The organism is Streptomyces sp. NPDC006516 (genome assembly GCF_040611875.1).
GTDB lineage: Bacteria > Actinomycetota > Actinomycetes > Streptomycetales > Streptomycetaceae > Streptomyces.
Genome location: NZ_JBEXPD010000010.1, coordinates 173,014 through 230,684 on the forward strand (window position 1 = coordinate 173,014; position 57,671 = coordinate 230,684).

General features: G+C 71.6%; 41 protein-coding genes and 1 pseudogene (2 of these 42 only partly in view). 24 read left to right on the forward strand and 18 right to left on the reverse strand.

The features are described 5' to 3' along the window. Together ABZY45_RS25115 and uppS are read left to right on the forward strand one after the other, a co-directional pair. Positions 1-36 carry the final stretch of an ABC transporter permease gene (locus ABZY45_RS25115; protein ID WP_356743191.1) on the forward strand. Its footprint begins 789 nt before the window's first position, so only the last 36 of its 825 coding nucleotides appear in the window; its start codon lies off the left edge, out of view; it ends in the stop codon at positions 34-36. A 102-nt stretch (positions 37-138) separates the two neighbouring features. Continuing rightward, complete coding sequence (gene uppS / locus ABZY45_RS25120; RefSeq protein ID WP_356743192.1) at positions 139-1,959, forward strand: polyprenyl diphosphate synthase; 1,821 nt, start codon at positions 139-141, stop codon at positions 1,957-1,959. A 169-nt stretch (positions 1,960-2,128) separates the two neighbouring features. On the opposite strand, the gene ABZY45_RS25125 is transcribed toward uppS, so the two are convergent. The 3 genes from ABZY45_RS25125 to ABZY45_RS25135 form a co-directional block, all read right to left on the reverse strand. Beyond that, positions 2,129-2,851 carry an alpha/beta hydrolase gene (locus tag ABZY45_RS25125; RefSeq protein ID WP_356743193.1) on the reverse strand — a complete coding sequence of 241 codons (723 nt, stop codon included), beginning with the start codon at positions 2,849-2,851 and terminating at the stop codon, positions 2,129-2,131. A gap of 46 nt (positions 2,852-2,897) precedes the next feature. After that, positions 2,898-3,869, reverse strand: coding sequence for an alpha/beta hydrolase (locus ABZY45_RS25130; RefSeq protein ID WP_356743195.1), 972 nt, complete (start codon positions 3,867-3,869; stop codon positions 2,898-2,900). Between the two features lie 417 nt (positions 3,870-4,286). After that, positions 4,287-6,578: a tetratricopeptide repeat protein gene (locus ABZY45_RS25135; protein WP_356743196.1), complete on the reverse strand. Its 2,292-nt coding sequence runs from the start codon at positions 6,576-6,578 to the stop codon at positions 4,287-4,289. Positions 6,579-6,992: 414 nt separating this feature from the next. Here ABZY45_RS25135 and ABZY45_RS25140 point away from each other — a divergent pair, with 414 nt between their 5' ends. Next, positions 6,993-8,033, forward strand: coding sequence for a helix-turn-helix domain-containing protein (locus ABZY45_RS25140; protein WP_356743197.1), 1,041 nt, complete (start codon positions 6,993-6,995; stop codon positions 8,031-8,033). 269 nt (positions 8,034-8,302) lie between these two features. Here ABZY45_RS25140 and ABZY45_RS25145 read toward each other — a convergent pair whose 3' ends face one another. After that, positions 8,303-9,298: an ROK family protein gene (locus ABZY45_RS25145; protein WP_356743199.1), complete on the reverse strand. Its 996-nt coding sequence runs from the start codon at positions 9,296-9,298 to the stop codon at positions 8,303-8,305. A gap of 314 nt (positions 9,299-9,612) precedes the next feature. Between ABZY45_RS25145 and ABZY45_RS25150 the strand changes: the two genes are divergently transcribed. The 6 genes from ABZY45_RS25150 (at position 9,613) to ABZY45_RS25175 (ending at position 17,340) form a co-directional block, all read left to right on the forward strand. Then, entirely contained in the window at positions 9,613-10,926 is a 1,314-nt protein-coding gene (locus ABZY45_RS25150; protein WP_356743201.1) for an ABC transporter substrate-binding protein, read from the forward strand. Between the two features lie 138 nt (positions 10,927-11,064). After that, complete coding sequence (locus tag ABZY45_RS25155; protein ID WP_356743203.1) at positions 11,065-12,030, forward strand: sugar ABC transporter permease; 966 nt, start codon at positions 11,065-11,067, stop codon at positions 12,028-12,030. 62 nt (positions 12,031-12,092) lie between these two features. After that, positions 12,093-12,905: a carbohydrate ABC transporter permease gene (locus ABZY45_RS25160; protein ID WP_356743390.1), complete on the forward strand. Its 813-nt coding sequence runs from the start codon at positions 12,093-12,095 to the stop codon at positions 12,903-12,905. Between the two features lie 44 nt (positions 12,906-12,949). Then, positions 12,950-15,424, forward strand: coding sequence for a glycoside hydrolase family 2 protein (locus tag ABZY45_RS25165; protein WP_356743205.1), 2,475 nt, complete (start codon positions 12,950-12,952; stop codon positions 15,422-15,424). Next, positions 15,417-16,475 carry a LacI family DNA-binding transcriptional regulator gene (locus tag ABZY45_RS25170; RefSeq protein ID WP_356743207.1) on the forward strand — a complete coding sequence of 353 codons (1,059 nt, stop codon included), beginning with the start codon at positions 15,417-15,419 and terminating at the stop codon, positions 16,473-16,475. Before ABZY45_RS25165 ends, ABZY45_RS25170 begins: the two co-directional genes overlap by 8 nt. Positions 16,476-16,662: 187 nt before the next feature. Continuing rightward, on the forward strand, positions 16,663-17,340 hold the full coding sequence (locus ABZY45_RS25175; RefSeq protein ID WP_356743209.1) for an alpha/beta hydrolase family protein: 678 nt from the start codon (positions 16,663-16,665) through the stop codon (positions 17,338-17,340). Positions 17,341-17,442: 102 nt separating this feature from the next. On the opposite strand, the gene ABZY45_RS25180 is transcribed toward ABZY45_RS25175, so the two are convergent. Next, positions 17,443-18,417, reverse strand: coding sequence for a glycosyl hydrolase (locus tag ABZY45_RS25180; RefSeq protein ID WP_356743211.1), 975 nt, complete (start codon positions 18,415-18,417; stop codon positions 17,443-17,445). 377 nt (positions 18,418-18,794) lie between these two features. Beyond that, positions 18,795-19,154: a hypothetical protein gene (locus tag ABZY45_RS25185; protein WP_356743213.1), complete on the reverse strand. Its 360-nt coding sequence runs from the start codon at positions 19,152-19,154 to the stop codon at positions 18,795-18,797. 876 nt (positions 19,155-20,030) lie between these two features. On the opposite strand from ABZY45_RS25185, the gene ABZY45_RS25190 reads away from it, so the two are divergent. Next, positions 20,031-20,369 (forward strand): MerR family transcriptional regulator, encoded by a 339-nt coding sequence (locus ABZY45_RS25190; protein ID WP_356743215.1) that lies wholly within the window; start codon positions 20,031-20,033, stop codon positions 20,367-20,369. Positions 20,370-20,485: 116 nt separating this feature from the next. Here the strand turns inward: ABZY45_RS25190 and ABZY45_RS25195 are convergent. Together ABZY45_RS25195 and ABZY45_RS25200 are read right to left on the reverse strand one after the other, a co-directional pair. Then, a pseudogene (locus tag ABZY45_RS25195) lies at positions 20,486-20,596 on the reverse strand (dihydrofolate reductase); the annotation flags it as partial. A gap of 33 nt (positions 20,597-20,629) precedes the next feature. Beyond that, positions 20,630-21,949, reverse strand: coding sequence for an amidohydrolase family protein (locus ABZY45_RS25200; protein ID WP_356743217.1), 1,320 nt, complete (start codon positions 21,947-21,949; stop codon positions 20,630-20,632). A gap of 669 nt (positions 21,950-22,618) precedes the next feature. On the opposite strand from ABZY45_RS25200, the gene ABZY45_RS25205 reads away from it, so the two are divergent. From ABZY45_RS25205 to ABZY45_RS25215, 3 genes are all read left to right on the forward strand, one after another. Next, positions 22,619-23,038 (forward strand): hypothetical protein, encoded by a 420-nt coding sequence (locus ABZY45_RS25205; RefSeq protein WP_356743219.1) that lies wholly within the window; start codon positions 22,619-22,621, stop codon positions 23,036-23,038. A 144-nt stretch (positions 23,039-23,182) separates the two neighbouring features. Continuing rightward, positions 23,183-23,869 carry a DUF6766 family protein gene (locus tag ABZY45_RS25210; protein ID WP_356743221.1) on the forward strand — a complete coding sequence of 229 codons (687 nt, stop codon included), beginning with the start codon at positions 23,183-23,185 and terminating at the stop codon, positions 23,867-23,869. A gap of 57 nt (positions 23,870-23,926) precedes the next feature. Beyond that, on the forward strand, positions 23,927-24,142 hold the full coding sequence (locus ABZY45_RS25215) for a hypothetical protein (protein ID WP_356743223.1): 216 nt from the start codon (positions 23,927-23,929) through the stop codon (positions 24,140-24,142). Positions 24,143-24,304: 162 nt separating this feature from the next. Here the strand turns inward: ABZY45_RS25215 and ABZY45_RS25220 are convergent, their stop codons facing one another. From ABZY45_RS25220 to fxsT, 3 genes are read right to left on the reverse strand one after another with little or no spacing between them, the layout of a single operon-like run. Next, a complete protein-coding gene (locus ABZY45_RS25220) occupies positions 24,305-25,339 on the reverse strand; it encodes a hypothetical protein (RefSeq protein WP_356743225.1) in 1,035 nt (344 codons plus the stop codon). Then, positions 25,336-26,607, reverse strand: coding sequence for a CHAT domain-containing protein (locus ABZY45_RS25225; RefSeq protein WP_356743227.1), 1,272 nt, complete (start codon positions 26,605-26,607; stop codon positions 25,336-25,338). Before ABZY45_RS25225 ends, ABZY45_RS25220 begins: the two co-directional genes overlap by 4 nt. A gap of 5 nt (positions 26,608-26,612) precedes the next feature. Further along, entirely contained in the window at positions 26,613-32,144 is a 5,532-nt protein-coding gene (gene fxsT, locus ABZY45_RS25230; protein ID WP_356743229.1) for an FxSxx-COOH system tetratricopeptide repeat protein, read from the reverse strand. Between the two features lie 493 nt (positions 32,145-32,637). Here fxsT and ABZY45_RS25235 point away from each other — a divergent pair, with 493 nt between their 5' ends. After that, entirely contained in the window at positions 32,638-33,204 is a 567-nt protein-coding gene (locus ABZY45_RS25235; RefSeq protein WP_356743231.1) for a GNAT family protein, read from the forward strand. Between the two features lie 35 nt (positions 33,205-33,239). Here the strand turns inward: ABZY45_RS25235 and ABZY45_RS25240 are convergent, their stop codons facing one another. The 3 genes from ABZY45_RS25240 to ABZY45_RS25250 all read right to left on the reverse strand — a co-directional run bounded on the left by ABZY45_RS25240 (position 33,240) and on the right by ABZY45_RS25250 (position 37,498). Then, a complete protein-coding gene (locus tag ABZY45_RS25240) occupies positions 33,240-34,568 on the reverse strand; it encodes a VWA-like domain-containing protein (RefSeq protein WP_356743232.1) in 1,329 nt (442 codons plus the stop codon). Next, on the reverse strand, positions 34,565-35,935 hold the full coding sequence (locus ABZY45_RS25245; protein ID WP_356743234.1) for a MoxR family ATPase: 1,371 nt from the start codon (positions 35,933-35,935) through the stop codon (positions 34,565-34,567). Before ABZY45_RS25245 ends, ABZY45_RS25240 begins: the two co-directional genes overlap by 4 nt. A gap of 132 nt (positions 35,936-36,067) precedes the next feature. Further along, positions 36,068-37,498: a hypothetical protein gene (locus ABZY45_RS25250; RefSeq protein ID WP_356743235.1), complete on the reverse strand. Its 1,431-nt coding sequence runs from the start codon at positions 37,496-37,498 to the stop codon at positions 36,068-36,070. Between the two features lie 282 nt (positions 37,499-37,780). Between ABZY45_RS25250 and ABZY45_RS25255 the strand changes: the two genes are divergently transcribed. The 3 genes from ABZY45_RS25255 (at position 37,781) to helR (ending at position 42,350) form a co-directional block, all read left to right on the forward strand. Then, the gene (locus ABZY45_RS25255; RefSeq protein ID WP_356743236.1) at positions 37,781-38,518 is read left to right on the forward strand and encodes an NAD(P)H-binding protein; all 738 of its coding nucleotides are present in this window, start codon (positions 37,781-37,783) and stop codon (positions 38,516-38,518) included. 212 nt (positions 38,519-38,730) lie between these two features. Next, a complete protein-coding gene (locus ABZY45_RS25260; RefSeq protein WP_356743238.1) occupies positions 38,731-39,978 on the forward strand; it encodes a glycosyltransferase in 1,248 nt (415 codons plus the stop codon). A 200-nt stretch (positions 39,979-40,178) separates the two neighbouring features. Then, a complete protein-coding gene (gene helR, locus ABZY45_RS25265; RefSeq protein ID WP_356743239.1) occupies positions 40,179-42,350 on the forward strand; it encodes an RNA polymerase recycling motor ATPase HelR in 2,172 nt (723 codons plus the stop codon). A gap of 36 nt (positions 42,351-42,386) precedes the next feature. Here helR and ABZY45_RS25270 read toward each other — a convergent pair whose 3' ends face one another. Further along, the gene (locus ABZY45_RS25270; protein ID WP_356743241.1) at positions 42,387-43,457 is read right to left on the reverse strand and encodes a glycoside hydrolase family 43 protein; all 1,071 of its coding nucleotides are present in this window, start codon (positions 43,455-43,457) and stop codon (positions 42,387-42,389) included. Positions 43,458-44,206: 749 nt separating this feature from the next. Here ABZY45_RS25270 and ABZY45_RS25275 point away from each other — a divergent pair. Together ABZY45_RS25275 and ABZY45_RS25280 are read left to right on the forward strand one after the other, a co-directional pair. After that, the gene (locus tag ABZY45_RS25275; RefSeq protein WP_356743242.1) at positions 44,207-45,772 is read left to right on the forward strand and encodes a pectate lyase; all 1,566 of its coding nucleotides are present in this window, start codon (positions 44,207-44,209) and stop codon (positions 45,770-45,772) included. Positions 45,773-46,007: 235 nt separating this feature from the next. Further along, a complete protein-coding gene (locus tag ABZY45_RS25280) occupies positions 46,008-47,279 on the forward strand; it encodes a cysteine desulfurase-like protein (RefSeq protein ID WP_356743243.1) in 1,272 nt (423 codons plus the stop codon). Between the two features lie 126 nt (positions 47,280-47,405). Here the strand turns inward: ABZY45_RS25280 and ABZY45_RS25285 are convergent, their stop codons facing one another. Beyond that, on the reverse strand, positions 47,406-48,194 hold the full coding sequence (locus ABZY45_RS25285; protein WP_356743245.1) for an IclR family transcriptional regulator: 789 nt from the start codon (positions 48,192-48,194) through the stop codon (positions 47,406-47,408). Between the two features lie 106 nt (positions 48,195-48,300). On the opposite strand from ABZY45_RS25285, the gene ABZY45_RS25290 reads away from it, so the two are divergent. The 3 genes from ABZY45_RS25290 to ABZY45_RS25300 all read left to right on the forward strand — a co-directional run bounded on the left by ABZY45_RS25290 (position 48,301) and on the right by ABZY45_RS25300 (position 52,112). Further along, positions 48,301-49,263 (forward strand): 5-dehydro-4-deoxyglucarate dehydratase, encoded by a 963-nt coding sequence (locus tag ABZY45_RS25290; protein ID WP_356743247.1) that lies wholly within the window; start codon positions 48,301-48,303, stop codon positions 49,261-49,263. 135 nt (positions 49,264-49,398) lie between these two features. Then, the gene (locus tag ABZY45_RS25295) at positions 49,399-50,736 is read left to right on the forward strand and encodes a gluconate:H+ symporter (RefSeq protein ID WP_356743248.1); all 1,338 of its coding nucleotides are present in this window, start codon (positions 49,399-49,401) and stop codon (positions 50,734-50,736) included. Positions 50,737-50,783: 47 nt separating this feature from the next. Next, the gene (locus tag ABZY45_RS25300; RefSeq protein ID WP_356743250.1) at positions 50,784-52,112 is read left to right on the forward strand and encodes an enolase C-terminal domain-like protein; all 1,329 of its coding nucleotides are present in this window, start codon (positions 50,784-50,786) and stop codon (positions 52,110-52,112) included. Positions 52,113-52,245: 133 nt separating this feature from the next. Here ABZY45_RS25300 and ABZY45_RS25305 read toward each other — a convergent pair whose 3' ends face one another. Continuing rightward, the gene (locus ABZY45_RS25305) at positions 52,246-53,223 is read right to left on the reverse strand and encodes a hypothetical protein (RefSeq protein ID WP_356743251.1); all 978 of its coding nucleotides are present in this window, start codon (positions 53,221-53,223) and stop codon (positions 52,246-52,248) included. A 184-nt stretch (positions 53,224-53,407) separates the two neighbouring features. On the opposite strand from ABZY45_RS25305, the gene ABZY45_RS25310 reads away from it, so the two are divergent. Together ABZY45_RS25310 and ABZY45_RS25315 are read left to right on the forward strand one after the other, a co-directional pair. Then, positions 53,408-55,681 (forward strand): heavy metal translocating P-type ATPase, encoded by a 2,274-nt coding sequence (locus tag ABZY45_RS25310; protein ID WP_356743253.1) that lies wholly within the window; start codon positions 53,408-53,410, stop codon positions 55,679-55,681. A gap of 74 nt (positions 55,682-55,755) precedes the next feature. After that, complete coding sequence (locus tag ABZY45_RS25315) at positions 55,756-56,208, forward strand: flavodoxin family protein (RefSeq protein ID WP_356743255.1); 453 nt, start codon at positions 55,756-55,758, stop codon at positions 56,206-56,208. Between the two features lie 122 nt (positions 56,209-56,330). Here ABZY45_RS25315 and ABZY45_RS25320 read toward each other — a convergent pair whose 3' ends face one another. Next, a protein-coding gene (locus ABZY45_RS25320) for an ABC transporter permease (protein WP_356743257.1) crosses the window boundary here: on the reverse strand, positions 56,331-57,671 show its 3' portion. Its footprint extends 591 nt past the window's final position; 1,341 of the gene's 1,932 nt are visible here — the last part of the coding sequence; the start codon falls outside the window, past its right edge — the gene reads right to left on this strand; its stop codon occupies positions 56,331-56,333.

Genomic DNA, 57,671 nt, shown 5'->3' on the forward strand with positions numbered 1-57,671 from the left:
GCACCGGCCGGACGTCCGACGACGGCGGACAACTGATCTGCGGCCGTATTCCTTGATCACGGGGGAAAACCTCGGCATGCGGTTCTCGTTGTGATCAGTATGTTCTCCACCTCTTCAGGCCGGCAGTCGCCTGCGGCCATGCGGACGGCAAGCCGCTCGGCCCGGTCCTCACGGGCAGTGATCGGTGACGATCCGGTGCTCCGGTCGGCGTACCGGCTGTGCCGGACCCGCACCAGACGGCAGGACCCGGCAGAGTACGCGCTGATCCAGCTGGTGCCTGCCGTGCTGCGCCCGGCGTGCTGGGCGCTGTGGGCGGCGGCCAACGCCATCGACGACCTGGCCGACGACCACACCGCCACCGCAGCCGAGCGGGCCGCACGTGTCGACGAGTGGGTCACCGCTCTGGACCGAGAACTGACCACCGGAACAAGCACCGACCCGATCCGTCTCGCCCTGGTGGACACCGCGTCGCGCTGGCGCCTGGACCTGTCAGGCCTGCGCGGCGCCATGAGGCTGGTCGAGCGCGACGCCCACGGCAGAAGCTTCGCCGACTGGAGCACCTGGAGCAGTTGGGGCCGGGGCAACCTGCTCCCCTGGTTCGATCAGATCCGTGACCTCTTCGACCGGGCAGGCGTGCCGGTGACGCTCCGCCTGGACAGGCAGGAGGTCTACGAAGAGTTCCTCGACGGCGTTCGGCTCACCGACATCCTCACCGACCTGTCGGCCGACCTCGCCCAGGGCGATCTTCTCCTGCCCGGCCAAGCCCTCCACCAGTACCCGGGAAGCTCGGACGACCTGGCGCACCGGCGTTGGAGCCCCGCCGTCGCCGACCTGATCACCCATCTGACGGACCTCGCCCGCCAATGGGTGGCCCAGCCCTCGCTCGCCCGCGGGATGCACCCCGGCCCCGCAACCGTCCTCGACGCCATGGCCGCCCTGCTGCGCACCCAGCTCGACGCCGTGGACGACGCGGGCCCCGCCGTCCTGCACACTCCGCCCAGGCCCCCGCGCGCCACCACGGCCCGTCTCCTTGCCCCGGCCCGGGCGCGTGCGGTCCTTGCCTGGAGCCTTACCCCGCTGACCGTGCCACCCCCGCGCCGCGACGCCGAGCAGTGCCCCCCGTCCGCAGCCGTTCCGACCGCGCGCCGCCCGGCCTTCCGCAGCCCCCCACCGCACCCCAGTGGTGCACGGCCCCCGCATGTCCCCGCCGAACAGATGCCCACGCACGTCGCCGTCATCATGGACGGTAACGGCCGATGGGCGCAGCAGCGCGGCCTGCCCCGGCACGAAGGCCACCGCGCCGGAGCCGCCGCCACGCTCGATGTCGTCCGTGGCGCCGTGGACATCGGGCTGAAGCACCTGACCCTCTATGCCTTCTCCACCGAGAACAGGAAACGCGGCACCGAGGAGACCGGTGCGATCCTCGATCTCCTGTGCCGGCAGACGCGTGAGTTCCCCGACGACCTCGACATCCGGATGCGCTGGCACGGCCGCGTCGACGGTCTGCCGCAGGACCTGGTCGACGTCCTGAACATGCGCGAGCGCAACTCCCGTGACTGCACCGGCCTGACGTTGACGACGTGCGTCAACTACGGCGGTCGCGACGAGATCACCCGTACCGCCGCCGCCCTCGCCCGCCGGGTACGAAGCGGTCAGCTCGATCCCGACCTGATCGGTGAGAGGGACTTCGCGCGGTGCCTTGCGGACCCGGACATGCCGGACGTCGATCTGCTGTGGCGCACAGGCAAGGAACAGCGCATCTCGAATTTTCTGCCCTGGCACACCGCCTACGCCGAGCTCTGTTTCACCGGCGACCTCTGGCCCGAGGTCGATCGACGCCACCTGTGGCAGGCCATCACCGAATACACCCGGCGGCAGCGCCGCCACGGCGCCGCCGAGGCCACCGGCCCTGTCATCGAGGGCGGGCCACGTGGCACCGCCGAGGCTCGGCTGCCGTAGTGACCGCAGGACGCCCGATCCGGACGCCTCGCCAGGGATCCGTTCAGGTCCGCCGAAGTGCCGACGCCCCGTCACGTCCGCCGAAGCGGTGTGGAGCAGCCTATGAGCATGGCCGTCCTCCGCAGGCCGCTCCGGCGGGCATGAGCCGGGCGGCAGACGTGGTTTCCTGTCAGCTCGTCGCGCGTACGGCGTCGAGGATCAGCTCCGCGACGGCCTTCGGGCGGGACACCGCGACGGCGTGCGAGGCGCCGTCGGCCTCGACCACGGTCGCCCCGGCCCGCTCGGCTCCGAAGCGCTCCACGTCCGGGTTGATGGCCTGGTCCGCACCGGCCACCAGAGCCCAGGACGGCTTGGTCTTCCACGCGGCTGCCGCGGCCGTCTCGGTGAAGGCGCCGGCCGCCAGAGGACGCTGTGCCACGGCGAGGACCCGGGTGACGGACTCGGCGACGTCCGCGGCGAAGATCTGGGGGAAGGCCCCGGCCTTGATGGTGACCTCGACCGCGGGCTCCGCACCCGGTACCGGATATGTCGATTCGTCGAGGTTGCTGACCAGCGGCGAGAGCGGGAAGCGGCCCTGCAATTCGCCCAGGCTCTCGCCCTCTTCGAGTGCGTAGGCCGCCACGTAGACGAGGCCGACCACGTTCTCCGCCGTACCCGCCACGGTGATCAGCGCACCGCCGTAGGAGTGCCCCACCAGCACGACGGGACCGTCGATCCGGGACACGACCGAGGCGATGTAGGCGGAGTCGGCCGCCAGTCCCCGCAGCGGGTTCGGCGGTGCCACGACGGCGACGCCGTGGCCTTGCAACTCGGTGATGACTCCTGCCCAACTGCCGGCGTCGGCGAAGGCGCCGTGGACGAGGACTACCGTCGGGGACTGCTGAGTGGTCATGTCTGTTCTTCTCCTCGGTGGAACCGGAGTGGGTGACCGGTCGGGGTCAGCGGGCGGCGAGAGCGGTGCGGAGCGTGCTGACGGCCAGGTCGATGGCTGCCTGGGCCCCATGGGTCTCACGCAGGGCGTTGAGCATCACGAAGTCGTGGATGACGCCCTGGAAGCGCACGGCGGTGACCGGGACGCCGGCCGCGCGCAACTTGGCCGCGTAGGCCTCGCCCTCGTCGCGCAGTACGTCGGCCTCGCCGGTGATGACGAGAGCCGGGGGCAGACCGGTGAGCTGCTCGGTGGTGGCGCGCAGCGGCGAGGCCGTGATCTGCGCCCGCTCGCTCTCGTCGGTCGTGTACTGGTCCCAGAACCACTGCATGCCGTCGCGGCGCAGGAAGTATCCGGTGGCGAACTGGTGGTAGGAGCCCGTGTCGAAGGAGGCGTCGGTGACCGGGTAGAACAGCACCTGCTGGACCAGCGGGACATCTCCCCGCTCCTTGGCCATCAGGGTCAGCGCGGCGCTCATGTTGCCGCCCACCGAGTCGCCGGCCACGGCCAGCCGGCCGCCGTCCAGCTCCTTGGCCGCGCCCTGCGTCACGATCCACCGGGCGACCGCGTAGTTCTGTTCGATGGCCACCGGGTAACGGGCCTCGGGGGAGAGGTCGTACTCCGGGAACACCACCGCGGCGCCCGCCCCGACGGCGAGCTCGCGCACCAGCCGGTCGTGGGTGTGCGCGTTCCCGAACACCCAGCCCGCACCGTGGATGTAGAGGATCACCGGCAGCGGGCCCTCGACGCCGGCCGGCCGTACGATCCGCGCCCGGACACTGCCCGTGGGGCCACCCGCAACGGTGATCCACTCCTCGTCCACCGCCGGCTTGGCGATCTGCCCGGACTGGACCTCGTCAACGGCCTTGCGCCCCTCCGCGGGTGCCAGGTCGAACAGGTACGGAGGGTTCGCGGTCGCTTCGGCGAACGCCGCCGCCGCAGGTTCGAGTACGGGCACGACGGGTTCCACGGCGTGGGACATGGTGCATCTCCTGGAGGTGTGCCGAAAAGGGGTGTCGTAAGGGGTGCTTCGAGGGGATGGCCCGCCACCGGCGAATTCGGTCGCTGTGCGCGACAGCGGCGGGCAGCCGCTCGACCCCGGCCACCACGGTAGGACCGTCCGGCCCGGGCGAATTGTTCACCTGTGCACTGGTTCTGTACTGGCAGTGCACGGACGGGACGCACGACCGGACTCCGGTGTGGTGCACGGCACGGAGAGAGCCGCACGGGGAGAGACCGGCCCAGAGGTACGCACGGAGCACGGCACGGAGGGAACCGTCCTCGTGCACGGAGAGAAAGGAACCCGATGCGAGGACGCCTACCGTGGGCGACGTCGCGACCGGTCGCGAGGGAGCTGACGTGCCGCGGCACGGGACGGACGTGAGGGATGAGCGGCGCCTCAGGTGCTACGGAGCCCGTCGAGCTGTACGCATGCCTCGGCGACGGCCCGCGGGTCGGCGTCGGCGCCCAGCGCCGCCACGCGGGAGTAGACGTCCCGGGCCTCCGCCGGCCGCCCGGCATCGAGCAGTACGCGGCCCAGATCCATCAGCCGACGGCTCTCCAGCGAGGTGTTGCCCGTGGCGTGACACACCCGCAGGGCCGTCCACAGCTGACTGACAGCCTCGTCCCACTGCTGGAGCCGGGCGTATGCCACACCCATGCTGGAGTGCAGTTCGAGACGGGTGATGTCGGCGATGTGCGGTTCGACGCGGTCGCCGTTCTCCTCCAGGAAGGCGTAGGTGCGCCGGTAGGAGGCCAGCGCCTCCTCGGGCCGTCCCTGTGCCATCAGACTCAGGGCATCGTTGTGCATGCACTGGAGACTGCCGTGCACGTCTCCGGCGGCGTCGAAGAGTTCGGCGGCCCGGCGGAGGTCCTTCCCGGACCTCGCGTGATCGCCCAGCTTGCGGAGGGCCCAGGAGCGGTACTGATGTGCCCAGGCCTGCTGCATCGGGTCCCCCGCCCGTCGCGCGGCGGCGAGTGCCTGGCCGGCGCGTGCGACGGCGTCCTGGAAGCGGCCCTCGCACACCAGCAGCGCCCAGGCGTGGTAGTTGAGCTGGGTCGCTTCGAGCAGGGGGTCTCCGAGAGCCTGGGCGCTCGTGACAGCGGTGGCGAAGACCTCCGGCCAGTGCACCCAGGAGATCCACTGGTCGGAGAACCAGTGCAGCGCTTCCGCCACCTCCACCACGGACGCGTGCTCGCCGGTCACCGCCGCCGTGCGCACCGCGGCGAGCCAGTTGGCACCCTCGCTCTTCAGCCACCGGAGGGCCAGGTCGGCGGACGACAGGTCGACCGTGCCGTGCCAGCCGGCCGGGGGAGCCCCGTGGCCCGGTTCGAACCACCGGCCCGCCACGACCGTGGTCCGCAGCAGCCAGTCGTCCAGCGCCGCCGCCGCCCGGTCCGCGTCCTCGGCGCTCTCGTCGGCCGTCAGCCGGGTACGCGCGTACAGACGCACCAGGTCGTGCAGCCGGTACCGCTCCCCGTCCGAGCTCAGCAGCCCTGCCTCGACCAGTTCCTCCAGGGTGTCCTCGGCGTCGAACAGCTCCTGCCCGGTCAGCTGCGCGGCGCCCGCCGCCCCGGCGTCCGGGCCCGGGATCAGCGCGAGCCTCCGGAACAGCCGGGCGGCGGCGGGGGTGAGCTGGCGGTAGGAGAGGTCGAAGGCGGCGGAGACCCGGAGGTCTCCGGCGGCCAGCGCGTCCAGTCGGCGGTCCTCCAGGGCGAGGCGGTCGGCGAGTCTGCGCACCGACCAGCCGGTACGGGTGGCCAGCCAGTTGCCGGCCACCCGCAGGGCCAGCGGCAGATGTCCGCACAGCCGGGCGACGTCGGCGAGCGCTGCGGGGTCCGCCGCCGCCCGTTCCGCTCCGACCAGCCCCGTCAGGAAGTCCGCGGCCTCCGACGGTGTCAGTTCGCCCAGCGGCAGCCGCTCCACGCTCTCCAGCCCCGAGAGCATGCGACGGCTGGTGACCATCACCATTCCCGCGCCGGTGCCGGGCAGCAACGGGCGGACCTGCCCCTCGTCCCGGGCGTTGTCCAGAACGAGCAGACAGCGCCGCTCGGCCAGCAGCCGCCGGTACAGCCCCGGGTGCCCCTGGGGTCCCGCCTTCGCCAGCTCGCGGTCCGACACATGGAGAGCCTTGAGTACCGTGAGCATCAGTTCGGCGGGCCCCGGCGGCTCGTCGTCCATGCCGCGCAGGTCCACGACCAACTGCCCGTCCGGGAACCGGCCGGCCAGTTCGCGTGCCGCGTGCAGTGCGAGTGTGGTCTTACCCGTACCCGGTGGACCCGAGACCGCCACGGTCACGGGCAGGGCGGCCCGGCGGCCCTCGCCGCCGTTCCGGACACTCCGGGCGGCGGCGGCTTCGGCGAGCCCGGTGAGTGACGTCAGTTCGCGGGCCCGGCCCACGAAGTCGTCGATCCCGCGTGGAAAGGCACGTACCCCGGCCGGGCTGTACCCCGTACTCCGGCCGGCGCGGGCGGCCGCCAGCAGCCGTTCACGGTCTTCGTCGCCCAGTCGCAGCCCGTCCGCGAGCGCTGCCACGGTCCGCCGCTGCGGCGCGGCCCGTCGCCCGCGCTCAAGATCCCCGATGCCCCGCACGCTGACCCCCGAAGCCTCGGCGAGCCCTTCCAGGGTCAGCGAGGCGGCGATCCGCATCCCGCGCAGCGCGGCTCCGAAAGCTCCATGATCACCGGTCACTACGGGTTCCTTCTCCCACCAGGCCTGCCGCAGGGCCGGCGAACGCTCACCAGACTTTATCAGCGCGACCTCGCAGGTCACGGGCGGTCCGGCCCCCGCAGGCCGCCGCCGGAGGGCGCCCCCCGGCGCCGGTGGCCGATCGGCCAGGGCCTTCGGCCCGCCGCCGTCCTCGTGCCACATTTCTGCCCGCGTTCTGCCTGGAATGCCGGGAGCCCGCCTGTTTGGCTGGTCGTGGCGGAGAGCCGGGCCACAGCGCCGCAGCCCGGTCCGTCACGAGGGGACCATTCCGCGACGGGCATCCGCGCGTGGCCGGCAGATCCGTCGCCTCGCCGAGACACCGAGGACCTGCCGGTCCTGCGCGGGCCCGGGTGTCCGATGTCTCCGCCGGGATCGCACGGATGAGAGGAGAGCCGGATGAACTCGGTGCTGACGACCGCCACGGTGGCAGACGGAGACAACTTCGACCGATGGCGCCGGACGGTGGAGCAGGCACTGGTGCCCGGGGCCGTCGCCCCGCGCGGCGATCGCCCCTTCGACGGACGGATCGTCACCCACGGGGTGGGAGCGCTTCGGGTGTACGCCGTCGAGGCCGACGCACACCGATTCAGCCGCAGGGCGGCCCACATCGCACGCTCCCCGGAGCCGCTCGTGGCGATCTCCCTCCAGATGTCAGGAAGGACGGTGTTCACCCAGGCGGGCCGCACCACCGTCGCGAACCCCGGCGACCTCGCCGTCCGCGACACGACGCGTCCGTACACCCTGGACTTTCCTGAACGCTTCTCCGCCGGCCTGGTGCACGTGCCGCGCCACCTGCTGGGGGTGCCGGACGAGGATCTCGACCGCGTCACCGGCAGTGTGTTCACCACGGACCAGGGATGTGCGGCGGTGCTGAGAGCGCTGGTCACCACGGTCGTCGGATCCGCGCACACGTTCTCCCCGTCTGCTGCGAGCGGTCTGGTCGGCGGTCTCACCGACGTGTTCGCCGCCCTGGTCGCCGAGAGCACCGAGGCAACGGCCACGGAGGTGAGGAACGCGCGGCATCAGCTGATCCGACGCGTCCGTGACCACATAGACGAGAACCTCGCCGACACCGCACTGTCACCGGAATCCGTGGCGAGGGCGAGCCACATCTCGGTGCGCTACCTCCACCGTCTCTTCGAGGACGAGGAGATCACGGTCAGCCGGCTCATCCAGCGGCGCAGACTGGAGGCCTGCGCGCGTGAACTGGCGTTCAGCGGCCGGACGGCACCCACGGTCTCGTCCATCGCGCAGCGCTGGGGATTCGCCAATCCCACCCACTTCAGCCGGGTCTTCCGGGGTGCCTACGGTCTCCCGCCCCGTGAATGGCGCGCCATGCGCATGGCAGCCGGCGAACCCGGCTCCCGAGGTGACGGACGGAGCCCTTCCGGGCCGGCCGGCAACACTTCGGGTCCCTTGGCCGTGTCCTCGGCCTGAACCCGGCGCCCGGCCTGCCCTGAAGAACGGGCCCGGCGCCGGACCCTCGGAGTGTGCGCCTCGCCGGTGCCGTCGAGAATCCCGGCGTTCGCGCCCGGCGCCGGTTCTCCGGCGAGATCAGAGGCCGAAGGTCCGAGCCCCGAGGGGAACCACACGAGCCCAGAGGGGAATCGCACGGCCCGAGAGGGGAACCGCACGGCCCCTGAGCGGAACCACACGGCCCCTGAGCGGAACCACACGGCCCCCGAGTGGCGCCACACCGCCGACGCCTACCGGGTGCCCTCGCCGAACAGGGCCGCGACGGGCGGCACCCCCGCTGACGCCAGCACCGCGGCGCCGACCAGCCCGGCGTCGGGTCCCAGCTCAGCGGGCACGGCGCGCAGCTCCTTCAGGAAGGGCATCGCCGCGTAGTGCCGCAGGTGGCGGGCGAGCGGTTCGAAGAACACCTCGCCGGACTGGGCGACACCGCCCCCGACCACGGCAATGTCGATCTCGATCAGCGCCGCCGTTGCGGCGATGCCGGCCGCCAGTGCGCGTGCTGCCCGATCGAACGCGGCGAGTGCCGCCGCCTCCCCGGCTCTGGCCGCTGCCGCGACCCCCGCCGCATCGGCTGTCAGAGGTGCTTGCCAGCCGAGGGCAAGAGCGTGCCGCGTGATGGCGGTACCACTGGCGAGGGTTTCCAGGCATCCTCTCGCGCCGCACGGGCAGGGCTCGCCGTCGTAGTCGACGCTGATGTGCCCGAGGTGGCCGGCGTTGCCCGTGAGCCCGTGGTGCACGCCGCCGTCCAGGACCAGGCCGGCGCCGACGCCCGTGGAGACCACGAGGCACAGCGCGTTCCTGCGTCCACGTGCCGCTCCGTGGCGATGCTCAGCAGCGGTCATCGCCACGGCGTCACCCGCCAGCAGCACCTGCCGGCGGGCGAGGGCCGGATGCCTTGTGACGGACTCGACGAGCGGAAAGTCCCGCCAGGCCGGGATGTTGACAGGGCTCACGGTGCCGCGTGTCAGGTCGATCGGGCCGGCGCTGCCGATGCCCACCGCCTGGACCTTCGCCCACAGGGGGCTGGCGGCCAGGTCAGTTATCACCTCGTACACGGAGTCGAGGAGTGCGTCAGCGGGTTTCTGCGCCGGGGTGGCCCGGCGCGCGCGGTGAACCAGAGCGCCGTCCCGGTCGACCAGGGCGCCGGCGATTTTGGTCCCGCCTATGTCGAGGGCGGCGATCAGGTCACCGCTCGGTGGTGCGGCTGCCGACCGATAACTACTCAAGGTGACGTTCCTTCGGGAAGGAGGGCTTGGGCGGTCCCGTGCGGGACACCACATCTGACCATTGCCTGACAACGTTGTCCAGCACTGGCCGGATCTTCCTCGGCCGATGCCTTCAAGTAGCGATTGATTTAGCCAACGTTTAGTAAAGTCGCAGTTCAGGGCTCTATGAAGGCGTCAATTTCGGGTGGAGCGGTCTATGGACATTGCCACCGCGTTACGTCTACGTTGAGCGCTCATCAGGCCGGGACAGCGGGAGCCGATGCGGCACCCTCCTGGGCGTGACGGCGTAAGCCGTGCAGTGAGGGGTGGAGGAAATGCGCAGATCGTGTGTGGTTCTGGTGGCCGCGACCATGGTCGCTGTCACAGCGTGTAGTGGTCAGGAGGGCGCGGCGACCGGAGAGGTCGCGGCTCCTCCGAAGGATCCCGCGAAGGTGTCGGGCGCCATCACGGTCCTGACCAACAGGACGGACCAGATCGCCGACGGCTCGTTGAAGAAGTACGCGGCCGCGTTCAACAAGATCTACCCGGGCGTGAAGGTCAAGTTCGAGGGCCTGACCGACTACGAGGGTGAGACCAAGATCCGGATGAACACCGAGAACTACGGTGACGTCCTCCTGATCCCCAACTCCCTTTCCGTCGAGCAGTACCCCCACTTCTTCGCTCCGCTCGGCAACTCCATCGCGCTGTCGGAGAAGTTCGACTACACCGACCACGCCACGGTGGACGGCAAGGTCTACGGGCTGGCCAACATCGGGGTGGCCAACGGCTTCGTCTACAACAAGGCGGTCTGGGAGAAGGCCGGCATCAAGGACTGGCCCGCCACGCCGGAGGAGTTCATCGCGGATCTGGAGACGGTCAAGGCGAAGACGGACGCCGTGCCGTACTACACGAACTACAAGGACGGCTGGCCGCTGACCAACTGGACGAACGCCGTCGGCTCCCCCTCCTGCGACTCCGGGGCGTACGACTCCCTGGCCAAGACCGAGCACCCTTGGAGCAGCGGGTCGGATCTCCACGAGATCGACAAGCTCCTCTACACGATCGTCGAGAAGAAGCTGGCAGAGCCCGACCCGACCACGACCAACTGGGAGGACTCCAAGGCGCAGATCGGATCCGGCAAGGTCGCGTCGATGTGGCTGGGGTCCTGGGCGATCTCCCAGATGCGGGCCGGCGCCGAGGCCGCGGGGGAGGATCCCGACGACATCGCGTTCATGCCGTTCCCCGCACAGCACGACGGAACGTACTGCTCGGTGCTCCGTCCTGACTACCAGTACGCGGTCAACGCGCACTCCGGCAACAAGGAAGCGGCCCGGGCGTGGCTCGACTGGTACATCACCGAGTCCGGCCAGGCCGCCAGTGAGGGATCCATCTCCTCGGTCAAGGGCGCTCCGTTGCCGGACACGCTCAAGGCGTTCTCTGACAACGATGTCACGATGATCCCGCAGCACCAGGAGAACATCGTCGACGTCAACAAGATCGACAAGGCGTCGGAGATCGGCATCACCGCGCAGGGCTACCGGCAGAAGCTCGTCGACATCGCCCGGGGCGCGGCCGACGGAGACATGGACAGCTACTTCGGCGAGCTGAACGGCAAGTGGGCCGAGGCGCAGCAGAGCCTCGCCGGCTGACCGTGCCGCGGCACGGTGAGACCCCGGCCAGGGCAGGGGCGTTCCCACCCGCTCGGGCAGGGGGCCCCGCCTGAACCGCTCGCCGTGCCGCAGCCCCGATGTCCGCCCGACAGGGAAACCACCACGAGGACCCATGAGATGACCGTTGCCCACAAGACCCGTGCCGGCGACCCGGCCGCCGGCACGCGAAGCACCCCGCCGCCGGAGGCCGCCCCCGGCGGGCCACGTGCCGGAAGGCGGCGCCGCACCGCGGCCCTGACACCCTGGCTCTTCCTGGCCGCGCCGCTGGCGCTGCTGGTGACGTTCACGTTCCTGCCGGTGGCCGACATGATCGGCTACAGCTTCACCGACTGGGACGGCATCAGCCCCGCACGCTCCTACGTGGGCGAGGAGAACTACACCGACCTGGTGACCCGGCCCGAGCGGTTCGAGGTGTTCCTCGTCAGCGGGTTCTACCTGGCGGCGTCCTTCGTCCAGATCGCGCTCGCGCTCTACTTCGCCACGGTCCTCAGCTTCAGCACCCGGTTCCGCAACCTGTTCAAGGGCCTGCTGTTCTTCCCCTACCTGATCAACGGGGTGGCCGTCGGATTCGTGTTCCTGTACTTCTTCCAGCCCGACGGCACCCTCGACACGCTGCTGCGCCTGGTCGGGGCGGAGGGCGGACACCTGTGGCTGGGCGATCCGGACCTCGCCAACCCCTCGCTCGCGGGGGTGTCGGTGTGGCGCTTCATGGGCCTGAACATGGTGCTGTTCCTCGGTGCGATCCAGTCCATCCCACCGCACCTGTACGAGGCGGCGGAGCTGGACGGCGCGAACCGCTGGCAGCAGTTCCGGCACATCATCGCGCCCAGCATCAAGCCGATCATCAGCCTGAGCTTCATCCTGGCCGTCTCCGGTTCCCTGGCCGTCTTCGAGATCCCGTACATCATGACCGGCGGCGCCAACGGCACGGAGACGTTCGTCATCCAGACGGTCAAGCTCGCCTTCCAATTCGACAAGGTCGGCCTGGCCTCGGCGTCAGCCGTCGTGCTGCTGATCCTGATCCTGCTGATCACCTGGGTCCAGCGTCGGCTGTTTCCCGAGGAAAGGGTGGAGCTCTCGTGACCACCGACACGCCCGCCACGTCCCGGCGTCCGGTCCGGGCCCACCGCGCCGCGCCGGCCAGGATCTCCGCCGTCCTCACCTGTCTGTCACTGCTCCTGGCCTCGGCAGTGGTGCTCGTCCCCCTCACCGTCGTACTGCTGACCTCGCTCAAGACCGAGGCGGAAGTGGCGAAGGGCGGAGCGCTGTCGCTGCCCGGTGACTGGTTCAACTTCGCCAACTACGCGACGGCCATCGAGCAGGGCTCGATGCTGCGGGCGTTCGGCAACACGACGCTGATCCTCGTCGTGTCCACCGCAGGGACGGTGCTGATCGGCTCGATGACCGCGTACGCCATCGACCGCTTCCGGTTCCGTCTCAAGAAGCTGGTGATGGGTCTCTTCCTGCTGGCGACGCTGGTGCCCGGAGTGACGACACAGGTCGCGACGTTCCAGGTGATAGACGATCTCGGCGCCTTCAACAGCCGGTGGGCACCGATCCTGCTGTACACCGGCACCGACATCGTCTCGATCTACATCTTCCTGCAGTTCATCCGCTCCATCCCCGTCTCCCTGGACGAGGCCGCGCGCATCGACGGCGCCAACTCCTGGACGATCTACCGGAAGATCATCTTCCCGATGCTGCGACCGGCCGTCGCCACCGTCGTCATCGTCAAGGGCATCGCGATCTACAACGACTTCTACGTGCCCTTCCTCTACATGCCGGACCCCGAACTCGGCACCATCTCCACCGCACTGTTCCGGTTCAAGGGCCCCTTCGGCGCGCACTGGGAGACCATCTCCGCCGGCACCATCGTCGTGATCGTGCCGACCCTGATCGTCTTCCTGGCGCTGCAGCGCTTCATCTACAGCGGGTTCGCGGCCGGTTCCACCAAATGACTCGCCCCACCGTGGCACCCCGCACTACATATCGAGGAGTACGCATGAAGGTCCGCACACCGCTGTCCAAGGGCTGGACGCTGCGCCTGAACACCGACCGCGGCACCCCCGAGGGCGCGCCCCCGGCGTTGGCCGGGACCACCGTGCCGGCGCAGGTGCCGGGCTGCGTCCACACCGACCTGATGGCGGCGGGCCTGCTGGCCGACCCGTATCTGGACCGCAACGAGTCGGCGGCCGCCTGGGTGGGCCGCGCCGACTGGACCTACGCGACCGAACTGCCCCTGCGTGACCACACCTTCGAGCGGGCCGACCTGGTCTTCGACGGGCTGGACACCGTCGCCGCCGTCCACGTCGCCGGCCGGCTGCTGGGGCGTACCCGGAACATGCACCGCTCCTACCGCTTCGACGTCACCGACCTGCTGGCGGACGGCCCGGCGCCGCTCGACGTCCTCTTCACCTCCGCCTACACCGAGGCCGAGACGGTCCGGGAGGCACTGGGGCAGCGGCCCAATTCCTATCCCGAGCCGTTCAACTACATACGTAAGATGGCCTGTTCGTTCGGATGGGACTGGGGCCCCACGCTGGTGACGGCCGGCGTGTGGCGCGAGGCGCGCATCGAGCAGTGGTCCACGGCCCGCCTGGCCGAGGTCCGCCCGCAGGCCGCCGTCACGGCCGACGGCAGCGGCGTCGTCGAGCTCACCGTCGACCTGGACCGCACGGCAACCGGCCGGAACCGGCCTCTGCGCCTGGTGGCCGCTGTCGGCGACGTCTCGGCGGAGGTGATTGTCGCCCCAGAGCAGGACGCGGCGACGCTGACGGTGCGCGTCCCGGACGCCGCGCTGTGGTGGCCGCGCGGATACGGCGACCAGTCGCTGTACAAGTGCGCGGTCGCGCTGACGGAGGAGGGCAGCGGCAAGGTCCTCGACACCTGGGAGCGGCGCGTGGGCTTCCGAACGATCGAACTCGACACGTCGCAGGACGTGCACGGAAGCGCCTTCACCCTGGTCGTCAACGGCACTCCGGTCTTCGCCCGGGGGGTGAACTGGATCCCCGACGACGTCTTCCCCACACGCGTGACCGCTGACCGCTACCGGGCCCGTCTCACACAGGCCGCGGACGCCGGGGTGGACCTGGTACGTGTGTGGGGCGGTGGGATCTACGAGGACCGTGCCTTCTACGACACGTGCGACGAGCTGGGCCTGATGGTCTGGCAGGACTTCCTCTTCGCCTGCGCCGCCTACCCGGAGGAGCAGCCGCTGCGCTCCGAGATCGAGGCCGAGGCCCGGGAGAACGTGGCCCGGCTGATGCCCCACCCCTCGCTGGTGCTGTGGAACGGCAACAACGAGAACCTCTGGGGATTCGCCGACTGGGAGTGGGAGGGGGAACTCGGCGGAGATTCCTGGGGCGAGGGCTACTACCTGGGTCTGCTGCCCCGCATCGTGGCGCAGACGGACCCGACGCGGCCGTACTGGGCGGGCAGCCCCTGGTCCGGGTCGTGGAACCACACCCCGAACGACCCCGACCACGGCACGGCACACTCCTGGGAGGTGTGGAACCGCAAGGACTACAGCGACTACCTCACCACCGTGCCCCGCTTCGTCGCGGAGTTCGGCTGGCAGGCCCCGCCGGCCCACGCCACTCTGGAACGCGCGCTGTCCGAGCGGCCGCTGACCGCCGATTCCCCCGGCATGCTGCATCACCAGAAGGCGGAGGACGGCAACGGCAAACTGAACCGTGGGCTCGACCGGCACTTCGCACCACCTGCCGACTTCGACACCTGGCACTACCTGACCCAGCTGAACCAGGCCCGCGCCGTCGCCACAGGAGTGGAGCACTGGCGTTCCCACTGGCCCCGGTGCGCCGGCACGGTGCTGTGGCAGCTCAACGACTGCTGGCCGGTGACCTCCTGGGCGGCCGTCGACGGTGACGCCCGGCTCAAGCCGCTGTACTTCGAGATGCGCCGCCTGTACGCCGACCGGCTGCTGACCATCCAGGACCGGGGCGGCGCCCTGGTGATCGCGGGCTGCAACCAGAGCGCCGCCACCTGGGACACCACCGTCACGGTCCGGCGGATGGACGCGGACGGGACGGTGCTGGCAGGCGCCGAGGTCAGGCTGGAAGCCTCGGGACGCAGCGTCGCCACGGAGGCGCTGCTCCGTCCAGTCACCGAGTTCGGCGACGCGCGCCGCGAGTTCCTGGTGGCCGACGCGGACGGAATGCGGGCGGTGCACTTCACCACCCCGGACCGGGAGTTCGCCTATCCGGCCGCCTCCTACGATGTCCGGGTGGGCCACGAGGGCGCCGGCGGTGTGGCGGTCACGGTCACCGCCACCGGGCTCGTACGGGACCTGGTGCTCCAGGCCGACCGGCTGGCCCCGGACGCCCGCACCGATCACGGACGGGCCACCCTGCTGCCCGGCGAGACGTTCACCTGGCACGTCACCGGCTGGGAGCAGCCCACCGTCCACGCCGCGGAAGGCGCACTGTTCTGCGTCAACGGGGTGGCCGGCCGTGAGTGAGGCCCCCGCACGCCGGCCCGGACGCGTCACCATCAACGACGTGGCCGCCCGGGCCGGGGTGTCCCGAGGCGCGGTGTCCCTGGCGTTCAACAACAGGCCCGGTGTCTCGGAAGCCACACGGGAGCGCATCATGGCCGCGGTCACCGAGCTGGGCTGGGTGCCGAGCCAGACCGCGATCAAACTCTCCGGATCCGCGACCGGAGCAGCGGACACCATCGGCCTGGTCATCGCCCGGCCCGCACGGCAGCTCGGGCTCGAACCGTTCTACATGGAGTTCATCTCCGGGGTCGAGTCCGTCCTGGAGGAACACCGGTGCTCCCTGCTCCTGCACCTGGTGCGCGACGTCGCTCAGGAGACAGCCGTGCACCGGGAGTGGTGGCAGTCGCGCCGGATCGCCGGTTCCATCCTCGTCGACATACAGCAGAACGACCCGCGGGTCACCGAACTCGCGGCGATGGGGCTGCCGGCGGTCGCGGTCGGCCACCCGTCACTGACCGGCGGATTCACCTCGGTGTGGACCGACGACGAGGCTGCCGTGCACGAGGCGGTGCGCTACCTCGCCGCCCTCGGACACCGGCGGATCGCACGGGTGGGCGGCCATGCCTCACTCGGCCACACCATCATCCGGACCGCCGCGCTGAACACGATCGTGGCCGAACTCGGGCTGGAGCCGGCCCGCAGCGTCACCACCGACTACTCCGGGGAGCAGGGCGCCCGGGCGACACGCTCGCTGCTGGCCTCCCCGCACCGCCCCACGGCCATCGTCTACGACAACGACATCATGGCTGTCGCGGGGCTGTCCGTGGCCGCAGAGATGGGTTTGAGCGTGCCGAGGGACGTCAGTCTGATCGCCTGGGACGACTCGCAGCTGTGCCAGCTCACGCACCCGACCCTGTCCGCCATGAGCCATGACGTGTTCGGCTTCGGCGCGGACGTGACCCGTCGGCTCTTCGACGTCGTCCACCGCCGCGACCTGTCGTCCGGACCTGCCGCGCCTCCCGTGCTGCTGCCCCGCGGCAGCAGCGCACCCCCGCAGGAGCCCACCGGATGACGACGGCCGTAGCAGCGTCCCGGGCGGACATGTACGCCGGCCCGGGGCGTTCGCTCGTCCGGTCCCTCCACTCGAAAGGCACGTTCGTCATGCCCCGACCGCACGGCAGATCCGTGCCCGCCCTCCTGACGGCCCGTGCTTCCGTCGCCGCTCCATCGGCTCCCGTCACCGGCGGTCCGCCGCGCTCATGAGGCTCGCGACCAGGGTCTGGGGGAAAGGCCCCCGCACAGCCGTGCTGGTACACGGCATCATGACGGACGCGCGTACGTGGAACCGTGCCGCACCCGCTGTCGCCGATCACGGCTACCGGGTCATCGCCGTCGACCTCCGGGGGCACGGCGCGAGTGACCACGGGGAGATCTACACTCCCGCCGTTATGGCCGCCGACCTGCTGGAAACACTGCCTGCGGGCCCCGACCTCGCCATCGGCCACTCACTCGGCTCGGCCGCCCTGCTGCTCGCCGTTCCCCGACTGCGCTGTGCCCGCGCGATCCACTGCGACCCCGCATGGGTGCGCCGGCCCCGGGATCCGGCCGCCCTGCGTGCCGTCAAGCACGCCACCTGGAAGGAGATCCGGGCCGCGCATCCGCGCTGGCACGACGACGACGTCACCGCTGAGCATCAGGCCCTGGCGACCTGGGACCCGAGATCCGTCGACGCCCTGGCGCACCTGCCCGGTCTGCCGCCTGCCCCGGTCGTACCCTCTCTGATCCTGCTCGCCGACCCCAGCGAGAGGGTTCCTCCGGCCGCGGCCACGACGCTGCGTCGCCGGGGGTGGCACACGCGGACGGTTCAGGGGGCGGGGCACACCGTGCACCGGGACGATCCGGCCGGCTTTCTCCACGGGCTGTCCGGATGGCTGTGACCACTCCCGGCTGCGAACCGTCAGGACGTCGACGAAAGCCGTCGCCCTGGCCGACGCGGAGCAAGAGCCGCGAGTCCGCGTCGGCCAGGGCGACAGCGGGCCTCACGGGAGGCTGACCTCACCTTGGTTCAGCACGCGGGGATGGAAGTACGCCGCCTGGATCTCGGCATTGGTGTTGTTCCCGCGCAGATGCTCGGACCACATCATGAACCATGCCCATTGCGGCTGGTTCTGCAGCATCGTGGCAGTCGGCATCTTGCCGATTTCCCCGATGGCCATGGGCTTTGTCCCGGCGATGTTTCTCATCTGCTGGTAATCGGCAGAACTCGGGTGGCTCTTGTACCAGACGTCGAGTGACGCGATATCGACGTACTGATTCCCGGGGTAGTAATTGCTCCACCCGCCTGCCGGGTTGTCCTGAACGTTCCAGACCCAGATGAGATTGTCCAGGCCCTTGGTTCCCGCGAGGTAGTCGCGCGTGATCTGGAAGAGCCGCGCGCTTCCGGCGGACCCCGGCCGGTTGCCCCACCAGTTCCACGACTCGTTCATTTCGTGGAACGGGCGGAAGAGAACGGGGACCCCCGCGTTCTTCAGCTGCTGGAGGTACGGGGCGATCTCGTCGAGGCGCCGCTTCCACGTGGTGTTCAGGGCGCTGCCGTCGGTGAGGATCTGCGAGAACTGCGTGTTCGATATGTTCGACTTCACGCCGCCCTCGAACGCGCAGGTGTTGCCCCCGGTGGGCGGACAGGCGTGCCAGGTCAGGGAGACCAGTGATCCGTTGGCCCACTCGGTCTTCGCCTGGTCCACCACGCGCTGGCGGTTGGCGACGTCCACGGCGTTGAACATCAGGTCGCCGCCCCAGAGGCCGGGGTACTGCCCGGTGACGTCCTTGACCTGTTGCGTGTACTGCCCGGGAGCCGAAGCCGGCTCCTTGTTGTGCTGCCCGGAAACTATCTGCTTTCCGGAGATCGATTGCAGATAGTTCATCACCGTCTGCTTGGGGGTGGCGGGGAACGCTTGCGCTGATTCCGATGCCGGCCAGGCGAATACCGCCGTGAATACGGCTGCGGCAGTCATGGCGGAAGTGGCAAAGCGTTGAGTTCGTCTCACGGGCATCCCTGCTCTCGCGATGGAACGGAAATACTTGACGCCATGAAGGTGTCGGAATTTCCGCTGCCCGTCAACGGTTCGCGGCGCCTCTCGTTGCCGACCGGCAACATAATTTACTTAACGTTTCCTAAACGGGGCGGCGTTTTCGCCGCTTGTCCTCGATTTCGGTGTTCCCGGGCGAAGTGCGGGCGAGGCCGCGAGCAATGACCGAGCCGAGCGCGGCGACAGCCCGGTGACCCGCTGCCGACGCGCGACGTGGAGCCGGCGGGGCAGCAGCGGAACGGGCCGGAGCGGCGAGTGCCGTTCCGGCCCGTCGTCTGCGTCGGGCTTTCTCGAATGGTTGCTCAGTGGTCGGAATAGCTGAAGTCGCCCACGGTCCAGGCGCTGACGTCCTCGATGGCGACCCGGTACATTCCGCCCGTCTCCGGGATGCCCACCGTGCCCTGCAGGATGCGGGCCACATGGAAGTGCAGGTGTGTGGGTGGTGCTTCCTCCTCCGTGGGGGCATCGAACACGGTGGAGAACTCTCCCAAGTGGTCCGAGTCCGTCAGTACGTCCGACACCCTCAGCCTCCATACGGCTTCGGGAGCCAGGCGGCCGGTGATGACAGCGCCACCGGTGACCACGGTCAAGGACATCTGATTGCTCTGCCCGGATTCCACCAGTGCGGCGATCTCGACGAGCAGCTCGTCAGGCTTCGACATGACGCAGATTCTATTCATCGACTGTTCGGCTGCTCCAACGGTGGTGCTACCTGGCGGAACGGGCATGCGCTCGCCACCCTGCGGACCGTGGTCGATGGGTCGTGCGCCGGTGCAGTCCCCGGCGTATCCGTGCAGGTCAGGGGCTGTGCTCCAAGGCCTCACGCCCGCCGGGTCGCGTAAGGGCGGCCTCGGCCGAGGGCTGAGTCCTGAGCTTCCGCGGACGGCTATGGCCGACTACCTCCCCTTCGAACGCCCGGAAATCTATGTCGCCGAGAGTAGACTTTGGGCGGTGATGCAGCTATGGTTTCTCTCGTAGCCCAGAGAGACAGCAGGGCTCGGCAGAGACGAACTGCCGGGCAGTACGCGCAGGACGGTGCGGTGGTGGAGTTCCGGAGCCATGGAAGTCGCAGGACGGTGACGGGACTGACGACCGGACCGGGGGGCCCGCAGTGGTGAGGGGCCGCCGTGAGCAGTACCAGTGGCAGTACCCGAAAGTGCAGTTCGCAGTACTCAGCAGTGAAGTAGGTGCGGTACCTCGGTGAAGGCGTCGGCTGCGGGCGCACGCACCGGGAGGTTCGGACAGTAAGAGAGTGATCTCAGGTAAGTGAGTGATCTCAGAGGGAAGAACGGAGGAGCGAGGCGCCATCAGGATCGCCCGGGAGGTAATACAGGACCCGGGTACCGCAGGACATCGACAGTGAGGTGGTCTCCGGTCAAGCAACCGCGATCCCCGCGTCCCCGGCAGCATGTTGGCCGGGCCCGCGGAAACAGAGGGCCGGCGCACTGAGACGCCCGGCAGATGGTGTAGCAGTTCCTTCGGGGCCCTGGTGCCGTACGGCACCAGGGCCCCTCGACGCGGTTCCACAGAGAGGTGCGATGACAGCAGAGGACTTGTACGGTCGTCTGGACGACGACGACTACCCCGCCTACACCATGGGCAGGGCCGCCGAGATGCTCGGCACCACCCAGGGTTTTCTCCGCGCCATCGGCGAGGCCCGTCTGATCACGCCGCTCCGCTCGGCGGGCGGCCACCGCCGCTACTCCCGCTACCAGTTGCGCATCGCTGCCCGCGCCCGGGAACTCGTCGACCAGGGGACTCCCGTGGAGGCCGCCTGTCGCATCGTCATCCTCGAGGACCAGCTCGAGGAGGCCCAGCGCCTCAATGCCGAACACCGCCGCACCGCCGAAGCGCCCGGCCCTCCGGACGGAGCCTGAAGCGGTTGCACCCGACGGGTGGCGGCGGGTCCGTGGGCGGTCCGCCGCCGGCATGGACCGCGCGTGTTCCGGGCAGCGGGCTCAGGGCGTTCCGGGCCGGGCGTAGCGCACGACGGGCCGCCCAGCAGCACCGGGGAGATCCTGGCCCGGTACGCGTCGATCAGTCCCGACGAGGCCGCCTCGGCGGCGAGGGTCGCGCCGCTGACCGCGATGTCGCCACGCCCAGGGCCCCGGGCGGCGGTACCGGGGGGCCGAGCCACTCACAGCATGTCGAGCTGGACGTCCAGTTCCGGGTGGCGCGTGACGGTCGGGTGGTCGACGACCTTGCCCCGTGCGACGACCATGACCGGGTCGATGAAGGCGCGGAAACCGTCCAGCGGGTTGGCGTCGAGGACGACGAGGTCGGCCGCCTTGCCCACCTCGACGGAGCCCGTGACGGCGTTCAGGCCGAGGATCGCCGCATTGGTCCGCGTCGCGGAGGCGAGGGCCTCGGCGCGGGTGAGCCCGCCGTGACGGACGAGCAGGTCCAGCTCGCGCCAGGCGTTGTAGTGCGTGACGAAGGTGAGGGCCGAGTCGGTGCCCATGCCGATCGCGATGCCGTTGTCCCGTGCGTCCTGGATACCTTGCAGCATCTCGTCCAGGACCATCTCCGCGTTGGCCTTGACGATGCGGTTCGCGCCGGTCGTGCGCCGGTCGAACCTGGCCAACGGCAAGCAGGCCTGGAGGGTGGGGACGAGCGCCGATGATCCCGCCAGCGACCGGGGGTTGTCGTGGAAGAGGTCGATGATCTCCGGGGTCATGCCCGCCCCGTGCTCGATCGTGTCGACACCGGCGCGCAGCGCGGCGAGGATGCCGGCGGCGCCCTGGGCGTGCGCCGCGACACGGATGCCCGCGTTGTGCGCCTCCTCGCAGATGGCGGTCATCTCCTCCTCGGTCATCTCCTGACGCCCCGCGTGACCGACCGTCCGGGCGTCGGTGACACCCGCCGTCGCCGCGATCTTGATGGCCTTGACGCCGCGTCGCACGTTGATGCGCGTGTTGCGGCGGGCCTCCCAGGGGGAGTCGCTGATGAGCGCGATCTGCGGTGCGCCGTGCCCGCCGGTCACGGCGAGGAGCGGGCCGGACGCGAGCACCCTCGGACCGGGGTACTTCCCGCTGTCGATCTCCGCCGCGACCTCGACCACCTCGTAGGCGACGTCACCCACGCTCCGCAGCGTCGTCACACCGGAGTGCAGCTGTGTGCGCACGTTGGTCCTGGTGCGCTTCTTGAAGACCAGCCTGCCGATCGGGCTCCTGCCCACTGCGGCGACCAGTCCGCTGGTCCTCTCGTTCACCAGGTACGGCGGCAGCGGCAGCCCGTCAGAGAACAGGTGGGCGTGCGCGTTGATCAGCCCCGGTACGACGAAGCGCCCCGTCATGTCCAGATGCCGGTAACGCGCGGGGACGTCGGTGGTGCCGGTCGGCCCGACGGCCTCGATGCGCCCGTCACGACCGACGACGACCGTACGGCCGGGGAGTACGGTCCCTTCCTTGTCACCTTCGACGAGCGTGGCACCGGTCAGGGCGAAAGGCTTGGGCACGGTCACACTCCTGGGCTGTGAGAACGTCTTCGCACGCTACCCGAGGGCGCCTCGGCGGGCGCGCGGAGACGGAGCCCGGCGCGGCCGTGTCCGGCCCCGTTGTGTGCTGGTGCGGATCGACGCTGTGACGTTTCGAGCCGTGCGATCGCTTGGCTGGAGAGGGGGCCGATCGGACCCCACGCCGGGTGAACCACGAAGGGCCCGGCCCGGCGTGGGACGTGGGGGCGAACGGGAGCACGGGGCGCCGGCTGCCGGCCGGCCAGATGCGGCCCGGGGCCCCGGAGTTCGTGCGGAGGGCCACCGCGCGGAACCGGCTGCCCCTGGACTACTCGGTGGCGAGCCTGCGTGTGGTGGACCGGATCACTGACGGCTTGCGTGGGGACGGGCCCGGCGGGAGGCCGTGGTGCCCGCACCACGGTGAGCTGCGAAATTGCGGGTCACACGCAGTGCGGCGTAGCCGAGCCGCGCGGCGCTCCCGCGCCTCGCACGCGGCCTCGACAGCTGCTTTCTGCCGGGCCGGCAGCCGCGTCTTCCCCGTTACCGGTGCCCCTGTGCGGTGATGGCCGAGCACCGGCGCCTCCCGGCTCGGCCCTGGCGTGTCCCGCGCCGATTCGGGTAGGTGGTCACCCACGATGTGACAGGCGGACACGCGTGAGGAAGGGAGCCGGCATGAGTGGACGAGGCCGGCACGCCCCGCGGGCCCTCATCGCCCTGTGCGCCCTCGTGCCCGTACTGGCCGGCTGCGGCGGGCCCGGCGAACGCGGTGACCAGGTGAAGGGAGTGGCCAGGACGTTCGAGCGTGCGCTCGACGGGGACGACCGGGCAGCGTTGTGTGCGGCTCTGGCCCCCGAGACACGGAGCAAGGTCGAGGACTCCGAGAAGAAGCCGTGCCTCGACGCCATCGACGCGCAGGACCTTCCGGCCGGAGGCCCGGTCCGCAGTGTCGACGTCTACGGGCGTCAGGCGCGGGCGGTGCTGCGGTCGGACACCCTGTTCCTGTCACGGTTCCAGGACGGCTGGAAGATCGTCGCCGCAGGATGCGTCCCGCGCTCCGGCCGGCCCTACCAGTGCTCGGTCGAAGGAGGGTGACGGATGCGCGTCATGTTCTCGCTCTGCCTGGCCCTGGTGCTGGGCGGTCTGGCCTACTTCATCGCGGTGGGGCTGATGCAGCGATGACTGCCCTCCGCCCGCCCCGACAGGGCCCCTTCGGCCACGGGAAGGGATGACACCTCGATGGCACGCAGCATGCGCCGGTTCGTGCGGGACAACGGGATAACTCTCGGGTTCGGAATCGCCTTCCTGCTCGCGCTCGCCGGGCAGGCCGTAGCGGGGCGCGCGGAGTTCAACAATCAGCTCACCACCGACGGTCTGGCGCGGGTCGGCTTCCTCGACTACCTGACGACCTCGGACTTCGCCGTGGACGTGACCGAGAACTGGCAGTCGGAGTACCTGCAGTTCTTCCTGTACATCTTCGCCACCGTCTGGCTGCTCCAGCGTGGTTCGCCGGAATCCAAGGAGATGCACAAGGCCGGCCCGGAATCGGACGAGGAGCAGCGGGCCGGAGCGCATGCCCGAGAGGGATCTCCGCGCTGGGCAGGTGTCGGCGGGGCGCGCCAGGCGGTGTTCTCCCGGTCGCTCGGCATGGTGATGGCCGGTCTCTTCCTGCTGTCCTGGCTGGCCCAGTCCATCGCGGGCGTCGCGGCCTACAACGCGGAGCAGTTGCGCCAGCTCCAGGCCCCCATGGGCTGGACGCAGTACATCTCGTCCGCGGACTTCTGGAGCCGGAGTCTGCAGAACTGGCAGTCCGAACTCCTCGCCGTCGCCTCCATGGCCATCCTCTCCGTCTATCTGCGCCAGCGCGGGTCCCCGGAGTCCAAACCCGTCGGGTCCCCGCACTCCTCCACCGGTGTCGAGGGGTGAGCAGTACAACCGCTCCCTCAGACGCGTGAGGGCAGGACGGACGAAGGTGTGGTCGGTATGAGGGACGTGGACCGGATCGCCGAGCCCTTCACCGCTCACCTTCGGGACAAGGCGGGCGAGTTGGCCGGCCGCCGGCCCCAGGCGGCACTCCTGCTCCTGCGGGACGAGGGTCTGCTCGACGTCGTGAGCCGCTGTCACCCCGACACACTGCGGCAGCTGCGGTGGGCGAACGGCAAAATCAAGGAGCCGTCCACCCAGATCCTGGTCAGCTGAGGGCGGGGACCGTCCGGGTGGAGGTGGGCGGGCCACCGGCGGCCCACGCGTCCTCCGTACGGCCTGCACCCGGTGGGCCCGGCAGCCCCGGCAGGTGAGAGTGCCGCTCGCCGGCCGTGCCGGTCACGGCCCGGCCGCGCTCCGCCCCCGCCGGGCCCGGGGTCAGCGTGAGCGCTCCGCCAGGGTCAGCAGCAGGTGGGCGGACTCGGGGCGCAGGAAGTCGGAGTGCGCGCCCGCGGGGGAGAGGCGGGTGAGGCGGCTGCCCCGGTACACCCGGTCCGCGTTGACGTTGACGACCCGGTGGTCCAGGACCTCCTGGGGATAGCGCGCCCGTGTGGTGAGCAGCCTGGTCGAGAACTGCGGAACGGGCGCGGGGCCCGCCCCCGAATGACCGATGCCCGGTTCGCCCTCCGCCCGCAGGTGCCAGAAACCGGTGGCACGGTCCCAGCGCGAGTGGGTCAGGACCAGCGGTCCCCGGAGCGGGGCACCCGGATGCCCGGCGGACGGGAAGAGCGTGGCGAACCGCCGGACGAAGGCGTCCCGTGGCGCCGCCATCTGGAAGATCAGCGCACTGTCCACGGTGAAGGGCCGGCGGGAGTCGTACGGGGTGCTCCACGAGAGGACGGGAGGACGTTCGGCGGCGCGTTGCATCGCCTCGCACAGGAACCGGCCGCCGAACGAATGGCCCACCAGGTGCAGGTACTGCCCGTTGCGGTTGGCGAGTACGGCGGAGGCACGCGGATCGGTCCGTTCGGCGTCGAGGTAGCCGAGCAGGTGCCCGATGACGTACGGGGCGTGGCCGGCGCCGTCGGCGCTCATGGAGTGGGCGCGGTCCCGGATCAGGCGGTAGCCGCCCAGGGTAGGGCGGCTGGAGGACGGCCAGCGCACCACGACGCTCCAGGGCCGGTAGGCGCCCGCCAGCCCGGGGTAGAGGTCGGGACGGTCGGCCCAGAGGCCCACGGCCTGGGCGAGGAGCTTCGTCGCGTTGCGTGCGGCGGTCTCGGGAGGCGTACGCCACCCGTGCACGTAGACGTGGATGTCCGTCGCCCACTCGGGGATCCGCAGCCGCCTGGCCAGGTGGGCGGCGACCTGACCGACGGGCACGGGCGCGCCCTCCGGGGTCCGTAGCCGGCCTTGTTCGTCCAGATCGACCACGACCGGTTCCGGGACTGCCCTCAGGAGCACGTCGGCGGTCATGAGGCGAGGTCCAGCCGGCTGTGGAGGCCGCAGTGGAGCGAGTAGGTGAGAGCGAGGGGGTTGCGGAACTTCGTGGCGAAGGCCCTGACCAGGATCTGGCTGATCTCCCCTGCGGTGTGCCGCCCCGTCAGGTACATCTCCAGGAAGGAGTAGGCGTACTCCGACGCGAAGACCTGCGGTATCTCGATCTGCGGGCCGAGGACGCCGTCCGCGCCGAGGTCTATCAGTGCCGCGCCGAGGTGGTCGACGTGCGTGCCGGTGGCCGCTTGGCCGGTGTGGCAGGCGTTGAGCAGGACGAACGGCTTGAAGCGCTGGGGCCTGCCCCGCAGGGGCCTGCGCCTGCGGCGCACCTTGGCGCTGTCGATCAGGTCCGCGTCGGACAGTTTGATGACCAGGCGCCGGTCGGGGGTGCCCTCGTCCATGAACGTCCCGTGGCACCAGAAGTACATCAGGTCCTCCGGCAGCACCTCGTTGTTGAGGGCGTCCAGCAGGTCCTCCGCCCGCGTACGGACGGTGAGACGGGAACGGCTGTCCAGAAGGTCCCGCACGTCCGACGCCCGTCCCACCCGGTCGAGGGTGGTGTCGGTGTTCAGGCTGGTGACCGCCCGACGGCGCGGCCCCAGCGCCATCTGGTCGACCCACGAGTAGGCAGGACTCGCCTGTTCGACCTGGTGCCGGTGACCGAGGAAGGCGTCCCACGGGTCCGCGCAGCGGGACGGGTCGACGGCCAGCATGGGCCACGGGAGGGGGAGGTCCGAGTCGAAGCTGACGCGGAGGTTCTCCTCCTCGGCCAGGGTGTCGAGGAGGAACGTACGGAAGCTCCGCAGCCCGGGGTCGTTGCCGTCGAGCATGACGTCGAGTACGTCGAAGCCCTCCTCGGCGAGATTCTTCACCAGGGTCTCGACGAGTGCCGAGTGCCCCGTCAGATCGGTCTGTTCGGACAGCGGACGGCCCCCTATCCGCATCCCCGGGCCTGGCGTCTCGTCGATGTGGTCCACGACCAGACGTTTCCATTCGAAACGCAGCGTGCCGGCCTTGCTGACCAGGGTCTGGGGCGTCGTCTCCAGGCGCGCTCCGCGCCACTGCTCCCGGGGCGGGAGCCACGACGCGAAGGCGGTGACGGTCAGGCCGTCCCGCTCGGCGTGGCGCAGCAGGACGCGCAGGTCACGAGGGGCCCCGGAAGCGGCGTCCCGCTCGCCGCGAGGCGGGGGGACCGTGTAACCGGACGACGGGTTGCGCACTATCTCGACGGTGAGTTCCTGTGCCATCCGGGTCAGTCGCTCCCTTGCTCGCGCGCACTGCCGCGCTGCTCGGCATCGGGTACGTGGACCGCCGTCTCCAGTTCCTGGAGCGCGTGCCCGGACGCGTGGTCGTAGAGGGTGAAACGGAGCTTGTGCGCCCCGTGCTCCCGTGGGGTGAACGAGAACACGGCGGGCGGGCCACCGGGTGTGTACTCCACGACGACGGGGAGCACGACCGCGTCGGTGCGGCAGTCCGCCACCACCTCGATCCGGTCGAGATCGGGCGCCGCCACGTCCGCCTGCCTCTCCAGACGGATCTCGACGGACGACGTCGTGCCCACGGCGGCGTCCTCGAGGAGCGTGAGTCTGGGCTGCCAGGCGGGCCGTGCGGTGCGCAGGCGCCAGCGCAGTTCCCCGGTGTCGGGGTGGTCCGCTCCGAAGACCCGTTCCCAGCGGCGCAGCAGGTCGCTCTGCCGGTCGGGGTCGACGGGATCGTCGGTCTCCAGGCGGGCGAGCACCAGCTCCGCCTGGCTCTCCAGGGTGTCCGGGTGATCGGCCCCCAGCACCCGGGAGCGCCCCGCGTGCACGGCTTCCAGCAGAGTGACGGCGTCCGCGCGGTGCTCCAGGTCGGAGAGCAGCCGGGAGAGTTCGACGGGAAGGCTCGGCAGGCGGGCGCCCCGGCGGTCGGCGTAGAACTCGACCACCAGGCGCAGCCGGACGAGATCCTCCTCGGCCTCCAGCGACTCCGGCGTGAACCCCTCGGTCCCGTACTCCCCGGAGGGTTCGAGGGCCGCCGCCCGCAGGTGCACCCGGACGAGCCCGCCGATGTCCTGCGGCCAGTCGTCGCCGGGCTGCCGCCGGCTGACGTCGCGGAGCAGGTCCTCCAGCACCGTCCTCGCCTCGTCGGGTTCCCCCGCCTGCAACAGCGCGTGCCCCAGGGCCGCCGAGGTGTCCCAGGTGCGGCGGTGACCCGCGCCGAAGATCCGTACGGTGTCCTGCGCCGCCTGCCTCGCCAGGTGCACCGCGCGATCGGTCAGCCCCGAATCGGCGAGTACCCAGGCCACGTCGGAGCGGACGCGTGAGGTCCACCCGTGTTCCTCGGCAAGGACCTCCTCGCACTGCTTGAGCAGCTCCTCCAGGACGGGGAGAGCCCAGGCGAGGTCGCCGGTCTCCCAGATGGCGAAGGCCAGGTTCGCGCGGCAGGCCACGCTCGCGACGTGGTCCGCGCCCCGGATCCGGTTGCTGTCCTCGACCAGTTCGAGCAGATGCCGCACGGCGCGCTGCCGCTCACCCGCCAGACGGAGCGAGTAGCCGAGGTCCAGGCGGGCGAGGAGTGTCGAGGCGTGGCCGGGCCCGAGCACCCGGCCGAAGTCCCGTACGAGTTCCTCGCGGAGCCGCAGCCCTTCGCCGATGTCGCCGGCGTACACGTGCGTCCGGGCCAGCTTGGCACGGGCTCTGAGCGTACGCGGATGGTCGGCGCCCAGGGCCCGGCCGCACACGGCCACGAGATGCCGGGCGGCGCGCAGACCGGGCTGGGCCGTGGAACCGCCCAGCAGGATCCAGACGAGGTCGTCGCGGACCTCCAGTGTGTCGGTGTGCTCAGGGCCCAGGAGCCGCTCGTGGTCCGCCAACAGCCGCGACAGGTCCCGGAGGGCCCCGGTGCGGTCGCCCGCGAGCTCGCGCTGCCTGGCCAGGACGGCCCGGACGGCCAGGGTCTCGGCGTGCGAGGCGCCCTGGACGCGGGTCCGGTCCGCCACGACCGACTCGCTCAGCGCGATGGCCTGCTCGTACTCCTCCGACTCCTCGAAGGCGAAGGCGAGCATGGCGCGTGTGTTGATCGCCGCGACGTGTGCCTGCCCCTGGAGCCGCACGCGGTCGTCCAGGAGGGAACGGAGGCCGGTGACCGCGCGCCGAACCTGGCCGGATCGCGTCCATGCGTAGAGCAGCCAGGAACGCGCGTTCAGGGTGTCCGTGTGGTCCTGGCCGCGTACGCGGACGTAGTCGTCCACCAGTGGCCCGGCGAGCTCCTCGGCGAGGAGGTGGTTTCCCGCCGCGATGTGGCCGGCGACGACGTCGAGTCTGAGACCGAGTGTCCCGGGGTGGTCGTCGCCGTCGCGCTCCGCCTGCTTCTCCAGCACGGCCATCAGTGTGGACAGCGAGGCCTCGTGCCGTCCGGCGGCCCGCTGGGCGAGGCCCAGGTCGCGCCGCGCGGAGAGGGTGCGCTGATGGGCCGGCCCCCAGGCCCGGCTCCACGCCGTGACCACCTCTTCGTACAGGGCGATGGCCTGCCCGTGGTCCTGGGCGGCGGAACGGGTGTCCGCCAGGTTCTCGGTGACGAGCAGGGTCGCCGGTGCCTCGTCCCCCAGCAGCCGGCGGCGTGTGGCGAGCAGCCGGGTGAACACCTCGATGGCCTTGCGGTGTTCGTCCGCCCCCAGGTGGGACAGCGCCAGCCAGTTGTACGTGTCCAGGGTCGCGGGCGCCTCCGGGCCGAGCAGCCGCGTCCGCTCGTCGATCAGTCGCTCGCACTCCGCGATCGCCCGGTCGTGACGGCCGGCGGACCGCAGGACCCAGGCGTGCAGGTCACGGGTGCCGAGGGTCTGCGGGTGGTGAGGGCCGCGCGCACGCGTCCGGTCCGCGACGAGGGCGTCCAGCAGGGCGAGTGACAGATCGAACTCGGAGGCCGCGTGGTGAGCGACGCCGAGCCGCTCGCGGATGTGCAGGGTCCTCGGGTGGTCCCGGCCGTGCACCCGTGTGTGGTCCTCGATCAGCGCGCGGTACTCCCGGACGGCATCCGCGTGGCGGCGCTCCGCCGCGTACAGCTCGGCCAGTGAGCGCCGGACCGCGAGGATGCGTGGGTGGTCGGAGCGCAGGAACCCCTCCATGTCGGCCAGCAGACTGCGCAGTTCCTCGACCGCCTGGGCGTGCCGCCCGTCGTCCTGGAGGGTGAAGGCGAGGAGTTCACGCGTCCCCAGGACGTGCGGGTGTTCCGGTCCGAGCAGTTTGATCCGGTCGTCCCGGACTTCCGTGAGGAGCCTGATGGCGTCCTTGAACTCGGTGGCCGCGCGCAGGGTGGTGGCCAGACCCCCGCGTGCCGTGAGCGTCGCCGGATGGTCCCTGCCCTGCGCCCTGGTCCGGTCGGCCACCAGTCTCCTGCGCTCCTCCAGAGCCCGGCGGAGGTCCCCGGACAGTTGCAGGGCGTAGGCGAGGGCTCCACGGGCGCGCAGGGTGTCCTGGTGGAACTCCCCCCGGACCCTCGTGTAGTCCGAGATCACCGCGTCGTAGCAGGCGGTCGCCTGAGCGTGGTCCTCCCGGAGCCGGTGGACCACGGCGATGTCGTTGCGGTAGTCCAGCGTCGCGGGGTGGTCGGGGCCCTGCGCCCGCGCGCTGTCCTTGGCCAGCGACTCGAACGAGGGCAGCGCCGCGTCGGGCCCGTCGGCGTCGACGACGGCGTAGGCGAGGTCCTGCCTGCTGCGCAGGGTGTCCGGGTGATCCGCCCCCTGCACGCGCGTCCGGGCGCTCACCACCTCGGTGTAGATCCCGACCGCGGCCCTCGGGTTCTCCGCCGCGAGATGCGCGGAGGCGAGCCAGCCACGGCTGGTGAGGGTGTCGGGGTGGTCGGGGCCGTGCACGGAGCTCCGGTCCTCCACCGCCTGGGCGTAGAGGCGCAGCGCCGTCGCGTGGTCGCCGGCCGACCGGTAGGCGTAGGCGAGATTGGTGCGACTGGTGAGGGTGTCCTTGTGCCGCGGGCTCAGGATGCGTTCACGGTCGGCCACGACCGCCTCGAACTCCCTGACGGCGTCCACGTGACGTCCCGCGGTCTGGAGCGCGTACGCGAGGTCGTTGCGGCTGCGGAGCGTGTCCTCGTGGTCCGGGTCCTGCACGCGCAGACGGATGGCGACGACCGCCTCCAGCTCCCTGACCGCACGCATCACCTCGCCGGCCTTGCGGTAGGCGTACGCCAGACGTTCGCGGCTGGCCAGAGTCTCCGGGGCCTCGGGACCGGAGACCGTCGTGCGGTCGAGGAAGAGGTCCTTGCACAGGCTGATGGCCGCGACCGGATCGCCCGCCTTCGCGTGGAGCTCGGCGAGGCGGTCGCGATGGCTGAGCACGGGCTCGCGGTCGATGCCCAGCAGACGCGTACCGCAGTCCACGACCCTCTGCATCAGCGGGATGGCCAGGACGTGCTGCTCCCGGGCGACCAGTTCCTCGGCTCCCTGGCGGTACATGGCGACCAGCGCGGCGTCCGCCTCGGCGTCCTCGGCCGTTCCCGTGGCCGCCAGCGCCTGGATGTGGGTGAGGAACGGGCGTACGCCCCCCGGTGCGGCGCTCACCGCGGCGGCCAGCGCCCGCTCCGCGCGTCCCCGGGCGTCCGGCACCTGGGTGGCCGCCGCCTCCCGCAGCGTCCGCTGGAGCAGCCGGTGCAGGGCGATTCCGGCGGGCCCCATGGTGACGAGGTGATAGTTCCTCAGCGCCTGGAGGGCCGCGTCCGTCTCCTTCGGGCTGCCGTCCATGTGCTTGAGCACGGAGAGGGGAAGGGCCTCGGGGGCGTACCAGGCCAGCGTGTGGAGCATGGACACCGCCAGCGGGTGCCGGGTCCGGATGGCCTCCAGACTGGTGCGGCAGATCCTGGCGACGGCGCGGGCCGCCGCGCTGTCACCGCTGAGGCCCACCTCCGCCTTGTGGGTCAGCTTCGTCCGGTAGGCCGCGAAGCCGGTCCTGGTCTCGCGGAGATAGGCGCGCGCCTGGGCGAGCGCCAGGGGCAGATACCCGAGGTCGTCCGCGAGCAGTTCCGCCTGCGCGCGGTCGGCCGGGGTGCGCCCCGCCGGGGTGGCCCCCATCCCGTCCTGGCCCGTCGCGGGCGCGCACAGCAGGTCCACGGCCGCCTGGTGGCTGAGCACGTCGAGGCTGATCAGCTCGGCGCCCTCGGGCCAGCCGGTACGGCATCTGCTCGTCACCAGCTGGTGCCCACGGGAGAGGAGCCGTCCGAGGAACGGGGTGAGGTGCTCGGGCCGTTCGACGTTGTCGTAGATGAGCAGCCAGCTGGGGTGCTCCTCCAGCCAGACCAGCGCCCACTCGGTGCGTTCCACGGGTGTGGCCTGCCTGGACCAGTCCGGGTACAGGGTCAGTGCGAGGTCGGCCAGCCCGGAGGCGATCTGCTCCTCGCTCTCGGAGGTGATCCACCAGACGAGGGTGTACTCGTCGCGGCGCTCGTGCGCGTAGTGCAGGGCCAGCGCCGTCTTGCCGATGCCGCCCAGGCCGCTCACCGTGGTCGTCGACTTCTGGGTGATGACCCCGCCGCCGTCCGCCAGGGAGGCGGCCAGCCGCGCGAGGGCTTCCGTACGGCCGACGAAGGGCTGCTTCGATGAGGCCGGCAGATTGTCCAGGGGCTGGTCCGGGGTGATCCGTGCGGCGGCCGTCTTCGCCTCGCCGGACAGGACCGTCGTGTGCTGCTCCGCGTGCGGATCACTGCCGGGGCGAGAGCTCTCGCCCTCCTGGCCCAGCAGGGCCTGACCGCTGCGGACGACCTCTTCCGCAGCGGCGCGCGACTGCTCGGTGATGATCATCGCTCCCCCAGGCTGCTGACCACCTCGTACACGTCATTACTTCTCCGTGCCGGACGCACCGCCACCGGGTGGTCGGCGCCGGGCGATCCCGAGAACGCGTGAGACGTGGGAAGGTCACTGTAGGGAGGCGGGCGAAGGCTGTCACGCACGACGGTCCGCCACCGGAGAGAACCGGCCAACTCCCCTGATGGTGGCGTGTGTTCGCTTGCATCGTCGGCGCCTGCGGCCCTCTCGGCCCCCGGCGGGACGGCGACCGGGTACGTGCGGGAATCCGGGCATTCGGTCGTGGGACCGGCGACGGGCAGCCGATCCCGCCCCCGGTGCCGGGCGGGAGCCCCCCGTCACCGGGTACCGTGCCCCACGGGACCGGGGTCTACCGCGCCGGGACCGGCGCTGTGCAGTGATCCGCAGGCGGACGCGCGGCGTAGTGGTGTGCCGGGCGTGAAGCGCGCGGCCGCCGGCGCCTGCGACCGAGACGGAGGTGGGTGCGCCCATGGGTGACATGTGGACCGGGGAGCGGATACGTCTGCGAGGCGTCGAACCCGAGGACTGGGAAGGCTTTCGCGACCTGGCCCGGGACACGCACGACGCCCGCAACGCCGACCTGGTCGACCCTCCGCGCTCCGCCGAGAGTTTCCGCGCCTGGACCGCCGATCGGGCCGGACGCCCTCCGGGTGGCGACGCCTTCCGGCTGGTGATCGAGGAGCTGGCCGGCGGGACGTTCGCGGGGGCCGTGACGGTCGGCGAGACCGACAGCCGCGCGGGACGGTTCAGGACGGGCATCGAGATCAGCCGTGCGCACCGCCGCATGGGGTACGCGGCCGAGGCGACCGCACTCGTCCTCACCTACATGTTCGCCGAACAGCGCTACAACAAGTGCGAGGTGGAGGTCTACGCCTTCAACGATGCCTCCCTCGCCCTGTACCGAACGCTCGGCTTCGTCGAGGAGGGGCGGCTCCGCCAGCACGAGTACTTCGCCGGCGACCACCACGACGTCGTGCTGCTCGGCATCACCGCCGACGAACACTGGGCCACGCACCCGCGCCCGTCGCTGCGCTGACTCCCGGGCCGAGGGGGGCTCACCCGGAGGCGTACCTAACCGATGGTCACCACCCGTGCCCAACTCGGCGGCCGGTCCGGGACGTACTCGGGGTCGGACTCGTCGTAGGACGAACGCCCATGGAGCCGCCCGAACAGACCCACCACCGTCCGGCACTGCGGGCGCCGCGACGGCCAGGGAGTCCGGCCGTCGGTCAGGAGGACCACGACGTCCGGACGGGGGCGGGTCTCCAGAGCACGGGCGAGCCCCGCGCGCAGGTCCGTCCCGCCCCCGCCGAGCAGCTCGACCCCCTCGGCCCCGCCGCACAGGGGGCGGACGCGGCCCGCCGCGGCGTCGCACGACAGCACGCCCACCAGGTCCCGGCGCCCGCCCAGGGCCCTGGAGATGGCCGCCACCTCCAGGAGCGCGCTGCCCAGTTCGGCGTCGCTGACCGAGCCCGAGGTGTCGATCACGACGACGACCCGGGTCGGCCTGCGCCGCAGGCTCGGCAGGACGGCGCCGGGAACCGCAGCGGAACGCCGCGCCGGCCTGCCGTACACGTAGTCCTCGCCCGTGCCCGGTGCGGACGCCGCCGCCCGGACCGCCGACCCCAGCAACTCCCGCCACGGCTGGGGCGGGTGGAAGGCCTCCTCCGCCCAGCGCCGCCACCCCCGGGGCGCGTTCCCCGGGTGGCCGACGATGCCCTGCGCCACCCTGAAGCGCACCGCGTCCCGCTCCTGCGCGCTCAGTCCGTGCGCACCGTCCGGCCCGAGGTCCCACGCGCGCCGCAGGCCGTCCGCGCCGCTGCCGCACTCCAGCCACGCGAGGTGAGCGGTGTGCGGGCCGAGCCGGAACTGGCGGAGGTAGTCCTCCATCAGCTCGCCGTCCTGGAGCCCGAGGGACGCCGGACGGACAGCGCCCTCGGGAGCCACCAGGCCGTCGCCGAAGATGTCGTCGTTGATCTCGCAGTCCGCCGCGATGTTCATCCGCAACCGCTCCGCCGCGCCCTTCAGTTCATGGCGGTGCGCGTACCGGTCGCTGCGCCCGTGGTGGTCCCGCAGCAGGTGCGACACCTCGTGCACCCACGCCCCGGCCAGCCTCTCCACGGAGGTGCGGTCCACGAAGCCGGGGGACACGTAGCACCGCCAGTACGGGTCGACGGCCATCGTCGGCACCTGCCGGGACTCCACCGGCTGCAAGGCGAACAGAGCCGTCGCCAGATAGGGCCGCACGCGGGCCGCCTGCAACCGGGCCGCGAAGAGCTTCGCCGTGTCCAGAGTGCCCCCGGGGGAGTCATGAGGGGGCCGCGCGGGGCGGGCTGCCCCGGGGCCGCGGGGGAGCGGCGGCCGGGGTGCGGCGGACGTGCCGGAGGGTGTCGCGCTCATCGGCTCGCCCCGGTCATCGTGAAAGCGCGCGCCTTCGCCCGGTCGGCGCGCCGGGACACCGACACCGCTCCCGCCAGTCCCTCGATCGACTCCGGCACCTCCCAGTCGTCACGGCGCAGGGAGGCGAGCGTCTGCGCGGGAACGACCAGCAGGTCCGGCGCACCGGTGCTCGCCGCCCGCGCCAGCAGCGCCCATGCGGCGTCCCACCGCTCCCGCTCCGGGCGGGCGCGGACCGCCGCGACCACCGCGTCCAGCGCCGCCTGGCGGAGGTCCCCGCGTCCGGGGAGCTCCGCGTTCTCCGGGTCGGCCAGCAGGTCCTCCGGATCCGGCAGGTCCATCCGGTCCAGGTAGGACAGGAACTCCAGGCCGGGGCCGTCCCCCACCGTCCCCCTGACCAGCATGGACAGGACGTCGCGGGAGACGCCCGCGGCGGTGGCGAAGGCCGTCAGGCACAGCGCCATGTCCCAGCTGCGAGGCGACGGCCACGCCCCGCCGCGCCGGGCCTCGGTGGAGGGCAGCTGATGCACGAGGGCGGGCCGCGCGCCCAGCAGTCCGCACACGGCGCGGCGGGCGAAGGCGACGGCCTCGGGCAGCCTGTCGGCGTCGAGCGTCGGCAGTACGGCCCGGGGCCAGACTCCGCCCAGGCCGCGCACCACGACATCGGGGTCGTGCGCCCACTGGAGATGGACGAACCGGTTGGCGAGCGGCGGGCTCAGCTCCCATCCGTCCGCTGCCGATGAGCGGGGATTGGCGGCGGCCACGATCCGTACGCCCGGCGGCAGACGCAGCGCGCCGACCCGGCGTTCCAGCACCAGCCGCAGCAGCGCCGCCTGTACCGCGGGCGGGGCGGTGGACAGTTCGTCGAGGAAGAGCAGGCCGCGCCCCGCGCGCACCAGCCGCACCGCCCAGTCCGGCGGGGCCATGGGGACGCCGTCGGTCGCGGGATCGTCCCCGATGACGGGCAGACCGGAGAAGTCCGAGGGTTCGTGCACGCTGGCGATCACCGTCGTCAGCGGCAGATCCAGCGTGGTGGCGAGCTGGGTGAGGGCGGCCGTCTTCCCGATGCCCGGCTCGCCCCACAGCAGCACCGGCAGGTCGGCCGCCACCGCGAGGGTCAGCGCCTCCAGTTGCGGGTCCTGGCGTGGAGCGGTGGCCGTGTCGCGCAACAGGGCCAGCAGCGCCCCGGACACCTCCAGCCGGGAGGCCGGTCCGGACGGGGACTGCGGAGTTCCCGACGAGGGCTGCGGCTGAGCGCCGGGCGTGCCGGTGGAGGGGCCCTGCGGGACAGCCGCGGGCGGGGTGTCGGGCCCGGGCTCGGTGGTTCCGGTCGGCGGCGTGGCAGCGGGCAGCGGGATGTACGTGGTCATGAGGCATCACCTGAGGGGTCGTCGAAGGAGACCGCGGCCCGGAGTCACGGGCGCGCGGGACGGTCGTACGTCACGTCGTGTCACGGGTGCGGGCCGGGCGGCCCCGCGAGGCGGAGCCGTCGCCCGGTGCGGTCAGTGGTAGGACGCCTGCCGGGGGCGCGAACGGTGGACTCCGGCGCGGAAGAGAGCCCGCTCACGCGGGCCCTTTTTCGGGCCCGGATCGGCCAGCCCAGCCCTGAACAGGCCGTGCGTCACGCGCCGCTGGGCGGCGTCCCGCAGCATGTCGCGCAGGTCGCCGTCCCTCAGCCGCGCCTCGGTACCGAGCAGGTCCTCGACCCTGGACAACGCGCCCGCCGTGTCCCCGTGCTCCAGCCGGTCACGGATGTCGGTGAGCCCGTCCGGTCGGCGGTGCGCCGTGTCGATGGCCTGGAGGCAGGGGAGCGGAGTGCCGGTCAGCGCGGCCAGCAGCTCCTCGCGCCGGATCTCGGCCGGTCCGTGGTCCAGCGCGACCAGTTCCCCCTCGACGAGAGCGATCCGGTGACGGGCGCCCCGGCAGTCCACGACGCGCGGTGGCGCGAGGCCGTCCGTGTCCACGCCGGAGCCGGCGGGCCGTCGTCCCCCCGGGGCCAGTGCCGCCGCGACCAGCGGATGCAGCCGGTCCGGCCCGACGCTGCCGCTGCGCAGCAGCGCGAGGTCGGGCAGCACCCAGGTGGCGGCGTCCGGCAGGACCGGGAGCCCCGTCCGGGCGCTCGCGCGGACCACCTCGGCCGACCTCACCTCGGCTGTTCCACCGCCCGCCCCCGAGGTACCGGGGGAGACGCGTACGTCCAGCAGCACCCGGCGCCGGCCTCCGACGCGTACGGAGACCCGGCCCCCTCCGGGACGTCCCTCGGCGGCCAGCAGCAGTGCCGCCTCGTCGGCCCACCGGTCGAGCGCGAACCGCTCGGGGCCGGGCACCGACGAGGCCCACGGCGGTGCGGACGCGGCGGAGCCGTATTCGCCCGGTGGACCGTCGGCCCCGGAGCGGCTGCGCAGTTCGGCGCTGCGGCTCGCGTCCCACAGGTGCCGGTGCAGATCCAGACGGAAGCGCCGGTCCGGTGTCCGGTAGCGGCCGGCGGGCCCCCCGTCCAGGCCGGCCGGGTCGGGGCCGGCCCGGACCGCGAGACTGATCCGCTGACCGCCGTCCGCCCACGCGGGGGCGGTGCGCACCACGAGGTGCAGCGGGTGGGCCCGTCCGGGCTCGTCGTACCGGGCGAGGGTGAGGGCCGTACCGGGTCTCAGGAAACCGCCGGGTGCGGTTCTGGGCATGTGCCACCGCAGCAGATCCGGCGCCAGACGGCGCAGGTCGGCCCGGATGCGGGCGGCCGTGCCGCTGCCGTGGACCCGGGTCACGGTGCGCAGATCGAGGTCGACGTCGACTCCGGCTGCGGCGCACGCGCCCGCCCAGTCGCCGGCGGTACGCCGGACCGTCGCGGTCTCGATCATGGAGGGCGGCACGGCGACGTCACGCACGCGCAGCCAGAAGGAAAGGCGGGAATCCCCGAACGCGGTCTCGGTGAGCATCAGCACTCACCTTGCGCGGTAGGGACCCCCAATCCGTGAACACATCGAGTAGTCATCGTGCGGGAGCGTAGCCCGAAGCCGTCAGAGGGTCCACATCTTTTTCCGGGTGGTCGCCGCTGCTTCCCGTCGCTCCCCGGGACGCACGCCGCGACGCGTGAGCGCCTTTCGGCCGTCCGGGGCGCCCACGCGTGTCCCTGCCGGACACACCGGACCCCACAGGCTGGCATGGGGCCCACGGCGGACAACAGGTCCGTTGACCGGCGAGGAAGGGCAGGGCGCGAGATGAAGTTCGCAGTTGTGGGGGGTACCGGGCTGATCGGCTCGCGGGTGGTCCGGAATCTGAACGAGGCCGGACATGAAGCGGTGCCGCACTCTCTCTCCACCGGGGTCGACGTCCTCAGCGGTCAGGGCCTGGACGCGGCGCTGTCGGGTGCCGATGTGCTCGTCAACCTGACCAACTCCCCGACCTTCGACGACGACTCCCCGGCGTTCTTCCGTACCTCGATGGAGAACCTCCTCGCCGCGGCCGAACGGGCGGGGACCGGGCACTTCGTCATCCTGTCCATCGTCGGCGTCGACCAGGTGCCCGACCTCGACTACTACCGGGCCAAGACGCTCCAGGAGAACCTTCTCGAACAGGGCGCGGTGCCCTACTCCATCGTCCGCGCGACGCAGTTCATGGAGTTCATGGACGCCGTCCTGTCCTGGACGGCCGACACCGATGCGGTCCGCCTGCCCCGCACACCGATCCAGCCCATCGCCGCGGCGGATGTCGCCGCCGCCGTCGCCGACGTCGCGGCCGGGCCCCCGCTCGGCGGCATCCTCGACATCGCCGGCCCGGACGTCTACCCCCTGGACGAACTCGGGCGGCTCACCCTCACCTTCAGGGGTGACGGGCGATCGGTGACGACCGACGACACCGCGGGTATGTTCGCGGCCGTCCCCGGTAGCGTGCTCACCGCCGGTGGCGGCGCCCGCATCGCCACCACCCGCTACACCGACTGGCTCGAGAACACCTGACAGGGCCGCGGGCACGGCGACGGCGCACACGACGCGTCGGAGTGCGAGGGGAAGGAAAGAGGGCCCGATCGAGGGGCGTGAAGAGCGGAAGGAGGAGGACCCACTCCTTTCCACTCTCAAGGTATAGCGCACAGGGGGCCTTGCGGCAAGGCCCCCTCGGTGGCGCAGAATCGGCGGCCGAACCCGGAACCGAAGGAATCGAGGGTCACGAATTGCGTGTGCTGCTGGTGGCGTACGGGTCACGCGGAGACATCGAACCGATGGTGGGTCTCGCGCTGTGTCTGCGGGGCCTCGGATGGGAGGTGCGGGTCTGCGCGCCGCCGGACTTCTCGGAACTGCTGGAGGGCGCCGGCCTCCCGTCCGCGCCCCTCGGGGCACCGTTGCGCCCGATGGTGGAAGGGCAGGTGACGGGGACGAAGCCCCTGGCGCCCGCGGATCTGCCCCGGCGGGCGGCGGCGCTGACCGCCTCGGCGTACGAGTCGGTCGCCGCCGTGGCCGACGGGTGTGACGCGGTACTGGCCACCGGGCTGATCCCGGCCGGGGCGGGTGCGCGGGCGGTGGCCGAGAAGCTGGGCATCCCCTATGTGTGGGTGGCCTGCTTCCCGACCTACCTGCCGTCCCCGCACCACCCGCCGTTCGCGTACGCGGGCCGGCCGTTCCCGCCGGAGGTGACCGGCAACCTGGACCTGTGGGACCTGGACGCCGAGAACATGAACGCGCTGTTCGGCGAGGGGATCAACACCCACAGGGCATCGGTCGGCCTGCCCCCGGTGACCGACGTGCGCGGTCACGTCCTCACCGGTCGTCCGTGGCTGGCCGCGGACCCGGTGCTCGCCCCGTGGACGGAGTCCGCGGACTTCGAGGTGGAGCAGACGGGCGCCTGGTTCCGGGGCGGGGAACTCCCGCTCCCCGACGACGTGGAGAGGTTCCTCGACGCCGGGACCCCGCCGGTGTACGTGGGCTTCGGCAGCATGCCCATGCGTGACCCGGAGGAGCTCGCCCGGGTGACGGTCGAGGCCGTACGCGCGCAGGGCCGCCGCGTCCTGCTCTCGCGCGGCTGGGCGGACCTCGCCCTCGTCGACGACCTGGAGGACTGCCTCGTCGTCGGTGAGATCGACCAGAAGGCGCTGTTCCGCCGGGTGTCGGCCGTCGTCCACCACGGCGGCGCAGGTACGACGACGACAGCCGCGCGGGCCGGCGCGCCCCAGGTGGTGGTGCCGCAGATCGCGGACCAGCCGTACTGGGCGCAACGGGTGGCCTCGCTGGGCATCGGCGTCGCCCACGACGGGCCGGCTCCCACCCTGGACTCGCTTTCCGCCGCGCTCCGTGCGGTCCTCACCCCGGAGACCTGCGCCCGGGCCGCCGGCGTGGCGCGGACGATCCGTACCGACGGGACGAGCGCGGCCGCGAACCTGCTGACCCGGGTGATCGGCGGGGCACGTCCGCCGGCCTCCGTCTGACCCCCTTCCACAGGCCACCCGCGCCGTGCCGCACCCGGCCGTCCGGACCTCACTTGCGTGGGCCGCCGACGCCGTGCCGCACGTCCGCCTGCGCCTCCCGTCCGACGGCGCCTGTCGTCCGCCTGCGCCCCTCTCCCGCCGGTCACCCATCCCTGGCCTCCCCGCCACGGGCGTGGCCCGCCCTCATCGGAGCTGATGCTGTGAACCCCCACCCCCTGACCACCAGCGCGTTCGACCTTCCCGACCGTCTCTCCTCCAAGGCCGACGCGACGCTCATCGCCCGCGACGAGGAGCACTTCGCCGCTGTCGCGGAGTGCCTGAAGGAATCGATCGCCGACCTTTCCGACCGCCTCGACGCCGCGCGGAGAGCGCCCGGCGGTGTGGGCCGGCAGGCCATGGAACGGGACGTGGAGATCCACCGCCTGACCAGCCGCCTGCGCACCCTCCGCCGGTTCGGCCTCGACCTCTGCCTCGGGCACATGGCCGGCGCGGACGGCTCCGCGCCCCTGTACGTCGGCCGTCTCGGCCTCACGGACAGCAACGGCCGCCGGCTGCTGATCGACTGGCGCTCCCCTGCGGCCGAGCCGTTCTTCGGGGCCACCCACGCCAACCCGATGGGCCTGGCCAGCCGGCGCAGGTACCGCTGGAACAGCGGCCGGATCAGCGACTACTGGGACGAGGTGTTCACCCCGGAGGGTTTCGCCGGGCACGCCGCGCTGGACGACCAGTCCGCGTTCATCGCCAGCCTGGGCAGCAACCGCTCCTCCCGCATGCGCGACGTGCTCGGCACCATCCAGGCCGACCAGGACGCCGTCATCCGCGCGGGGTCCAAGGGCGCTCTCGTCGTCGACGGCGGTCCGGGCACGGGCAAGACGGTCGTCGCCCTGCACCGCTCCGCCTATCTCCTGCACTCCGACCCGCACCTCGGTCAACGCCGGGGCGGCGTGCTGTTCGTCGGGCCCCACCAGCCCTACCTGGGGTACGTCGCCGATGTCCTCCCCAGCCTCGGGGAGGAGGGCGTGCAGACCTGCACCCTGCGCGACCTCGTGGCCGAGGGGGCCGGGGCCGGGACCGAGTCCGACCCAGAGGTGGCGCGCCTCAAGTCGTCCGCCGATCTGGTGAAGGCGGTCGAGGCGGCCGTGAGGTTCTACGAGACGCCGCCCGGCAAGGGGCTGAGGGTCGAGACCCACTGGTCCGACATCTGGCTGAGCGCCGCCGACTGGGCCGCCGCGTTCGACGCGGCCGATCCGGGTGCCGCGCACAACGAGGCCCGCGACCAGATCTGGGAGGAACTGCTCACGATCCTCGTGGACAAGCACGACGGCGACGCCCCCGAGGAGACGCTCCGCACGTCACTGCGCCGGAACAGGGACCTCTTCGCGGTCTTCGACCGTGCGTGGCCGCTGCTCGATGCCGCCGATCTCGTCGGAGACCTCTGGACGGTCCCCGCCTACCTGCGCATGTGCGCCCCGTGGCTCGGCCGCGACGACGTGGCACGGCTTCAGCGGGCCGACGCCCGGGCCTGGACCGTGTCCGACCTGCCCTTCCTGGACGCGGCACGGCAGCGGCTCGGGGACCCCGAGGCGTCGCGGCGCAAGCACCGGCACAGCGCCGCCGTGGCCGCCGAGCGCGCGCGGATGGCCGATGTCATCGACTCCCTCCTCGCCGTCGAGACCCTCCTCGAGGCCGATGCCGACAGCGAGGGAGCGGTGGCGATGCTGCACGGGCAGGACCTGAAGGACGCCTTGGCCGACACGGGCGGAGCCGGCGGGCTCGAACCGGACCTGCTCGCAGGACCGTTCGCGCATGTCGTCGTGGACGAGGCGCAGGAACTGTCCGACGCCGAATGGCAGATGCTGCTGATCCGATGCCCGTCCCGGAGCTTCACCGTCGTCGGGGACCGGGCCCAGGCGAGGCGCGGGTTCACCGAGTCCTGGAAGGAACGGCTGGAGCGGGTCGGCCTGGACCGGATCACCCTGGCCTCCCTCAGCATCAACTACCGCACGCCGCAGGAGATCATGACGGAGGCCGAGCCGGTCATCAGGGCGGTACTGCCGGACGCCAATGTGCCGTCCTCCGTCCGCAGCACCGGTGTCCCCGTCACGCACGGCTCCGCTTCGGAGCTGCGCGCCGTCCTCGACGGCTGGCTGGCCGAACACGCGGAGGGGACCGCCTGTGTCATCGGCGCGCCCGGATTCCGGGAGACGCCGCGCGTCCGTTCGCTCACGCCGGAGCTGTCGAAGGGGCTCGAATTCGACCTGGTCGTGCTCGTCGACCCGGAGGGCTTCGGCGAGGGGGTGGGAGGGGCGGTCGACCGCTATGTCGCGATGACCCGGGCGACTCAGCAGCTCGTGATCCTCACGAGCTCCTGAGTCACCGGCGGGCCGCCGAGGCGCGGGCCCCTCGGCTCACTCGAAGAACTTGAGGCTCCAGCCGGTGTCCGTGTTCGGCCCGGGGACGTTCGCGCGGCTGTAAGTGGTGCCGCCCCACCAGGCGAAGGTGCCGGTGTACCAGTACCGGTTCTCCCAGGTGTACGGCGTCCCCTTCGGGACGGCGTGGAACATCAGGGGGAACCGGGGGCCGGCCGGCGGGCTCGTGCCGATGTCGCCGTCGAGCAGGACGAAGCTGTGGTGGCCGGGGCCGTTGACGTACAGCGTCGGGTCCCAGCCGGACATCATCGTCGCGCGGTGGGAGCCGAACAGGCAGCCGTTCGACTTGTACCAGTCCCACACGTACGTCGGATCGCCGCCCGCACGCAGCCGGAGGTCGGCCAGGCAGTACTGGTCGCTCCAGCTGCCGTTGGCGGAGTACACGATGTGCAGCTGCCCGTTCGGGTCCTTGATCGCCTCGGGGGCCTCGTTGATGAAGGGGTTGCCCACCACCCTCTCCCAGCTCTCCCGGGGCTGGGAGATGACGTACCGGGCACCGGTGGGTGTGGTCGGGCTGCTCATCCGGGCGATGTAGAGGTTCTGCTCGACGTTCGTGTCGCCCGCCCAGCCGGACCACACGAACCAGCGCTGCCCTCCGAAGGTGAACAGGGTGCCGTCGATGGCCCACTTGTCGTCCGGGAGGGCGAGCTTCGTCTCGGCGGTGTACCCGATGTCGGGAGCGGCGGAGCTGATGACGTACATCCGGTGGGCGGCTCCCCGGCCGGCCGCGAAGTAGACGTAGTAGCGACCGCCGTCCCGCACGATCTCGGGGGCCCAGACCTCCCCGAGACCGCGGGCGTCCGACCACACCTGCCGGGCGGGCGCCGTGGCCAGCCCCGCTGTGGACGCGGCCTGCCGTACGGCGATGCCGCCCCCGGTCGACTGCACCGAGATGTAGGTGCCGCCGACGCGGAGGACGCTGGGATCCGCGGCGCGGAGACCTGTCTGCTCCGCCAGGGCCGGATCGGCGGAGGTGAGGGAGACCGCCGCGGCGAGGACGGCGGACAGGGCGAACGCGGCGATACCGGAAAGGCAACGAGAAAGCTGCATCATCCCGCTCCATGAGGGCCGGTTGTACATCGATGAAAAGAGCGCTCTCACAGCATCCAGATTGGGCCTGGACATGTCAATGTCTGGGGAATCCCGCCGATCCTGGCCTCCTCGCGCCCCCGCGGTCGGCCTGCCTCCTCCGGCGCCGCCAGGCGCAGGGGGGTCGCGGTTCGCGTGCTCGGTGTCGGCCGGGCCGGTCGCTGGAGGACTCGCTGGTGAAGGCGCGGGCGAGATCCGGCGCGACGTCATCGCGAGCCGGCTGGTCGGGCGAGGCGGGTTCGATGCCTGAACGCGAACACGCCACCCGTGGACCACCCGCACACTTGGGTCAACTGCCCGGTTTGTGTGGGTGGTTGTGCGTGCTTCTGGACTGGAATCCGAGCGCTCCGGGGGAGTCGCCCCCGCCCGGCGGGGTGCGACGGGCCGTCATTTCTTGCGTGTCATGAACCTTGTCAGCTCGCCGGGGGTCGCTCTATTGTCGCCGACAGAAAGCGCTTTCCCCTCACTGATCCGGTGCCGGTGGAAGCGTCCGTCGCGGCGGCTCCCGTGACGGACGCGCATGAGCCGCCACCGGCCCGGATCAGGGCTTCACCCAGGACGTCGACTCACCGCGCACCGCATGGCACACCCCATCGCGCGGCCGATGTTGACGGACTCGCACGTCCGGGCCGCGGCGTACGCGCCGCCCCGATCGCATTCAGCGGCACCTCCCAGCATGCGAAGACGAATGACGAATGGGGACAACGAACATGAGACGACCAGTCGCACGGCGACTTCTCGCAGCCATGGCCACGATGGCCGTGGCGGGAGCCACCGGTGTGGTCCTGACGATGCCGGAGGCATCGGCGGCGGTCACCGGCAGCGCCACCGGTTACGCGACGCAGAACGGCGGCACCACCGGGGGTGCGGGCGGGCAGACCGTGCGGGCCACCACCGGAACCGCGATCCACACGGCCCTGTGCACTCGGGCCAGCAGCAGCACCCCGATCATCATCGAGGTCGAGGGGACGATCAACCACTCCAACACCGCCAAGGTGTCGGGCGACAGCTGCAACACCGCCGCGGGTGTGATCGAGCTCAAGCAGATCAGCAACGTCACCATCGTGGGCGTCGGCAGTGGAGCCGTGTTCGACCAACTCGGCATCCACATCCGCCAGTCGAGCAACATCATCATCCAGAACGTGACGGTCAAGAACGTCAAGAAGTCGGGCTCGCCCACCTCCAACGGCGGTGACGCCATCGGCATGGAGAGCGACGTCCGCAACGTCTGGGTCGACCACACCACCCTCGAGGCGTCGGGCGGTGAGTCGGAGGGTTACGACGGCCTCTTCGACATGAAGGACAACACGCAGTACGTCACCCTCTCCTACAGCACCCTGCGCAACTCCGGTCGCGGTGGCCTGGTGGGCTCCAGCGAGACCGAGCTGTCCAACGGCTACATCACGTACCACCACAACCTGTACGAGAACATCGACAGCCGGGCGCCCCTGCTGCGTGGCGGAATCGCCCACATGTACAACAACTACTACGTGAAGCTCAACGAGTCCGGCATCAACTCCCGTGCCGGAGCCCGTGCCAAGGTGGACAACAACTACTTCAAGGACTCCAAGGACGTCCTGGGCACGTTCTACACGGACGCCGCCGGATACTGGCAGGTCAGCGGCAACACGTTCGACAACGTGACGTGGTCGGCCCGCGGTACCGAGAACAACCCCGCCGGGCCCAACCCGACGTCCAACACCACCGTCAGCATCCCGTACGCCTTCACCCTCGACGCCGCGAGCTGCGTGCCCTCGATCGTGGGCCAGACGGCGGGCGCCAACAAGGGCCTGAAGGTGTCGGACGGCAGCTGCACGCCGCAGACGCCGAGCCCCACGCCGACCACGCCCACTCCCACGACCCCGACGCCGGACCCGACGACGCCGACGCCGGAACCGACGCAGCCGAGCGGGACCAACCTCAGCCTCGGCGCCGGCGCCGACGGCTCCAGCAAGGCCGACGGTTCGAGCTACGGCAACGTCCGTGACGGCAATCTGAGCACCTTCTGGTCCCCGGCGGGCTCGACCGGCTCCGTCTCGATCAAGTGGGGCGCCGCCACCGCCATCTCGAAGATCAACATCCGGGAGGCCTCCGGCTCGGCCGGCAGCATCGGATCCTGGCGAGTCCTCAACGGTGACACCGGGGCGGTCCTGACCTCGGGCAGCGGGGCGGGCGCCATCTCCTTCGCCACGACTTCGCTGAAGAAGGTCACGTTCGAGATCACCAGCTCGACGGGGACCCCGAAGGTCGCCGAATTCGAGACGTACGCCGGCTGACGGCGGGGCCCGGACGCACCCCCCGGGCCGGGGCGCCCGGCCGCGGAGCGGCCCTGAGACCGGGGCCCTCCCCGGCCGGCACACGCACAAGGGAGACGGAGGCCGTCGCACGCGACGGCCTCCGTCTTCGTCTTCGGCGTCCGCTGTGCCTCCTGCGTCTCCGGCGGCTGGCGGGGCGGGATCGGACAGTAAGCCTGTGGGCCGGGCCACGACGCCACCCGCCGACGCTGCCATCATGGCTTCGAGCAGCGAGCAGTCCCTTCCCCCGGAGTCCCCTTTGAGCAGTGAGATCAGCGGCACCAGCCACGCCCTCGACGTGCAGGCGATCCGCGCCTGCTTCCCCGCGCTGAAGGCGGGCACCGCCCGGTTCGACGCGCCCGGAGGCACCCAGACGCCCCAGCAGGTGATCGACGCGATCGCCGAGTCCCTCACCCGTCCGCTCGCCAACCGGGGGACGCTCACGGAGGGAGCTCGCAACGCCGAGGCGATCGTGAGCGGCGCGCGCCGGGCGCTCGGTGATCTGCTCGGCTCGGAGCCGGAAGCGGTGGTGTTCGGCCGGAGCGCCACCCAGCTCGTCTACGACCTGGCGCGCACCCTGGCCAAGGAGTGGGGTCCCGGCGACGAGGTGGTGGTGTCCCGGCTGGACCACGACTCGAACATCCGGCCCTGGGTCCAGGCCGCCGAGGCGGTGGGCGCGACCGTGCGCCGGGCCGACTTCGACCCGGCGACGGGCGAGCTGGGCACCGAGCACATCGAGGCCGTGCTGTCCGGGCGCACGCGCCTGGTCGCCGTCACCGCCGCCTCCAACCTGATCGGCACGTGCCCCGACATACCCGCCATCGGGGCGCTGGCGCACCGGGCCGGCGCGCTCTTCCACGTGGACGCGGTGCACTACGCCTCCCACGTCTCGGTCGACCTGACCGGACTCGGCGCGGACACCCTGGTCTGCTCGCCGTACAAGTTCCTCGGCCCGCACCTCGGCGTTCTGACCGGTCGGCCGGAACTGCTCCACAGCCTGCGTCCGGACAAGCTCCTGCCCTCCAGTGACGCCGTGCCCGAGCGTTTCGAACTGGGCACGCTGCCCTACGAGCTTCTGGCCGGGGCGACGGCGGCCGTCGACTTCCTGGCCGGTCTCGTCGACCCGGGGGCGGAGGGCCGGCCGGAGCGTCTGCGCCGGGCCTTCACGGCACTCGCCGCGCACGAGGACCGCCTGCGGGGGCGCATCGAGGAAGGGCTCGCGACGCTGGACGGTGTCACGGTGTATTCCCGCGCGGCGCGGCGTACCCCGACCACGCTGTTCACGGTGGCCGGTCAGCGGGCCGACGCCGTGTCGCGGCGCCTGGCCGAGCACGGCGTGGACGCACCCGCCGGGGCGTTCTACGCACAGGAGGCGTCCCACCGGCTCGGGCTGGGCGACGAGGGCGGCGTGCGCGTCGGACTCGCGCCCTACACGAACGACGAGGACGTGGACCGGCTCCTCGAAGCACTCGCGGCGGCCTGCGGCTGACGTACTGTCAGGCAACCGGCGCACCGGCCGCACCGGCGCGCCGGCCACGGGGGCCGCAGCCGTGGTGATCGGCGGAGGGAGGCCGTGCCTCCCCGCTTCCCGCTGTCGGGCGTACGGGGGGCCGGCTCAGCGCCAGTCGGGTGCGCCCGGCGCGGGCGCCCGGGCGGTCTCGATCTTCATCCGGATCTCCCGCATGACCGCCACCACCTTCGCCTCGTGCCCGGCGCTCAGCCGGGCCACCGGTACGGAGCAGCTGATGGCGTCCACGGCCGGTGTGTCGTGACGCAGGGCGAAACCGAAGCCCGCGATGCCGGTCACCGTCTCCTCGCGGTCGATGGAGTACCCGCGCTCGCGTATCGCGGCGAGGTCGGTGAGCAGGGTGGCGTACCCGGTGTGCGTGTTCTCCGTGAAAGCCTGCAAAGGCCCCTCGGGCAGCGGTAGTTCGCCGTCCGGGCGCTCCGCGAGCAGCGCCTTGCCCAGTGCCCCGGCGTGGGCCGGGACGCGGCGGCCGACCCGGCTGATCGTGCGCAGGTACTCGTGGGACTCGCGCGTCGCGAGATAGACGACGTTCGGCCCGTCGAGCCGGGCCAGATGGATGGTCTCGCCGAGCGCGTCCGAGGCCTCGTCCAGATACGGCCGGGCAGCGCGCACGAGCGGGTCGCTGTCGAGGTAACTCGTGCCCGTGTGCAGCGCGCGGATGCCGATGCCGTACAGCGAGCCCGTCGTGTCGGTGCGCACCCAGCCGCAGTCCACGAGCGTCCGCAGCAGTTGGTACATGCTGCTGCGCGGAACGCCCAGCTCCTCGGCCAGTTCGTCCAGGCGGGCGGGCCGGTCCCCTCGCATGGCGAGCAGTTCGAGCAGCGCGACGGTGCGGGACGCCGATTTCACGCCACGGACACCACTGTTCTCCGGCATGCGCACATCTTAAATCCGCGCTGCCGCCCCCATTGACCGGGCGGCGTTCACCCGCTTAGCCTCCGTTCTCATACATGTACGCCATCTGCATATGGGGATGAGATTCGTGGAGCGGTTCAGTGCGGAAACCGAAGGGGTCGCTCAGCGGCTGCGCGAGGGCATGGCGGGCGGCGTGCTGTCCTTCCCGCTCACGAGCTTCCGGGACGACGGACGTCTCGACCTGGACGCCTACCGGACGTATCTGACCGCGCAGTTGGCCACGGCCCCCGGCGCGGTGTTCCCCGCCTGCGGCACGGGGGAGTTCGGCGCGCTGGACGAGGACGAGTACCGCGCGGTCGTCGCGGCGACCGTCGAGATCGCCGACGGCCGGCTCCCCGTCGTCGCGGGCACCGGCTACGGCTGGGCGCAGGCGCTGCGCTTCGCCCGGATCGCGGAGGAGGCCGGCGCCGACGCACTCCTGGTCCTGCCGCACTACCTCGTCGCCGCCCCGCAGGACGGTCTGGTCGAGCAGCTGCGCCGGATCGCGGGCGGTACCAGGCTGCCGCTGATCGCCTACCAGCGCGGGCAGGTCACCTTCACGGCGGACGGCGTACGCCGGATCGCACAGATCCCCGGGGTCATCGGCCTCAAGGACGGGCACAGCGATCTCGACCGGCTCCAGCGCCTCACCCTGGCCGCACCTGACGGCTTCCTCTTCTTCAACGGCGCGGCCACCGCCGAGATCCAGGCGCGGGCATACGCCACCGTCGGAGTCCCCGCCTACTCCTCGGCCGTCCACGCCTTCGCCCCCGAGATCGCCGACGCCTTCTTCACCGCCCTGCGTGCGGACGACGGCGCGACCGTGACCACCCTGCTGCGGGAGTTCTACGTCCCGCTCGTCGAACTGCGCGACCGGGTCCCCGGTTACGCCGTCTCGCTGGTCAAGGCCGCTGCCCGGCTGCGCGGGCTGCCGGTCGGGCCCGTACGCGCCCCGCTCACCGACCTCGGCCCGGCCGACCTCGCCGACCTGGAGAGGGTCCTCGACACCGGTCTGGGGCTGGTCGGCGCCGTGCGCCGGCGTACCGCCTGAGGGACGACTGCCTGCCTGCTCAGGCTCCTGCTGCATGCTCCGGCGCGGAGCCGGAGCAGGCAGGCGGTCCGACAGCTCGACCGTTCAGACAGCTCGACACGTTCGACACGTTCGACAGTTCAAAGGGGAACTGACATGCCGCTCCTCGTGGTCGGGATCAGCGTTCTGGTGCTGCTGCTCCTGATGACCCGCATAAAACTCAACGGTTTCGTCGCGCTCCTGCTCGTGGCGGTGGGTGTAGCCCTCGTGCAGGGCATCCCGGTGGTCGAGATCCCGGACGTGCTCTCCACGGGCATCGGGGACCAGATCGGCGACACGATGCTCACCATCGGGCTCGGCGCCATGGTCGGCCGGGTGATGGGTGACTCCGGAGCCGCCCAGCGGATCGCGGGCCGACTGCTCGACGCCTTCGGGCCGCGCGGCGTCCAGTGGGCCATGGTGGTCACGTCCATGCTCATCGGTGTGACCATGTTCTACGAGGTCGCCTTCATCATCATCGTGCCCATCGCGTTCACGCTCGTCAGGGTGACCGGGGTGAACCTGCTCTGGGTGGGTCTGCCGATGTCGATCTCCCTGTCCACGATGCACAGCTTCCTGCCCCCGCACCCCGGGCCCACCGCAGTGGCGACGACCTTCCACGCGTCCGTCGGCCACACCCTCTTCTACGGCCTCTTCATCGCCGTACCCGCCGGCGCTCTCGTAGCGCTCCTGTGGCCGCGCCTGCCGTTCGTCCGGGCGATGAACCCCTCCATACCCAAGGGCCTGGTCAGCGAGCGCGAGTTCACCGACGAGGAGATGCCCGGCATGGGCTGGTCGCTCTTCGTGGCCCTCTTCCCGGTGGTCCTGATCGCCGGAGCCGCCGTGACCGACATGGCCGTCTCCGGCGAGAGCCCGCTCCTGCACGTCGTGGCCTTCGTCGGATCGGCGCCGATCGCGCTTCTGCTGGCCCTGATGCTGGCGGTCTGGGCGTTCGGACCCCGCATCGGCCGGAGCCTGGCCGACGTCAGCGCCTCCTGCACCTCGGCCGCCCAGGCGATGGCGATGATCCTCCTGGTGATCGGCGCGGGCGGGGCGTTCAAGAACGTCCTGGTCGAAGGCGGGATATCGGACTACATCAAGGACGTCACGGAGCACTGGTCGATCTCGCCGATCATCCTGGCGTGGCTCATCGCCGCCATTCTCCGCATCGCGCTGGGCTCCGCGACGGTCGCCGTCGTCACGGCCTCCGGGGTGGTGCTGCCGCTCCTGGCGGGCAGCGGGACCCACCCCGAGATGATGGTGCTCGCCGTCTCCTGCGGATCGATCGCCTTCTCCCACGTCAACGACCCCGGATTCTGGCTGTTCAAGGAGTACTTCAACCTCTCCGTCATCGAGGCGATCAAGGTCCGCACGGGCTACACCACGGTGCTCGCCGTCCTCGGCCTCGGCGGCGTACTGGCGGCCGAATGGGCCCTCGACGTCCTCAGTCTCTGAACACCCGACCTCAAGCCCGACCCCTCGCACCCAAGGAACCGCCCAGCATGAGCCAGCCGACCGTCACCCACTTCGCCGTCTACCCCGTCGCGGGCCGCGACAGCATGGAGCTCAACCTCTCCGGCGCCCACGGCCCGTTCTTCACCCGCAACATCGTCGTCCTCACGGACTCGCAGGGCCGCACGGGGCTCGGCGAGGTGCCCGGCGGCGAGAAGATCACCCGGACGCTGCGGGACGCCGAGTCGCTGGTCGTCGGCGCGAAGCTGGGCGACTACCAGCGTGTCCTGCGCGAGATCGGCAGCCGCTTCGCGGACCGCGACTCGGGCGGGCGCGGTGCCCAGACCTTCGACCTGCGGACCACCGTGCACGCCGTGACCGCCGTCGAGTCGGCATTGCTCGACCTGCTCGGCCAGCACCTGGAGGTGCCGGTCGCGGCCCTGCTGGGCGACGGTCAGCAGCGCGACTCCGTACGGGTGCTGGGCTACCTCTTCTACGTGGGCGACCCCGACCGCACCGACCTGGACTACGTCCGGGAGCCGGACTCGGAGGTCGACTGGTACCGCGTCCGTCACGAGGAGGCCCTCACTCCGGAGGCGATCGTCCGCCAGGCCGAGGCGGCGTACGACCGGTACGGCTTCCGGGACTTCAAGCTCAAGGGCGGGGTCCTCCCGGGCGCGGAGGAGGTCGAGGCGGTGCGCGCGCTCAAGGACCGCTTCCCCTCGGCGAGGATCACTCTGGACCCGAACGGCGCCTGGTCCCTGCGCGAGGCGGTCGAGCTGTGCGCACCGCTGGCGGGGACGCTCGCCTATGCCGAGGACCCCTGCGGTGCGGAGAACGGCTACTCGGGACGTGAGGTCCTCGCCGAGTTCCGCCGCGCCACCGGGCTTCCCACGGCGACCAACATGATCGCCACCGACTGGCGGCAGCTGACCCATGCCCTGGCCCTGCAGTCGGTCTCCATCCCGCTGGCCGACCCGCACTTCTGGACCATGCGGGGCTCGGTGCGGGTGGCCCAGCTGTGCAACGCCATGGGGCTGACCTGGGGATGTCACTCCAACAACCACTTCGACATCTCCCTGGCCATGATCACGCACTGCGGTGCGGCGGCCCCCGGTGACTACAACGCCCTGGACACGCACTGGATCTGGCAGGAGGGCCTGGAGCGGCTCACCGTCACCCCGCCCCGGATCGCCGACGGCGAGATCGCCGTCCCCGACGCCCCTGGCCTGGGCGTCGAACTCGACATGGACCGCCTCCTCGCGGCCCACGAGCTCTACCGGAAGGAGGCGCTGGGGGCACGCGACGATGCGGCCGGCATGCAGTACCTCGTACCCGGCTGGACGTTCGACGCGAAGCGGCCCTGCCTGGTGCGGTAGGCGAGCCGCGTGCTCGACGGGGTGACCGGGCGGCTGCGGGGACCGCGGACCGCGGGCGGGTGGCCGGCGCACCGGCTGTCCTGGAGCGCGGGCCGGGTGGCCTGAGTACCCGCCGGGCAGTGTGGTGCGGCCCTCAGTGCCCGTGAGATGTCCCCTCCTCGTGGCCGTCCGCCGGGCCGGTGGGGGCCGGGGTCTGCGCCGCTGTCCCCGCGTGCACCGTGAAGGCCGCGGTGCGGACGGTGCCTTCGTGCTTGAAGTCGAGGAACAGGCGGTACGCCGCCGAGCCGGGCGCCGTGGCGGAGAAGGTGACGCCCGGGCCGGGCTCGGTGGCGCCGTCCCCGGGTTCGCCTTCCGGGTGGGCATGGAGATAGGCGAGGTCACCGGCCCGCAGAGCCACGAGGTGCCCGTACGCGCCCAGATAGGGCTGCAGATCGGTGACGGGCCGGCCGTTCTTGCGCACCGTGAAGGTGAGGCGCTCGGGCGCTCCGGGGCGCAGGGTGCCGTTCAGCGAGACGGTGTAACCGTCGACGGTGGCCGTACGGGCGGGCTTCGGCAGTTCCGCCGGCTTGTACGGACCCGAGACGGCGAGGTCCGCCCCCAGGGTGAGCCCGGTGGTCTTCTTCCCGGCGGGGGTGAAGTCGGCGAAGACCCGGTAGGGGCCCGCCTCGGGCAGGCTGACGGGGGTGCTCCAGGTGCCGTCGGCCGCCCGGGTGGGGTGCAGGTGACGGTAGGTGGTCAGATCGCGGGACGCGAGGATCAGGTGCAGTTCCTTGTCGTGCTCGCGCTGGAACGCGGTGACCTGTTCGCCGTCGCGGTCGCGGATCGCGAAGCGCAGCTCGCTCTCGCGGTCCGCCGCCACGCGCGAGGTCTTCAGATCAAGGGTGTAGCCCCCCTCGGAGGCCCGGAGTCCGCCGGCCTCGGATGCGGCGCCGCCGTCCTCGTCCCCGGAGTGCCGGACGGTGCTCTCCGTACGGGTCCCGGTCCCTGTGTGCGCGACGTTCCCGGGGGGCCCGGACGGTTCGGGGCCGACGGTGGCCCCCACTCCCCAGGCCACGCCGAACGACGCAGCGAGCGCGGCGGTGAACGCGGTCATCTTCGCGGCGGTTCTCATGACTGCTCCTGACGTCTGCGGGGAGGGCCCCGCGATGGTCCGACACAACCGAGCGTATACCCTCGGGGGGTATGTGCAAGCGCCTCCGCCGAGACTTGCGAAGATACGGGTGGGGGGTATATCTCTTGAGGCGGAAGGATACCCAGGAGGGGTATACTGTCATCGTATGGACGAGGAGCAGGACATGACTCCCACGATTCCCGGCACCACCCGGGTCGAGCTCGCCATCGGCGGCATGACGTGCGCCTCGTGCGCGGCCCGGATCGAGAAGAAGCTCAACCGCATGGAGGGCGTCGAGGCGTCCGTCAACTACGCCACGGAGAAGGCCGGAGTCACCTTCGCCGAGGGCGTCTCCGTCGAGGACCTGATCGCCACCGTCGAAGCGACGGGCTACTCCGCCCAGCCGCCCCCGCCCCGGCCCGAGCCCGGGACGCAGGGAGCTCCGGCGGCCGGAGAGCGGGCCGAGGACGAGCGCGCCGACGACGAGCTGCGGTCGCTGCGCGAACGGCTGGTCACCGCAGTCGTGCTCGCCGTCCCGGTCATCGCGATGGCGATGGTCCCGGCTCTCCAGTTCGAGTACTGGCAATGGCTCTCGCTCACGCTCGCCGCCCCCGTCGTCACCTACGCGGCCTGGCCCTTCCACCGTGCCGCCTGGACCAACGCCCGGCACGGCGCGGCCACCATGGACACCTTGATCTCGGTCGGCACGTCGGCCGCCTTCCTGTGGTCGCTGTGGGCGCTCTTCCTCGGCACGGCCGGGATGCCCGGCATGACCCACCCCTTCGAATTCACGATCAGCCGTGGCGACGGCGCGGGGAACATCTACCTGGAGGCCGCCGCGGGTGTCACGGCCTTCATCCTGGCCGGGCGGTACTTCGAGGCACGGTCGAAGCGGAAGGCGGGCGCCGCCCTCAAGGCGCTCATGGAGCTCGGCGCCAAGGAGGTCACCGTCCTGCGCGACGGCCGTGAGCTCACCCTGCCCACGAGCGCGCTGAACGTCGGGGACCGCTTCCTGGTGCGCCCCGGAGAGAAGATCGCCACGGACGGGACGGTGGTCGAGGGCGCCTCCGCCGTCGACGTCTCCATGCTCACCGGCGAGTCGGTGCCCGTCGAGGTCTCCACCGGGGACTCCGTCACCGGTGCGACGCTCAACGCCGGCGGGCGCCTGGTCGTCGAGGCCACCAGGGTCGGCGCCGACACCCAGCTGGCCCGGATGGCCGAGCTCGTCGAGGAAGCGCAGAGCGGCAAGGCCTCGGCCCAGCGCCTGGCCGACAGGATCTCCGCCGTGTTCGTGCCCGTCGTCATCGGGCTGGCGCTCGCCACGCTCGGCTTCTGGCTCGGCTCGGGCGCAGGGCTCACCTCCGCCTTCACGGCCGCCGTCGCCGTCCTGATCATCGCCTGCCCCTGCGCCCTCGGGCTGGCCACTCCCACCGCCCTGCTGGTCGGGACGGGGCGCGGCGCCCAGCTCGGCATCCTGATCAAGGGCCCCGAGGTACTGGAGACCACCCGCAGGGTGGACACGATCGTCCTCGACAAGACCGGCACGGTCACCACCGGCCGCATGACGCTGCTCGGGGTGCACACCGCGGGGACGACACGGAAGGCCGAAGTGCTGCGCCTCGCCGGAGCGCTGGAGCATGCCTCGGAGCACCCGATCGCCCGGGCGGTCGCCACGGGCGCGGCGGCGGCGGTGGGCCCGCTGCCCACTCCCGAGGACTTCGCCGGCATCCCCGGCCTCGGTGTCCAGGGAGTCGTCGACGGTCACGCCGTGCTCGTCGGGCGCGAGAAGCTGCTGACCGAGTGGGCCATGGAACTGCCCGACGAGCTCAAGGACGCCAAGGACCGGGCGGAGAAGGCCGGCAGGACCGTCATCGTGGTGGCGTGGGACGGTGAGGCCCGTGCGCTGATCGAGGTCGCCGACGCGGTCAAGGAGACCAGCGCCGAGGCGGTCCGGCGGCTCCGCGGTCTCGGACTGACGCCCATCCTGCTGACCGGTGACAACCGAGCGGTCGCCGCCTCCGTCGCCGCGGAGGTGGGCATCGACGAGGTCGTCGCCGAGGTCATGCCGCAGGACAAGGCCGACGTGGTCAGGCGGCTCCAGGCGGAAGGGCGCAGCGTGGCCATGGTCGGCGACGGCGTCAACGACGCCGCCGCGCTCGCGCAGGCGGACCTGGGGCTCGCCATGGGCACGGGCACGGACGCCGCGATCGAGGCCGGCGACCTTACGCTCGTACGCGGAGACCTCAGGGCCGCCGCCGACGCGATCCGGCTCTCGCGCAGGACGCTGAGCACCATCCGCTCGAACCTGTTCTGGGCCTTCGGCTACAACGTGGCGGCCCTGCCGCTCGCCGCGGCAGGTCTGCTCAACCCCATGATCGCCGGAGCGGCCATGGCCCTCTCCTCGGTCTTCGTCGTCGGCAACAGCCTGCGGCTGCGCGGTTTCCGCGCGGTGGACTGACCCAGGGCCCCGGTGGGGCCGGCCGCCCTCCTCCGGTTTGCTTCCGGAGGGCCGGGGCGGCAGGGTTCGGGGGTGTGGCCACTCTCCTGATCGTGCATCACACCCCGTCGCCGAACTGCCAGGCCCTGTTCGAGGCCGTCGTCTCGGGGGCGACGACGGACGACATCGAGGGCGTACGGGTCGTCCGGCGCGCGGCGCTCTGCGCCACGGCCTCCGATGTCCTCGCCGCCGACGGCTACCTGCTCGGCACCCCGGCGAACCTCGGCTACATGTCCGGCGCCCTGAAGCACTTCTTCGACCAGGTCTACTACCCGTGCCTGGACGAGACGCGGGGGCGGCCCTTCGGTTACTACGTCCACGGGGGCAACGACGTCACCGGCGCCGTACGCGGCATCGAGTCCATCACGACCGGGCTCGGCTGGCGCCGTACGGCCGACGCCGTGACCGTCACGGGTGCACCGGGCAAGGCCGACACGGAGGCGTGCTGGGAGCTGGGGGCGACGGTCGCCGCCGGGCTGATGGACTGACGCCGTCGCCTGTCGCCCGTAGCCTGTCGCCGGGCTGAAGGTCCGATCTGCCGGGCCGAAGGACCGAACCGCCGTCGGGCTGACGGACGGAGGCCCTCGCCGGTGGGCGTGCCGAGCCTCGGTCACCGCGGGACGAGCGTCGCCTCGGTCGCTTTGACGCTCGTCCAGACCGGCACCCCGTCGGCCAGGCCGAGTTCGGCGGCGGCCTGCGGGGTGATCTCCGCGACGAGGTCGGGTGCCTCCGCCGAGCTGACCAGGACCCGCAGGCGACTGCCGCTGGCGGTGATCTCGCGTACGGTGCCGGGCCAGACGTTGCGCGGGCTGCCGCTCGGCCTGTCGCGGTGGACGGAGACAGCTTCGGGACCGATGACGGCGAGCGCGGGGGTCCCGGCGGGCAGCGGTTCCGCCGCGACGAGACTCCCACCGCCGGAGAGCAGGAGGCCGTCCGCGGTGGCCGTACCGGGCCAGGCGTTGCGGCCCAGCATCCGAGCCACCCAGGGCGAGCGCGGGTGGCGGGTGACCTCGCCGGGCGGCGCGTCCTGCAGGGCGCGGCCTTCGTCGAGCACGAGGACCCGGTCGGCCAGCGACACCGCCTCCACGGGGTCGTGCGTGACGATCAGGCAGACGCCCCCGAAGCCGGCGAGATGGGTGCGCAGGGTGTGGCGCACGCGCGCGCGGGTCGTCTGGTCGAGCGCGGCGAGCGGTTCGTCCAGCAACAGGAGGCGCGGGCGCGCGGCGAGCGCGCGGGCGAGTGCGACGCGCTGGGCCTGGCCGCCCGAGAGCTGCGCCGGCCTACGGGCGGAGAGGCGGCCGACGCCGAGCCGGCTGAGCCAGAGCCGGGCGTCCGCCCGGGCCTCGGCGCGGGGGACCCCGTGGGCGCGTAGCCCGTAGGCGGTGTTGGCCAGGGCGGAGAGATGCGGGAAGAGGGCACCGTCCTGCGGCACCCATGCGACGCCCCGCCGGTGCGGTGGCAGGCTGCCGGCGTCGGTGCCGCCCAGGCGCAACTCCGCGTGCGCGCGGGGGGTGAGACCGAGCAGCGCGCGCAACAGGGTCGTCTTGCCCGCGCCGTTGGGCCCGACGACGGCGATCGTCGTACCGGGCTCCGCCTCGATCGTGAGCTGGTCGAAGCCCGTGACCTCGGCGCGCAGGGGCCACCTCTCCCCGGGCGGGCCTTCCGTGGACGGTCCGCCTACCGGTTCGGGCTCGGGTTCGGGCCCGTCCTCGGGGCGGTGCGGGGTCCCGGCCTTCCGGGGTGCGCCGGCCCACCGGCCGCGCAGCGCGACGAGCACCGCCATGGCGATGGCGAGCAGCAGCAGCGACACGGACGTGGCCGCCTCGGGGGAGTCCTGGAGCAGCAGATACACCTGGAGCGGAAGGGTCTGCGTCGTGCCCGGCAGATTCCCCGCGAAGGTGATGGTGGCGCCGAACTCGCCCAGCGCGCGCGCCCAGGTCAGGGCGGCGCC

What these genes read in the sequence shown, in the direction of transcription:
- uppS (WP_356743192.1), top strand. Translation starts at nt 139, where the DNA reads ATGCGGACGGCAAGCCGCTCGGCCCGGTCCTCACGGGCAGTGATCGGT.
- ABZY45_RS25125 (WP_356743193.1), bottom strand. Translation starts at nt 2,851, where the DNA reads ATGACCACTCAGCAGTCCCCGACGGTAGTCCTCGTCCACGGCGCCTTC.
- ABZY45_RS25130 (WP_356743195.1), bottom strand. Translation starts at nt 3,869, where the DNA reads ATGTCCCACGCCGTGGAACCCGTCGTGCCCGTACTCGAACCTGCGGCG.
- ABZY45_RS25140 (WP_356743197.1), top strand. Translation starts at nt 6,993, where the DNA reads ATGAACTCGGTGCTGACGACCGCCACGGTGGCAGACGGAGACAACTTC.
- ABZY45_RS25150 (WP_356743201.1), top strand. Translation starts at nt 9,613, where the DNA reads ATGCGCAGATCGTGTGTGGTTCTGGTGGCCGCGACCATGGTCGCTGTC.
- ABZY45_RS25155 (WP_356743203.1), top strand. Translation starts at nt 11,065, where the DNA reads ATGACCGTTGCCCACAAGACCCGTGCCGGCGACCCGGCCGCCGGCACG.
- ABZY45_RS25165 (WP_356743205.1), top strand. Translation starts at nt 12,950, where the DNA reads ATGAAGGTCCGCACACCGCTGTCCAAGGGCTGGACGCTGCGCCTGAAC.
- ABZY45_RS25175 (WP_356743209.1), top strand. Translation starts at nt 16,663, where the DNA reads ATGAGGCTCGCGACCAGGGTCTGGGGGAAAGGCCCCCGCACAGCCGTG.
- ABZY45_RS25180 (WP_356743211.1), bottom strand. Translation starts at nt 18,417, where the DNA reads ATGACTGCCGCAGCCGTATTCACGGCGGTATTCGCCTGGCCGGCATCG.
- ABZY45_RS25185 (WP_356743213.1), bottom strand. Translation starts at nt 19,154, where the DNA reads ATGTCGAAGCCTGACGAGCTGCTCGTCGAGATCGCCGCACTGGTGGAA.
- ABZY45_RS25190 (WP_356743215.1), top strand. Translation starts at nt 20,031, where the DNA reads ATGACAGCAGAGGACTTGTACGGTCGTCTGGACGACGACGACTACCCC.
- ABZY45_RS25205 (WP_356743219.1), top strand. Translation starts at nt 22,619, where the DNA reads ATGAGTGGACGAGGCCGGCACGCCCCGCGGGCCCTCATCGCCCTGTGC.
- ABZY45_RS25210 (WP_356743221.1), top strand. Translation starts at nt 23,183, where the DNA reads ATGGCACGCAGCATGCGCCGGTTCGTGCGGGACAACGGGATAACTCTC.
- ABZY45_RS25215 (WP_356743223.1), top strand. Translation starts at nt 23,927, where the DNA reads ATGAGGGACGTGGACCGGATCGCCGAGCCCTTCACCGCTCACCTTCGG.
- ABZY45_RS25220 (WP_356743225.1), bottom strand. Translation starts at nt 25,339, where the DNA reads ATGACCGCCGACGTGCTCCTGAGGGCAGTCCCGGAACCGGTCGTGGTC.
- ABZY45_RS25225 (WP_356743227.1), bottom strand. Translation starts at nt 26,607, where the DNA reads ATGGCACAGGAACTCACCGTCGAGATAGTGCGCAACCCGTCGTCCGGT.
- fxsT (WP_356743229.1), bottom strand. Translation starts at nt 32,144, where the DNA reads ATGATCATCACCGAGCAGTCGCGCGCCGCTGCGGAAGAGGTCGTCCGC.
- ABZY45_RS25235 (WP_356743231.1), top strand. Translation starts at nt 32,638, where the DNA reads ATGGGTGACATGTGGACCGGGGAGCGGATACGTCTGCGAGGCGTCGAA.
- ABZY45_RS25240 (WP_356743232.1), bottom strand. Translation starts at nt 34,568, where the DNA reads ATGAGCGCGACACCCTCCGGCACGTCCGCCGCACCCCGGCCGCCGCTC.
- ABZY45_RS25245 (WP_356743234.1), bottom strand. Translation starts at nt 35,935, where the DNA reads ATGACCACGTACATCCCGCTGCCCGCTGCCACGCCGCCGACCGGAACC.
- ABZY45_RS25250 (WP_356743235.1), bottom strand. Translation starts at nt 37,498, where the DNA reads ATGCTCACCGAGACCGCGTTCGGGGATTCCCGCCTTTCCTTCTGGCTG.
- ABZY45_RS25255 (WP_356743236.1), top strand. Translation starts at nt 37,781, where the DNA reads ATGAAGTTCGCAGTTGTGGGGGGTACCGGGCTGATCGGCTCGCGGGTG.
- ABZY45_RS25270 (WP_356743241.1), bottom strand. Translation starts at nt 43,457, where the DNA reads ATGCAGCTTTCTCGTTGCCTTTCCGGTATCGCCGCGTTCGCCCTGTCC.
- ABZY45_RS25275 (WP_356743242.1), top strand. Translation starts at nt 44,207, where the DNA reads ATGAGACGACCAGTCGCACGGCGACTTCTCGCAGCCATGGCCACGATG.
- ABZY45_RS25280 (WP_356743243.1), top strand. Translation starts at nt 46,008, where the DNA reads ATGGCTTCGAGCAGCGAGCAGTCCCTTCCCCCGGAGTCCCCTTTGAGC.
- ABZY45_RS25285 (WP_356743245.1), bottom strand. Translation starts at nt 48,194, where the DNA reads ATGCCGGAGAACAGTGGTGTCCGTGGCGTGAAATCGGCGTCCCGCACC.
- ABZY45_RS25295 (WP_356743248.1), top strand. Translation starts at nt 49,399, where the DNA reads ATGCCGCTCCTCGTGGTCGGGATCAGCGTTCTGGTGCTGCTGCTCCTG.
- ABZY45_RS25300 (WP_356743250.1), top strand. Translation starts at nt 50,784, where the DNA reads ATGAGCCAGCCGACCGTCACCCACTTCGCCGTCTACCCCGTCGCGGGC.
- ABZY45_RS25305 (WP_356743251.1), bottom strand. Translation starts at nt 53,223, where the DNA reads ATGAGAACCGCCGCGAAGATGACCGCGTTCACCGCCGCGCTCGCTGCG.
- ABZY45_RS25310 (WP_356743253.1), top strand. Translation starts at nt 53,408, where the DNA reads ATGACTCCCACGATTCCCGGCACCACCCGGGTCGAGCTCGCCATCGGC.